We start from the raw sequence: 57,671 nt of genomic DNA on the forward strand, positions 1-57,671 counted from the left end.
AATTTGGGGTGCAGTTCAATTTAATACCCTGCTTTTTTCCGTATTAAGTCATCTTTCTCAATTCATTCACAGTTTTGATGAGCTCGTTATACCGTTCTTCAAGCACCTCTTTTTGGTCGCCTTTCCGCGGTATGGACAAGCGCCCGACAAAATCAGCAAGCTCCAGTTCTAGAGCCAATAGTTCACCTTGGTTGATCGATGGAGCTTTATCCGGCTTTAGAACCCGCTGCTGAAAAGCATCATAATTCCCTTCCGAAAATAACGCACTCTGATGATCCTGAAAGACAAGGACATGATCTGCCAATGCATTCATAAGGTGGCGGTCATGTGTCGAGAACAAGATGGTGCCCGGATAAGCCTTTAAAACCGTTTCCAGCGCCTCTCTGGTAAAAACGTCCAGATAGTTCGTCGGCTCATCGAGCAGCAGAAGATTATAATCTCCAAGAAAAACCTTCGTCAATGCTGTTTTTACCCGTTCCCCCCCGCTCAGCACACTTACCTTTTTGTGAACATCTTCTCTTTTAAATAACAGCCGTGCGAGTAAAGTCCGAATGAATTCCTCGGAATACGGGCTATTTTCAAAAACGTTCTCCAGAATAGAAAGATCTTCATTCAGGATGTTGAGCTGCTGATTAAAATATCCAATCTTCAAGGCCTTTGACAAAGATACTGACGGGTGTGCAGATTGGATCATCCCGATCAGGGTGGACTTTCCGCAGCCGTTCGGACCAATAAGGGCTGTTCTGCTCCCGGTCTTTACAATAAATGAAATGCCAGCAAACAATAACTGGTCTCCAAAAGATCTTGAAGCGTCTTTTACCTGGATCGCCTGTTTAGCATGCACTGGCGTAAATTGCTGGATATCAAACTGAACGGCTTCCGTTTCTCTCGGCTTTTCCTTTTTCTCCAGCTGTTCTACCCGTTTTTCCATCGCTTTGACGTTCTTCATCATCGCCGCTTGCTTGCTTTTAACCCTTCCCCTGCCGAGATTGGCTTCTTTATAGCTCATCCGGCTCGGCTTTTTCTTCATGCTCTTTACTTTTTGTGTCTTTTCCCGTGCAGCTTCAAGCAGTCTTTGCTTTTCTTTCGTATACTCCTCATACTCAAAACATTGTCGGGTTCGCTCATGTTCTTTTTGTTTACGGTATGCTGAGTAGTTTCCTGAATAGAAGGTTGGAACTGTATTTTCGATCTCCAGGATCTTCGTGCAGATTTCATCAAGAAACGCCCGGTCATGCGAAATCAGCACAACGCCCCCAGGAAAGCTCTTCAATTCATTCTCCAGCTGCTGAATTCCCTGCAGATCCAGATGGCTTGTCGGTTCATCCAGAAATAAAAGGTCAGGGTTCTGCTGCAGGGCAGAGGCAATTTTCAACCGTGTTTTCTCGCCTCCACTCATGGTCAGCCATTCCTTGTCCTGAATTCCCCAGATTCTTTGCAAAGCTTCCGAAGGGTTCTCTTCCAGCTCATCTCCAAATTGCAAAACTGAAGAAATTCTTCCAAAGACATGAACACTGCCTGTATCTGCAGCTTCTTCCTTTGCTAAAATGTTCATCAGTGTGGACTTTCCGGCTCCGTTTAATCCAACGATGCCAATCCGGTCTCCTCTGTTGATTTTCAGAGGTTCTGAGAGTTTTATAATCAAGCGGTCACTGTATGACTTCTCAATATTTGCGGCTTCTAATAAAAGCATAAAAAAACCTCCCTGTTTTGATCAGAGAGGAAAAATTCGCACAAAAATAACGATACCTGTCCCGTAAAACCGGGTATCACGTAAAAAAACAGGCATGAAAAATGGGCAAACTAATCCTATCCGAAGTTTAGATTCAAAAATGAATATAAAGTTCAATTAAAATAGGAGTTAGTTACGCATTGGACGATACACCTGTTCCTTTCTAGTTTTATAACCAACAGTTTAGTTGAATTTCCCAAAAATGTCAATCGGTCAATCATCAAATCTTCGGATGTCTACTTTTTTTGGTTTTTGACGATCAGCGGGCAGCCGATAAAGCTTAATGTACAAGAATCCTTTCTTATACGTCGCATGAATGGCATCACTGCGGACACGATACGGCAGTTCCACTTCTCTGCTAAAGGCTCCTGAACCGAACTCTTCCTTGGCTATTCTGTATTTTCCTCCGATCAAGTTGGTTTTCCCTTTGATATGAACGCTCCTGTCATCCACATACACATCCACATCTTCCGCTTTCTCAAGGCCGGGAATGGCAGCAATGCATAAGAGCTCATTCTCAGATTCATAAATATTAACAGCCGGAAATCCCCGCTCTTCTTGCGGCTGGGACTGCTGTTGCTCCCTCTGTGTGTCTTCCTGCTGCTGGTAAGGAGAAAAGAAATTTTGGCCAAGGTACTGATCAGCAAACTTCTTCCACTCCATCATCTGTTTCCATGAATCCAACGGTATCCCTCCTTTCTTTGTTTATTAGCGGTAAACATTTATGAAGGTGCAGGGAGTTCGACAGCTGGGACCGCGGCAAGCGGAGGAGCTTCCCCGGTGAAGCCTCCTGTATTGTACAAGTTAGAAACGGGCCGGATCATGCCCGCACTGCCGATCTGCATGACGGATGAATTCTGAATCCCCTGTACCTTTAACTGATAGATGGTAATGGTCTGGTTAACAAACAGATTCAAGGTCATCCCTCCCTTATTTGTCTTGGTCTAGCATGCTTCTGCCTACTGGTGGAACCGAAACAATATCAAGGTTTTTCGGATCAGGATTCGTTCGATAATTCCTTATGTGCTTAACCCTCGATTCGAGGTCGATGTGGTGAATACCGCCAATATGGAGAATGCCAGCTGCTGATATACCCAAAATATCAACAGTCCCTACACGTATATAGGCAGGATCATTAAAAGACTGCATCGTGACTTCTTTTGGCGGCGCAGGCCTGGGGCGCGGTATAGTAAACGCCTGGTAGTTCGGAAAATTAATGAGTCCGCTTAACGCCGAATCAAAAGTCGGCTCATACTTCTGGATGGCCAGTGCCTGTGAAAAGGCAGCAAGCCGGCCTGTATCTCCAACATTTACAACCGATGAAAACAAAATGGAACGAACGTGGATATGATTGACCTCCGATGTTCTCGGTATCATATTATAGTGCTAGAGGAACGAGTGAGGTTCCGACCACCAGGGCTTCCGGTGGTGTATCAAATATGGAAGCCAGACTAATATGCCCGGCATCGCCAACCAAAACGAGCGAAGAGATGCTCACCCCTACAATTTTAAGAGAGCCCACAGACAGTTCATGATTGATCACCTGGAATCTCATGGATCTCACCCCCGATGTTATTGTTCTTTAAGCTTGAGATGAAATGCTCAATTCCTTTGTACACATCACCTTTCACTTTATTCTCAACGAGCAATATGCCCTCTTGGTTATGGGGAGGATATTTTTGAAGGTAATGCTCCAGCCTGCCCGGAAGCTGTGTCCGGATATCATTCAAAATCAGTTCACGATAGGATTCATCGAGTTTATGTTCTTGTTCCTCTTCTATTTTTGTAATGTCTTCCGGCGCCTCAATGTTCATGTATTCCTCCAGGTTTGCCATGATTTCTGTATATTCCCTGCTTGAACTCATAGCGCTCTGTGGCGGCTTGCTTCCGCCAACAGCGATCGATTCACCGCCGACAGTAAAGTCCTCTACCATGTTTTTGCCGTCGCTTTCTGAACTCAGTCCAATATTCAGCGTCCCATCAAGCCTCTCGATCTTCAACTGATCAAAGGAGTATTGGATTTGTGTGGTCGGCTGGTCTTTTACTTTCTTCATATCCTTGGTCAGTTCTTCAATCTGCTTCTCCAGTTCACATACCTTGTCTTGCAGGCACTGAAGCTGCCCCTGCATCTGCTGGATATAATAGTATTGATTATAGCTATCCGACATAACATCATCTCCTTACTAAGTTTTATGCCGGATCGGCAGTAAATTTGCTTTTTAAATGAGGGCTTCTAATTATTTCCCATATTCACATTATCGGACCCATCCATATCATACGTATTTGTAAGGTTGTAGCCTGTGTTCGTCCTTATATTATCGCCCGTGTTAAACGAGCCTGCGCCTGCAAAGGTCTTCGCATTGCTGATAGGATTGATGGCCTGAACATCCCCGATATGGACTATCGAGCTGCTCGAAACTGAGGCAATATTAATACTCCCTACGATTCCAGGCACTTCAAACCACCCCCCTGCCAACAGTCTCCTCATATCATATGTCACGATTCACTAGGTGTTCACCCTCATACCTTCTCACCTTTTGAGGCATCTGCACATACACTAATAAGAGCATCAAGCAATCTAAACGGTACTTTTAAAGGGAGGTTCGTTCTCTTGCCATCACTGATCGTGGGGCCTGTAACTATTTCCTCTGTGCAAGCCGATGGAATCGTAAACTTTGGTGACACCCTTGTGATTAATCCTAAAAGCACAAGCAAAGGTTATAGCGGCTCTGGAGGCGGAAATACAGGCAATTTCCTGCAAACCGTTACATTTATCAGTTCGACCAACACATTAGATACGGATGCTGCTGATTCGAACGTAGCCGGCAACGCATAGTTTATATACTAAGGAGGGATTAATCATGCCGGAAAATGGCGGACCTATCATGCCATTCTTTAATGAAAAGTCTATAGGATCTTGGGTAAAATCATTAGAACAATTCATCGATAAGAGCTTTGAGCATTATCAGACCATGGTTGACCATCTATCGTTCCCATTGGACGTACAGGAAACCAAAAATGAATTTATCGCACACGCCAACCTCGAAAACTATGATCAGAGCCAAATTCAGATCGAGGTGCTGGATCGAGCGCTTAAGATTATCGCCTACGCGTCTGAATCCAATCGCTTTACTGATGATAAAACCAACATTTCTCAATTCAAACAGGCCAATAAACGGGTTGAACGGCTGGTCCCGCTCCCTTTTGCCATAAAACAAGAAGACGTTCGGGCCACGTTTGGGAACGGCCTCTTAAAAATCCGGGTAAAGAAAAGCAGGCCCTCAGCAAACTATATTGATATTAAGCCAGAAGCAGAAGAATAATTGGGCCGCCGGCTGAAAAGCAAAGGGATCGTCGAGCTAACGCTTTTGCCCCTGTCTTTTCAGCCATTTTTGCTTTCTCGGGAAGCAAATCCGAGAGAGATCTTTTCGCACAGTAGCGAAGATCATTGAGCCAAACACATCTTGAATTGAGCGAAACTCGATATATTCGTGCCTTATGCCCAGCGTACTCATGAAAACATAAATTAATTCACGTCTTACTAGGTTGAATATCTTGTACACTATTAACCGCCCTGCATATGCTGTAACTACAGAAATAAAATCTAAATAGATTGGAACGATTTCATGCGCCAGATGAATCCTTACGGGTACGGCCAGTATCCACAGTACGGCATGCAGCCTGGAATGGGCTATGGACAGCAGGGCTTCCCTGGTTATCCGGGCCAAGCTTACGGCCAGGGCGGATATCCGGGAGCAGGTTACCCTGGGACAGCCCCTGGCTATGGACAGGGTGTTTACGGGGGCTACCCTATTCAAAATCCAGCATACCCTCAGCAATACACAAAACCGCCTCAACAAGGCGGAGGAGGATGCGGCTGCGGAGGCAGATAAAAAACACTTCTCTTCCTCCTTTTCATACGATAGATAGACACCACCTAACGGAAAGGAGGGACTGGGATGAGTATGCCGTATGATGGAAATCAGCCATATCCAACACCGTCCGTAGAACAGTTCAACACGTGTGGTCCTCAACCCTATTGTGCGGGTCTTGGCGATATTGCTCCCCCATTTACTGCACCATCCATTCAAAACGGAGAGATCAAGGATGTTCGCCTCGAGGATTATCGCGGCAAATGGGTTATTTTGTTCTTTTACGGCAGTGATTTCACCTTTGTCTGACCGACAGAACTAGCGGCGGTCGCCGCTTTATACGGTGAGCTCAGGAAGCTGAACACCGAAGTGCTCGGCATCAGCACAGACAGCGTTTTTTCCCATAAAGTATTTAAAGAAGTCTCACCTCTGGCTGGTAAAGTGCAATACCCGCTGGTGAGCGACCGTAACCACCTCATCAGCCGCGCCTATAGAGTATTGGACGTCCACAGCGGTGCTGCGGTCAGGGCAACGATCATCATCGGCCCAGACGGGTATATTTCCAGCAAACTCATCTATCCTTCCGAAGTCGGACGGAATGCCTACGAAATTCTGAGGCTTATTCAAGCCCTCCAATACGGAGAACAATCTCAAACCGGCATCCCGGCAAACTGGGTTCCCGGCATGCCCGGCCTTACCATGAACACTGAAGACATTGGGAGGTTTTAACAGAAAGACCTTCAGCAGGCTTAGCCTGCTGAAGGTCTTATGCTTCCCAAGATTATTTCAAACGGTCTACACGGGCTTCATATGGTTTTAGCGCAATGGATTGAATGGTCTCCTGCGCATCCACATCATAGTTGCTGATCACTAATTCATGAGCTGAAAAATCCACATGCTCCGGCATCTCAAACACCGGGCAATCTCCAGAGAAGTTCAGGATGACAACAAGCTTCTCTTCTTCAAGTGTCCTTGTATACGCATAGATTTGAGGATGGTCTTCTAAGATGAGATCATAGCTTCCGTACACGATAATCTCGTTTTCTTTACGCAGCTGGATCAGCTTTTTATAATAGTGGAATATTGAATCAGGATTCTCCACTGCCCGTTTTGCGTTGATCTCTTTATAGTTCGGATTCACCTTCAGCCAAGGAGTTCCTTCAGTGAAACCCGCGTTCTTACTGTCATCCCATTGTATGGGGGTCCGGGCGTTGTCCCGTCCTTTCACATAGATGGATTTCATGACCTGTGCTGCATCCGCACCGCCTTCTGTTACTTTTTCATGGTACATATTCAGCGTCTCAATATCCTGATACTCATCAATCGTATCGAATCGAACGTTGTTCATACCGATCTCTTCCCATTGATACACGTATGGCGTTCCCTGCATCATGTGAAGGAAAGTCGCAAGCATTTTTGCTGATTCTTCACGGTATTCTTTGTCGTTGCCAAAACGGGACACCATACGCGGCTGGTCATGGTTATTCAGGTATAAACTGTTCCAGCCTTTGCCTTGAAGTCCCTTTTGCCATTTTGTAAACGTAGCTTTCAAGTCTCTCAGTTCAAGAGGTTTCAGATCCCACTTTCCGCCAGGGCCAGAATCCAAGTCTAGATGAATGGTTAACAACAAGATCCATAATGAGCTTCAGGCCGTGTTTGTGCATTTCATCAAGCAGCCGATCCCAGTCCGCCATCGTACCGAATTCATCCATGATGTCTTTGTAATCACTGATGTCGTAGCCGTTATCATCGTTCGGGCTTTTATAGACCGGCGACAGCCAGATGACGTTCACGCCAGTCGAGTTTTTCAATGATTCCATTGATATCACCAATTCCATCGCCGTTGGAATCGTTAAAGCTCCTTGGATAAATCTGATATACTGTACTTTCTTTCCACCAAGTCCTTTTCATGAGAATCCACTCCATCTATCTATCTTTTACTTTACAGCTCCGCGGGTGACACCGCTGATGATCCATTTTTGTGCAAAAAGGTAAACGATGATCATAGGAGACAGCGCCATTAAATAGGAGGCAAACGCCAGGTTATAGTTCGTTGTAAACTGAGATTGGAATACATATTGCACTAGCGGCAGCGTCATCGCATCCCTGTTGTTCAAAATGACAAGCGGCAGCAGAAAATCATTCCATGCCCAGAGACAAGTCAGGATGCCGACGGTCGCATTGATCGGGGCAAGGAGCGGAAAGATGACTTTCCAAAACACCTTCCATGTGCCTGCACCATCCACATAAGCGGCTTCTTCAAGGGAATAGGGGATCGACCGGATATAGCCGACATATATAAAGATGTTAAAGGCAAGGCCGTACACGATGTATAAAAAGATCAGTCCCGCCATGTTGTTCAAGCCTAGTAAACTCATTTCTTTTACTACAGGCAGCATAATGATAGGAAAAGGCACAAACATCGCACTGACAAAATAGTAATACAGCGTTTTAAAAAACTTGCGGTGCATATTCCTCGCGATGGCATAGGCCACCATGGAGTTGGTCAAAAGCGTAAACGCTACTGTAAATACCGTAACAAGCGCACTGTTGCGAAACGCGTGGAAGAAATTGGTCAGCCTGGCCGCTTCCTTAAAGTTTTGCCAATGAAAACGATCAGGAAGCGCGAGCAGAGACTGTCCCATTTCCTCTGGTGTTTTAAAGGCGGTCACAACCGTCAGGTACAGCGGAAACAAAATAAACAGTGAGCAGATGATCAACAAAATCGTCAGCGGCCAATTTACTTTACGGCTCATTACATGTTCACCTCTCTTTTCTGAAGAACCTTAATTTGAAAAAAAGAAACGACCACAATGATTGCAAAATAAATGACAGAGTTCGCCGATTGATAAGCAAACTCTCCTCCCTGGAACCCTCCTTTATAGATCAGGATCGAAATCGCTTCCGTCGCCTGGCCGGGTCCACCGCCGGTAAGCGCGATAATATGGTCGAACACCATTAAAAAGTTTTTCATTGCAAGCACCATGTTGATCGTAAAAAAGGATGCGATGAGCGGGAATGTGATATGGCGGAAGGAATGCCATTTTCCAGCCCCATCAAGGCTTGCTGCTTCGTATAGATCTGCCGGAATCGTCTGAAGGCCAGCAAGGTATAAAATCGTGTTGAATGCGACAGCCTGCCAGACTGCAACGATGACGATGCCGATCCATGCAAGATCCGGATTTCCGAGTATGTTCTCAGTTAACGAGTTAACCCCCGCCTTTTCCGCGATTTGTGGCACAAAGAAAGCAAAGATATAGTTAAAAATATAGCCGACAATCAAGATGCTCAAGATATTGGGAATGAAGAATATCCCTCTCAATGTATTCCTGAACTTAATCTTGGCGTTTAAACCCATCGCGATCATCAAGCTGATGACGTTGACTAGAATGGTAGCAATAATCGCAAATTTAAACGTAAACCCATAAGAAGCAAATACACGGTCATCCTGAAACAGGTTTACGTAGTTTTTTAACCCGACAAACTCATAATCTCCATAGCCCTTATAGTTCGTAAAGCTGTAGATGATCCCTTGGATGACCGGGATCGTATGGAAGATAAAAAACAAACAGACTGCTGGCAGAGCCATCCAGTAAAACACTTTGCTACTTTTCCTCATCAATTTCTCCTCCTTCTTACACCCTTTCTATTGCCGGGCCTTTACTTTATCCCACTCACGATCGAGTTTTTTCAGGAATGGCTTTTCCTTCTTTTTGATCAGAAAGCCCTGCAAAAGGTTGGCAATTGGAATACCCGCCGGGAAGAAATGTTCGGGAAAACCCGTAATCTGCTGCTTTTTGAAATACGGGTTCAAGTTCGCAAGAGCAGAGTCATCCTGGTACACCCCTTTAACCGCAGAAAAGCTGTTCTGCTCTTTCATGTACATTCTGGTGTTTTCCGCTTTAAGAAGAAAATGAATGAACATGAGTGATTCTTTTTTATGAGGATTGTCCTTGGACATGGTTAATACGGTATCGACTCCGGAAACCAATTTGTTTTTTTCGGGATCGTTGACTGCAGGAAGCGGGAACGATCCAATGTCAATGTTCTTGTTGATGGCTTTAATCGATGAAATGGCCCAGTTCCCCTGCAGGTACATGAATGATTCCCCATTGGCGAAGGCCTTGTTCCCTGAGTTGTAGTCCCTGCCAAAATTATCTTTGTGCCCATATTCCAGGAGAGTCAGCATCTTTTCTGAAGCTTCTCCGTACCGTTTTTGAAACGTTGCCTGATCCGTTTCTCTTTCCTCAAAAAAGTTCTCTCCCTGTGTGTTGGCTACCAGGGAGTTGAAAGGCACCATGCCTGTCCACGCATCTTTTAGAGTAAGATAAAAAGGAATTTTCCCAGCCTTTTTAATCTTTTGCGCCGTGCTGATCAGCTCGTCCCAGGTCTCTGGAACCTGAAGACCCATTTCTTTGAACCTCGCTTTGTTATACAGCACCATGTTGGCGTTTGTTGCGAACGGAATTCCATTTACTTCTTTTTTCCTGCCGGCCAGCTGATTCAGCGCCTGTACGTAGTTTGGAATGACCTTGTCCACTGCAGGATCTTTTGTAAAATCATAAAAGACATCTGCTTCAGCGATATCTCCATAGGTTGCATTTCCACCGATTCCGAGAATGTCCGGTACATCTTCTTTTACCAGCCTTGTTCTCAGCACGGTTTCAGAATCCGGGACATTATTCTGCTCAATATCAATGTTGGGGTGCTCTTTTTCGAACTTAGCAATCAACTTATCAAAGGTTCCCACAGATTCAGGTTTGTTTTGAAAAAATTCAAGATGAATTTTTCCGTCGTCAGATTCTTTGCTGGAGCATCCGGAAAGGAGTGAGACTGAAAGAGAAATAACACACACCAACACCATTAATTTCTTCATTGATTCCACCTCATCTTATTTGAGTAAACGTTTACGTAAAACGGTTAAAATAAAGAGTAAACCCCCGTTTACTCTCCTGTTGATTGATCGATAGATTTAACACTTTCTCTTTCTGCAATTTTATGTGGCATAAACATGCTTTTCGGTTGGCCATCTTCCCTTTCAAGGAGCATGCGAACAGAGTTTTTCCCCATTTCATAGAGCGGCTGGCCTACTGTTGTCAGAGGCGGGATGGCCATCTCGGCCACTTTTGTATTGTCATAACCGACCAATGATATCTCGTCGGGAACCCGTATTGACATACGGTAAAGGTAAGATAAAGCACCAGCAGCCATCTCATCACTGGAACAGAAAATAGCTGTTACATCCTTGTTGTGATATAAGAGCTCTTCTGCCGCCTCAATTCCGCTCTCAAAACCAAAATCGCCGTAGACCACTTTTTTCGTTTCAAATGCAATACCTTGCTTGTTGAGTGCTTTTTTATAGCCCTCAATCCTCGGTATGGTAGCGATCGTATCGCCTTTTGTCCCAGCGATCATGCCGATGGACCGGTGCCCCCTCTCGAGAAGATACGTAACGCCATCAAAGACCGCCTTCTCATCATCCACTTTGATAAATGGAATGTCATATGCAGACTTGGTGGAGACGAGGACGATCGGGAGTTTCATAGCTGTAATAGCGTTATAGTATTCTTCTTTAAAGAACTCACTGATAAAGATGATTCCATCCACTTGTTTTTCGCGGAGCGCCTGTAAATATTTCATCGTTCGGATACCGTCTTTAGCCGTATTGCAGACCATCACGCTGTAATCCAGATCATGAGCCATGTCTTCAATGCCGCTGAGCACGACAGAAGCGAAGGTGTCAGAAACAGCCGGCAGAAGCACGCCAAGCGTCTTCGTCTTTTTATTAATCAGCCCCCGTGCGATAGCATTCGGCTGATATCCCATTTCCGTAATGACCTGAAGCACCTTCTCCTTCGTTTTTTCTGAATATCCCGGAAGGTTGTTCAGGATTCTGGAAACCGTCGCAACTGACACGTTGGCCTTCTTTGCCACATCTTTAATCGTATAAGACATTTCCAGCCTTCTTTCTACGTAAACGTTTTCGTAATGTTGTTACGTTTACTTTACCATTGCATGAAAGCACTTTCAATACTGGAATTGGAATAGAGGAGTGATTATAAAAACAAAAAAACAACCTTTATGAAAGGCTGTTTTTAAGAAGCAGTTGTACCCTGCTCCATTCTTTATATAAGCAGAGGGCCTGAGATTCAATTGCTCTGATTTTCCCAGACGTTTTTAACTCCTGAAGATCATAGAGTCCTTTGGTGAATGTGGCGATCCGCTTTTCATAGGCTTTGATGATCTCTCTGATCCGGAATTCCCCGCAATCGTCCGCAGCTGTTTGGACGTCCTTTTTCAGTTGGGAGCACCAGATCAACAGAGCATAGACATAATCGTCGTACGTCAGCATCAGTTCTGCTGTTCCTGCTCTGGCTGATACTGAATGGGAGCATAGGTCTTCTCGTAGGAGGTTTTGGTCTTCCACTTTTCTTTGACCTCAATATTAGGAGGCAGCATGTATTCTGCTGTTTCTTTCTGTTCGCCAAACATGAGCTGATAATAATATTTACACATCTCAGCATGGTATTGATAGTGCTGGTAATAGTGCTCCAATTCATTCTGGTGGTGATAACCATGGCTCATTTTCTCCCGACAGCTCCTTTCCATAAGATTAAACGAACGTTTAAATCGTTGTTCCTTGGAGTTTTCCTCTGTATTGTATGTCCAAACCGATGCAGCTGGCTTATGCCAACGCCTACTGAACCATTATTCTTTTATGTGCATAAACCAGGCGCAGCAAAAACAGAGCCAGGCCGCTCCGGCTAACAGGCCGCCAAAAATATCTGCCGGATAGTGGGCGCCAAGATAAATCATACTGAACCCAACGAGCAGAACGAGTGCGATGGTTAACGAAAGGAGCTTTATGGCCGAATGAGTCCCTTTCCCCCGTAATCTTGTCCACATTAAAAAGCTCATGCTGCCGTAAAGAGCCATGGCCAGCATCGTGTGTCTGCTCGGATAGCCGAACCCATTTTCTAAAATAAGAGTTTGAGCAGAAGGCCGAGGCCGATGAAAATAGGATTTCAGCCACCCGTCCAAAATAAAGGCCCCTGCCGCCGTTGAGAAGAGAAACAAGCTTTCATGGAACTTTTTAAACAAAGCAAGATACAGGCCGATGATTGTGATCATTGGAAAGATGACCATCTTATTTCCCATCTGCTGAACAAACATAAAGACAGATGTCCATTTGGGTGTCCGTATCGATATAACAGCAGCCATCGTCCACCGGTCAAGCTCTTTTATGAATGGTGTATTAACAATGGCTGAAAACACAAGAAAAGCTCCGCAAAAAAACAGCGCGAAAAGGAGTACTTTAAAAGGATTAGATAAGCCTCTTGCAATCGTTTGCCTTCTCACCCCAACCTCCCCTTTGCCATTTCATGAAACAGCTGAAATGATGACTCCAGTATATCTGGACGGAATTGTGTAAACAGACTTTCCTTTGTCTGATCGTGAACAAGGATGCCGAGCAGCTTAAAATACGTCGATTCTGAAGGTGTTAGGCTCCCGAAATGGCGATGGCACCAGCTTTCAATCCTTCTCGGAAACGCGAGAAAGGAGAATAAAAACTTCCATTCATTAAATGAGAGAGACTGTTTGGAATGTTCCTGATAACCTTTAATAAATCGGTAGATGACCGCAGGATTCCAATTGAAGGACGGTGCATAATAGTGGATGAACGATGCGAGATCATAAGAGCGTTCTGCAAATACCAAAGACTCCACATCAATGAAATAAATCTTGTCATCCGCGTCCAGCAGAATGTTTCTTTGGTGCAGACTGCCGTGGCATAGGACTCCTTTCACTTCGCCATGCTCTTCTTCCATCCGTTGGATATAGGAATAAGCCAGCCTGCATCGCTTTTCAAGCACTTCCAGCATCCACGGCTCGAAGTTCCATTCCGGAACAGGCTTATATTCTGCCTTCCATTTTTGAATATTCTGGTAAAGGCCGTTCAATTTATGGGTTCGGCTGCCGTACTCCATCCGGGAGCTGTCCGGAGGAGGTACAGCCCCTTCAGATGCGTGATGAAAATGAGCGAGTGCAGCTCCTATCCTTTCACACAATGAAAGGTCTGCAAACAGGATATCCCCGCCCTTCGCCCACTCTTCCATATAGTACAGTTCATTCTTATATTCAAAATATACCTGTCCATTATGACATGGCAGGACGCTTGGGATACAGGCAAAGTGGTTTTGTTTCACCCATTCAATACAATGGGCGACAAACGGCAGATCCTTCAGTTCGTTCGCATTCTTAAAACCAAAGATCCCTTGATCTGTATGCACCTTTGGAATAGCGAGTACACGCTCAATGGAATGGACCGTTAATCCATAGTGAGTGTAGATCAGGGATGTCAGGTCAGCATCAGATAAAAAGACTTTTTGGCCCCGAACGTGTTTCATCACTCACGCCTCCCTCTTCCTTTAGTTCTGTCTATACACTTAATCATTTCATCATATGAACTAAATGAAGCCTGCATTCACACAAATAAAAAAAGCATCAGGAGGGGATCCTGATGCACCATTATTTTATGAAGCTTTAGTTAGTGCTTCTGCATGAGCTTTTGTCTTGGCCAATCCAATTCCTGTGTACCCGTAAAACAAGGTGAACAGCGGTGACAAATACAGTAAAAAAGCATACGGGATATAATCAAGAGCTGATACCCCTAGGGTAGCTGCGAAAAAGGCGCCGCTCACACTCCACGGAACGAGAGGATTGATCAGGGTACCCGCATCCTCCATCGTTCTGGTAAGATTTATTAACGGGACATCGTTTTTTTCAAAGTGCTTTTTAAAGGCTTGCCCCGGAAGAATAATAGAAAGATACATCTCACCTGTCAGAAGGTTTACTCCAAGCCCTGATGCAGCAGCTGCTGCAATGAGATGGCCGGTTGTCTTAAGCGAGTTCTCAAATGAACGAATCATGATATCAATCATTCCAAGCTCCTGAAGAAGCCCGCCAAGCGACAGTGCAATGATGATCAGTGATACCGACCACATCATCGGGATAAGACCGCCCTTGTTTACAATCGCATCCACCGCTTCGTTCCCTGTCTTCATATTCAATCCATTTTCCAGCGCATTGATCATATGAGAGATCGTAAAGTCCGGATTCAGGATGAGTGTCGTGAGGACAGCGGTAAATACTCCTGTAAGCAGCGTTGGAATGATCGGCAACTTTCGGAACGCCATTACCATTACGATTAACGGTGAAATAAGTGTGAACGGTGTAATGGTAAAGTGTTCACCCAACGTTTTTTTCATTTCAGCCAGCTGTACAATCGATGTTCCCGGGGGCTGATGGCCAGCAAAGAAAAAGATGACTGCGGTAATGATCAGAGCGGGGACAGTGGTCCACATCATATGGCGGATGTGTTCAAATAAATTGACACCTACCGTGCCCGAAGCAAGATTAGTGGAATCAGACAGCGGTGACATCTTGTCTCCAAAACACGCCCCACAAACGATGGCTCCTGCTGCTAAGCCAGGATCCATGTTCATCACATGAGCAATTCCCATGAGAGCTACCCCCACCGTACTGGCGGTCGTAAAACTGCTGCCAGTAAACGTTGAAACCAATATGGTAATGAATAAAGCGCTTAGAGCAAACCATTCGGGCCTAATATAGTCCATCCCATAAAATAAAAGGGTTGGAACCGCTCCGCTCATCATCCAGCTTGCGATGACAAAACTGATCATAATCAAAAGAAGCAATGGCTGAATGCCGCTTATGACTCCTGATATGAGCCCTTTCTCTATGACTTTCCAGTCCGCTCCCCAAAGCACGGCAAAAATACCAGTTAGTATGACACAAAAGAACAACGGAATATGGGGTTCTACCTTTAGAACAACAAGGCTTGTAAACATTGTTGCTACAATTAATAAGAATAACAGGATGACTCCTGGCAATTTGATTTTACTGTTCATGATGACCTCTCCCAGATGCAATGCTCTTTCTTCACTTAAATACTTAAACGCTTTTATGCGTTGAAGTACTGTTGTACAATATCCAATAGTAATAGAGTTGCTGCATCCTGTCAACCAAAAAACAATAATTGGAAATTAGGAACAAAAAAACAGCACCCCTTAATCGAGATGCTGTTATTGCTTATATCGCTTTACGCTGCAGAGCGCCTGTTTTCTCTCTTTTCTTAATGACCAGGTAATAATAAAGATAGCAGCCGATAAAGAAGGGAACACCCAGATAAAGGGCAAGGCGCTGTTCAGGATCAAAGGCCATACTGATCAATACACCAAGGTTCAGCGTAGTAGCGAAAAGCGGAAGAATAGGAAACAATGGCACTTTAAACTTCAAATCCTCAACCTTTCCTCCGTCACGAATGAACTTTCTTCTAAACGCGAACTGTGACGCGGTAATGGCAATCCAGCCCACTTGTGCACCGAGGCCTGCCAATGACAGAAGCCATTCAAACACCGTTTTTTCGGCCTTAAATGCGGACAATAAAGAAAGCAAGGCGACGCCTATCGTGATATACAACGCGTTCATCGGAATCCCGCGTTTGTTCACCCTTCCAAGAGCCGGACTTGCCATTCCTTCTTTCGAAAGTGAGTACAGCATACGAGTTGCCGCATACAAACCAGAGTTAGCAACTGATAACAGCGCTGTTAAGATAACAAAGTTCATGATATCCGCAGCATACGGGATCCCGATGCTGTCAAAGACGACGACAAACGGGCTTTCCACTTTTCCTGCTTTAGCCATCGGCATTAAAGCCGCAAGCACACCGATCGCAAGAACGAAAAAGAAAAGTGTTCTCCAAACCGTTTGACGAATGGAGCGTGGAATGGTTTTTTCAGGATTTTCACTTTCTCCAGATGCAATACCAATCAGCTCTGTTCCCTGGAAAGAGAAGTTAACCGCAATCATGGTGACAAACAGCGCGCTGAATCCATTCGGAAACCAGCCGGCTGAAACAAAATTTGTGAAGCCTGGAGCTGAGCTGGCGCCTTTTATATCGATCAGGCCAAAAATCGCCGCTCCGCCAACAATAATAAATAAAATAATGGCGAGAACCTTAACACTCGCAAACCAAAATTCTGCTTCTCCGAATGCTTTTGCAGAGAGTGCGTTCAATGCAAATAAGACTCCTGCAAAAATTAAGCTCCACATCCAAAGTTCTGAATGGGGAAACCATCTCTGCATCAAAGCGGAAGCTGAGAAAAATTCAAGAGCTACGGTAACTGCCCAGCCGAGCCAATAGAGCCAGCCAATAGCAAATCCTGTTCCCGGCCCGATAAATTTAGTCGTGTACGTTTGGAAAGAACCCGATACAGGCATGGCAACCGAAAGTTCCCCAAGACAGAGCATCGTCAGGTACATGATAAAGCCCCCGACGAGATAAGAAATCACTGCGCCTATCGGACCAGCATCATGAATGGTCATCCCCGAACCGAGAAAGAATCCGGTTCCGATGACACCGCCCAAGGAGATCATAAATAGATGCCTTGCTTTCATGCCTCGCTTGAGCCCTTGATCATTTTGATTTGTAATCATCTTTTCACCTCTGATGTAATATGTATGCGTTTTCATTAAGTATTCATAATTTTATCATTTTTTGTCGAAGAAGCCAAAAACAATTTTTTCTAATTCTTTTGATAACTCAGCATATAGTCATTCACCGCCTTCCCAATAAGCGACAGAGCTTGTCTCCCCTCCGCTTCGTCAGGAAGGTTATTGGTAAGCACTGCTGCATATATCTTCGTTTCTTTTAAAGTGAAGATGCCAGCATCGTGCTCAACTCCTTCCAGTTCTCCCGTCTTGTTCGCTATCATGATCGTTTCTTCATCCATGTAAGCAGGCAGCTTATACCGAAACTGCTGATTTTGAAGGATCTGCAGAATGGCTTTCCTGCTCTCTTCCTTAAGCATCCTTCCGCGTCCGATCTCCTTCAGCAGAAGAATGACATCTCTTGCGGAAGTAAAGTTGTTCTTTCCTTGCTTTACCGCTTCAAAATCCATGAGCCTGCGACCGAGCACTGTCTTGCTGCAGCCCATTTCAGCCAGCAGCGCATTAATTCTGTCCATACCCGTTCTTTCAATCATGATGTTGGCTGCCATATTGTCAGAAACCGTAATCATCAACATGAGAACGTCTGCCAAAGTGACGGTTGCCTCACGGGATAAGAGATGCAGAACCCCGGCTCCTCCAGCTTTTCCTTCTTGATGTAATGAAATTTTGGAAGAGAGATCAATGAGCTTTTGTTCTGCCAGGCGGGAAGACTCCATTAAGATCGGTATCTTAATGAGGCTTGCCGCAGGAAAAATATCATCATCCCTATACTCAATATGCCCCTCTTTCGTTTCGATCCTGTAGGCATAATCTCCATTGTGAGCTTCTATAATACCATTTACCCTGCTATTCAGTTCATTTAACTTCATTCCGTGCTCCTTTCTTTCCGGGCATTATATATTTGTATTTTGCAGAGATTGGCGCGTATTCTGTTCGAACCTCCCACTACTAGCCTTCTTTTTCCGGGCAAAAAACTCCTTCCCGGACAGCAAGAAAAAGGAGCGCACCTACTTAGCGCTCCTTCTTTATTTCTTCTGATCGTCCTGTTCTTCGCTTTGGCTCATATCATTCTCGTCGTTATCTTCATTGATATTGATCATATACGCACAGGCATCTGAGCAGTCACCGAACGCCACAACCGCTCCAACCGATTTGGTGTTGGCTGTATGGCTGTTCTGGATGGTTGTTCCGATATCGAGGTTACCGTTTTGAGTCATACCGTTTATGATGATCTTTCCGATTTTAAAAGAATAACGCAATTCTGTTCCATCCTTTTCGCTCTTTACCTACAGTGTATGGCTTGAACAAAAAGGTGATTGGACAGACCAACTCGTTTACCTAAAAACAGGCGGACATGATTTACGGCTGGGCAACGACTGGAGCTGACGGGTTCGCTACCTGGCCCTGATCGCTGATATCCGGATCGAGGTTGCTGTTCACCATGAATCCGGTGGAAGGAGAAAAATCTCCAAGAGAAACCGTAGAACCAACTGACTTTGTGTTGGCTGTATGGCTGTTATGGACGGTAGGGCCGATATCTATGTTACCGTTCATGGTCACACCGTTTGTTTTAATATTAAATATATTGAACAGATAGGGCATGCAGAGACCTCCCTTCTTTTTCTCAACTTTATCCCGGCTGATTGTTGAATGCTGTATCCGCATTTCCGTATTCGTTTTGATCATTGATGTCAGGATCGTATACCATGTTCTTCATCATGGCTTCAGCCGGTGAATGATCCCCTACTGAACTGTTGTCCCCATTGGATTTTGTGTTGGCTGTGTGGCTGTTATGAAAGGTTGATCCCAGATTCAGTGAACTGTTGCTCGCCAGACTGTTTATCTTTAAATAATAAATATTAACCATGCACGGCATTGTGATCCCCACCTTTAAAAGTGTTGGTGTAGTGTATGATAAATGTCCCTTAAAGGTGAAAAAGGGATGTTCCCGGTCAACATCTCCATATTACGATTTGAAAAAGCTATTGAAATCTTCCAACAATTATTGTAAGGTATAGAGAACTAATTTTATAGTAATTTGGTTTCTTATCCAGAGAGGTTAAGGGAATGGCCCGTTGACACCTCAGCAACCTTCAGCTCAAAAGCTGAAAAGGTGCTAAGTCCAACAAGTTCGATATGAACTTGAAAGATAAGAAGAATGACCTCGAAATTTTCAAAGTCTTCTTCTTTAAGAAGGCTTTTTTTATTTTTATTGGGCCGCTGGAAGATACCGAACCAACAGGAGGACCGTGTTATGGGATTATTAAAAGATCTGGAAGACAAAATATTAATTGCTGATGGAGCCATGGGAACGCTTCTATACTCATATGGGACGGACTGCTGTTTCGAACAGCTGAACCTGACCCATCCTGAACAGATTCAGTCCATCCATCAGGCCTACATTCAGGCTGGTGCACATGTGATACAGACCAATACTTACAGCGCCAACTATATTAAACTGCAAAGATATGGTTTGGAGGAGCAAGTGAAAGATCTGAACAGTGCCGCTGTGAAACTTGCAAAAAAAGCAGCTGCGAATGGAGAGTATGTTCTGGGGACAATCGGAGGAATCCGTGGAACCGGTCCAAGCTCGCTTTCAATTGAAGAAATTAAGAGAAGCTTCCGGGAACAGCTCTACTGTCTGCTGTTGGAAGGTGTAGACGGCCTGCTATTGGAGACCTTTTACGATCTGGAGGAACTCGAAACCGTACTCGAAATTACACGAAGCCAGACCAGTGTCCCGATCATCTCACAGATTTCCCTGCAGGAAGTCGGAGTGTTAAACGACAGGACGCCTATCAACACTGCGATTAGACGCCTTGAAGACTTAGGAGCAGATGTCGTTGGGCTCAACTGCCGCCTTGGCCCTTTTCATATGATCAAGACGCTCGAAGAAGTGGAGATTCCGAAGCACGCCTTCCTTTCCGCATATCCAAATGCCAGTCTTCCTTCTTATGTCGATGGAAAGTTTCAGTATGAAGGAGACGCCGAGTATTTTAAAAACAGTGCTTTACTGTTCAGAGAACAGGGTATCCGCCTGCTCGGAGGCTGCTGTGGTACGACGCCAGCTCATATTGAAGCATTCTCCAAAGAACTGCATGGACTGCAGCCGATTACTGAAAAAGTAGTTAAAAAGAGGCCGGAGCCAGTTGCCGTTCGTGAGGCAGGACAAAAGCCTGAGATTTCCCTGCCTGGCATTTTAAAGGAGAGGCGATCAGTGATCGTGGAGCTCGACCCTCCCCGAAAGCTCGATACTTCCCTTTTCTTTGAAGGCGCGAAGGCATTAAAAGAAGCCGGTGCAGATGCGATTACACTTGCAGACAACTCTTTGGCATCTCCAAGGATCTGCAATACTTCCCTTTCTTCATTGGCGAAAGCTCAGACAGGCGTCCAGCCCATCGTCCATCTCGCTTGCCGGGACCGGAATATCATCGGCCTTCAATCCCATTTAATGGGGCTTCATACACTCGGTCTGCACGATATCCTGGCGATTACGGGTGATCCGGCAAAGGTCGGCGATTTCCCTGGAGCCTCCAGTGTCTATGACGTTACTTCCATCGAACTGATTAAAATGATCAAACAGTTCAACGAAGGTGTCTCTCTTTCCGGAAAAGATTTGGGGCAGAAAACACAATTCACAGTTGGGGCTGCCTTTAACCCGAATGTAAAGTCACTTGAACGTGCGGTTCAGCGGGCTGAGAAGAAAATAGAAAGCGGGGCGGATTACTTTATCAGCCAGCCGGTCTACTCTGAAGAGAAACTGCTGGAGTTCCACGATGCCGTCAAAGGTTTGCCGGTTCCGTTCTACGTTGGCATCATGCCTCTCACGTCCAGCCGCAATGCCGACTTTCTGCATTATGAGGTGCCGGGCATCAAACTGACGGATCAGATACGTGAACGCATGGCAACGTTTAAAGATGATCCGGTATCTGCAGCAAGGGAAGGGCTTCAGATCTCAAAATCACTGATTGATGCAGCTTCTGAGCTGTTTAACGGCATTTATTTGATCACCCCTTTTATGAGATTCGAACTGACAGCTGAACTGACACAATATGCCTACGAAATTGACCGCCAACAAACAAGGAGGATTCAGAATGTCTAATCATACCCTTCAACAGCAGCTTAAGAAAAAAATACTGATCATGGACGGGGCGATGGGCACCATTCTCCAGCAGGCTAATCTGACTGCCGAAGATTTTGGCGGCGAAGACCTGGAAGGCTGCAACGAGAACCTTAACTTTACCCGTCCGGATGTAATCCTCGATGTTCATCTTCAATATTTACACGCAGGTGCCGACATCATAGAGACAAATACATTCGGCGCCACTGATCTTGTACTCGACGAATACGGAATCGGCTATAAAGCGTATGAAACGAATAAAAAGGCAGCTGAAATTGCACGGGAAGCTGTTAACCAAGTATCAACGCCAGACTGGCCGAGGTTTGTAGCCGGGGCAATGGGACCGACTACGAAAACCTTGAGTGTAACAGGCGGAGCTACGTTTGAAGGGCTGACCGCTTCGTATGAAGAACAGGCAAAGGGACTCCTTGACGGAGGTGCCGACCTTCTTCTTCTTGAAACGAGCCAGGATATGCTCAACGTCAAAGCCGGTTTTATCGGTATCAAACGAGCGTTTAAATCCGCCGGAAAAGAAGTCCCACTTATGGTGTCAGGCACCATCGAGCCGATGGGAACGACGCTGGCGGGCCAGTCCATTGAAGCTTTCTATATCTCCCTGGAGCACATGAAGCCTTTGGCAGTTGGCTTAAACTGTGCGACCGGGCCGGAATTCATGACCGACCATATCCGCTCGCTCTCCGCCCTCTCCCTTTCCGCGGTCAGCTGTTATCCGAACGCCGGCCTTCCGGATGAAGACGGTAACTACCATGAGACACCGGAGACCCTTGCAAAGAAAATCAGTGCTTTTGCCGCTGAAGGCTGGCTGAACATCGCAGGCGGTTGCTGTGGTACAACCCCTGATCATATCAGGGCCATCTCCGAAGCGTTAAAGCCACTGAAGCCGAGGACTGTCCCTGAAAGCCATTCCCATACCGTATCAGGGATTGAACCGCTGATCTATGATGATCCTTCCATGCGCCCGTTGATGGTCGGTGAGCGCACCAACGTGATCGGTTCACGTAAATTTAAGCGGCTCATTGCAGAAGGAAAGTTTGAAGAAGCAGCTGAGATCGCCCGCGCTCAAGTAAAAAAAGGTGCTCACGTTATCGATATCTGCCTTGCCGACCCAGACCGCGAAGAGCTGGAGGACATGGAAAACTTTATTAAAGAAGCGGTAAAAAAGGTAAAAGTTCCTCTTGTGATCGATTCTACGGATGATGAAGTACTGGAGAAAGCGCTGAAATACTCTCAAGGAAAAGCCATCATCAACTCGATTAATCTGGAGGACGGTGAGGAGCGGTTTGAAAAAGTCGCCCCCATCATCTCCCGTTACGGAGCCGCGGTAGTTGTGGGAACGATCGATGAAAAAGGCATGGGGGTAACAACCGGCCGTAAGCTTGAAATTGCCAAACGATCCTATGATCTTCTTGTCAATAAGTACGGCATCACTCCGAGCGATATTATTTTTGACCCTCTCGTCTTCCCTGTCGGTACAGGAGACGAACAGTATATCGGTTCCGCTAACGCGACGGTGGAAAGCTTGAGAAAGCTGAAAGAAACGTTCCCTGAATGCCAAACGATTCTTGGCATCAGCAACGTTTCGTTCGGTCTCCCTCCTGTCGGGCGGGAAGTTTTAAATGCTGTGTACCTGTATTCCTGTACGCAGGCGGGTCTGGATTACGCGATCGTAAATACGGAAAAGCTGGAGCGCTACGCTTCTATTCCTGAAGAAGAAGTAGAAATGGCAAAAGCCTTGCTGTTTGAGACGACTGATGAAAATTTGGCTGCATTTACGGAATTCTACCGCGGCAAGAAAAAAGAGGCAAAAACGCCTGTCGTGGAACTTCCTCTTGACGAACGCCTCGCTTTTTATGTTGTCGAAGGGACGAAGGAAGGGCTCATTCCTGATCTGGATCTTGCACTGTCTCAGTATGATGCGCCATTAGAGATTATAAACGGGCCGCTTATGGCAGGAATGGAGGAAGTCGGACGGCTCTTTAACGATAATCAGCTCATTGTAGCTGAGGTTCTGCAGAGCGCCGAAGTCATGAAAACCGCCGTCGCCCACCTTGAGCCCCATATGGAGAGCAGCGGAGCGGTCAGCACAAAGGGCAAGGTGTTACTTGCCACAGTGAAAGGGGATGTCCATGATATCGGCAAAAACCTCGTCGATATCATCCTCGGCAACAATGGCTATGAAGTCGTCGATCTTGGGATCAAAGTAACTTCGCAGGAGTTGATTCAAGCCATACAGAAGGAGAATCCGGATGTAGTTGGCCTTTCGGGACTGCTTGTAAAATCTGCCCAGCAGATGGTGCTTACCGCCACCGATTTACGGGAGTCCGGCATATCCGTGCCCATCCTTGTGGGCGGGGCTGCCTTGACCCGTAAGTTTACAGAAAACCGGATCGCCAATGAATACGAGGGTACAGTGCTGTACGCCAAAGATGCCATGGATGGGTTGAGCCTTGCGAATAAGCTTCAAAAAGGAGTGGTGTTTGAAAAGCCCGCTGTGAAGGCAACTCCAGCGGAAGACAAGGAACTTATAGCCTCTCGATCAGGCACTGCGGTTGCAGTACCTGCTAAGGTTCGCCCTTCTGTTGATCAAAGTCTTAAGGTCTTTGTGCCGAAAGATACGGAACGGCATGTGTTTAAGTCGTACCCTTTATCTTCTGTAGTTCCTTATATTAATTTGCAGATGCTCCTCGGTCACCATTTAGGGGTGAAGGGAAAGGTCTCACGCCTGCTTGCGGAGAAAGATGAACGGGCACTGGAGATAAAAGGAATAGTCGATGAGCTGCTTCGGGAGAGCCAGGATAAAAAATTAATCGCTCCTGCTGCACTTTATCAATTCTTCCCTGCACAGTCGGATGGAGAGAGGCTCTATATCTATGATCCTAACGATACTTCCCGTATCATTGAGACATTCGAGTTTCCACGGCAGACGAGAGAACCAAACCTCTGCCTCGCAGACTACGCCAAGCCGGTCGACAGCGGCGAGATGGATTATGTCGGATTCTTTGCAGTAACCGCAGGAAGCGGCATCCGTGAGCGTGCGCAGCAGCTTAAAGCCGAAGGCCGTTTTTTGGAAAGCTTCGCGCTCCAATCTCTTGCGCTTGAAACGGCGGAAGGACTGGCAGAACTCATTCACCGCCAGATGAGGGATAAGTGGGGGTTCCCTGACCCTGTTACTCTTTCGATGCAGGATCGCTTTTCAGCGAGATACCAAGGCCAGCGTTTCTCATTTGGTTACCCAGCCTGCCCGGATCTTGAAGATCAAGCAAAGCTGTTTAAACTCCTTCAGCCCGAAGAGATCGGCATTCAGCTGACAGAGGGATTCATGATGGAACCTGAAGCATCGGTAACAGCCCTTGTATTCTCTCACCCTGAAGCCCGCTATTTTAATGTGCTAGTATAAAAAACAGGAAAGAAGATTCTCTCTTCTTTCCTGTTTTTTATTTAATATCCGTGATTTGCATAATCTTTGTCGTGCCGGCTTGGGCATGTTCACTGCTGAACTTTTCAATGGCGCCAGCTTTATCGCCATTCGTAATGATGACAGGAGTAACCGTACTTTTCGCTTTTTCCTTCACAAGATCTACATTAAAGGAAATGAGCGGCTGACCGGTTCTTACACGATCGCCTTCTTTTACAAGAGATGTGAAGCCCTCCCCTTTCATCATGACCGTTTCAAGGCCGATGTGAATGAGAACCTCCATGCCCAATTGTGTTTTAATGCCAACAGCATGTTTGGTCGGGAATACTTGAAGGATTTCACCATCGACAGGAGACATTAGCTCACCGTCTTCAGGCATAATCGCTATGCCATCGCCCATCATTTTTTCTGAGAAAACAGGATCTGGCACATCTTCAAGGGGAATGACCTCACCGTTCAATGGTGAAACAATAATTTCTTCGGCTGGTGCTTTATTTTCTTTTTTACCAAATAATTTTTTCAGCATACGATTCATCCTTTCATGTTGTTTGTTATTTAGTAAAACATAAGTTGGACAAATGAAGCAAAGAAATCCCTTTCTGCTTTTACTTTTCACTGTTTTTAAGCAGTGTAAACGAACATCCAGTAAATTTCATGCAGAATAGAAGATTTTGTCTCTATAGCAAACATTGATATAATAGGACCTATAAAAAAATTAAAGACAGTCATTAAAGGAGATTGGATAATGAGTAAGTTTAAAGCATTAACCATTGCCGGTTCCGATACAAGCGGCGGAGCTGGTATCCAGGCAGATTTAAAAACTTTCCAGGAGCTCGGAGTATATGGCATGACAGCCATCAATGTAGTGGTGGCCCAGGATCCTCATAGGGACTGGTATCATGAAGTATTCTTGCTTCCACTCGATCTTTTTAAAGCACAGCTTGAAACCGTTCTTGCCGGTATCGGCGTTGATGCAGTAAAAACGGGGATGCTGGCTTCAGTGGATGTTATTCATGCGACAGCAGAAGCCATTGATAAATATGACATTAAAAATGTAGTGGTCGATCCTGTTATGGTATGTAAAGGGGCCGAACCGCTGCAGCCGGAATTGGCCGAAACACTTCAAAACGTTCTCGTTCCTAAAGCAACCGTCGTCACACCGAATTTATTTGAAGCCGCCCACCTAAGCGGGATGGCACCAATTACGACGATCGAACAAATGAAGGAAGCAGCGCAAAAGATTCAGGCTGGCGGCGCCAAGTATGTCATCGTTAAAGGCGGCGGAAAACTAGTTCATGAAAAAGCAGTCGATGTGCTTTTTGATGGCGATAACTTTGACATCCTGGAATCCGACCGTATTGATACGACCTACACGCATGGTGCCGGCTGTACGTATTCTTCTGCAGTCGCTGCCGAGTTAGCGAAAGGAAGGTCTGTAAAAGAAGCGATCGCTGTTGCAAAAGATTTTATTACAGAAGCGATCCGCCATTCATTCCCGCTGAACCAGTACGTTGGGCCCACTGACCACAGTGCGTACCGCAATTCAAAAAATCGCTGAACCAGAGAATGAGCAGTGAATAAAAAAAGCCTTTCCTAGGGATTATACTCACATACGATTTTAAGAAAAAGGTGGGTTAACCATGGGCAGAGGCAACAGCCATAAACAGCCGGCACGCGATAAAAACAAAGCCACGCTTCCTCAAGTTCCAAAGAATGAAATTGTACATGACAGTAAGGAAGTGGAACTTGCTATAGAACTGACTTCTCATTATGAACTGAAATCGCGGCCGGGTTTTGATCCAACGGAAGCTGTTCGCAAGGATGATGAAGATCAAAAATAGAAAGACCTAAGAGGGATTAAATATTTTTAATGCCTCTTTTTTTATGTAAGCAGTTTATTTAACGCTTTGTCATCCTTAAAGTATAATGATTGAAATGAAGCTTTTTGAGGAGGGAAACCCTTGCAGCCGATTACACCAGAAACGGTTCAGAATGAGATCGACAAATTCTTGAACCAGGATGTTTATTTACATTTGGAAACAACGAACGGAGCATACGCCTCTCACTTTAATCAGTCCTTTTTTTCAGTGGGCGCCTATATACGAAACGCCAAAATAAATTTCGAGCGCGGGGTGATCACAGGAGAAAAATCACCTTACCGTGCTGGATTAAAAATTAACATTGGATGGGTTTACGCTGAAGGCTTGACGCATTGGGAAGTCAACGAAGACGGCCAGCTTCTCCTTGCTGGCCATGATGCGGAAGGCAAATTAGCGGTCGCGCTTCAGCTGAGCCCTCATCCGTTTGAATAGGAGGTAAACGTATGTCACATGAACATGTTTTAGTCGTTTTCCCACATCCTGATGATGAAGCGTTTGGGGTATCAGGGACCATTGCGATGAATACAAAAAAAGGAGTACCTGTCACCTATGTTTGCCTAACGCTGGGTGAGATGGGGCGCAATATGGGGAATCCGCCGTTTGCCACCAGAGAATCGTTGCCGAAAATCAGAAAAAAAGAACTGGAAACGGCTGCCGGTGTCTTAAACATCAGCGATTTACGATGCTGGGGTCTACGGGATAAAACCGTTGAGTTCGAAGACCCCAAAACATTGGCTGCGCGAATCGGAAACGTCATTGATGAACTGAAACCTTCACTCATCATTACATTTTATCCTGGCTATAGCGTCCACCCTGACCATGAAGCCACGGGAGCCGCAGTCATCAGAGCGGTTGAGCAGCTTCCTGCAGATGAGCGTCCTGCCGTTCATTGTGTCGCTTTTTCCAATGACTGCTACGAAATGCTCGGTGAACCCGATGTGATCAACGATGTGAGTTCCGTCTCCGATCAAAAACTTGAAGCCATTAAAGCCCACCGCTCCCAAACGGAGTGGATCATCGCGGCAATGGCTGAAGAAAACAAAGACAAAGTGCCAGAAGTGTTAAAACGAATGAACAGAGAACAATTTTGGACCTATAAATTTTAAATGAAAAAGGCTGATGCCTGAAGGACACATGAAGTGTCATCAGGATCAGTCTTTTTTAATGTGATGCTGCTATTCCTTTTTGCAGCTGTTGCCATAAAAAAATTCCATATCCCGAGGCATTTAAAACTTTTTATAAATTTTATCTTTATAGGCACCGAATGCGGGTGATGTTGTGATGCTTCGCTTTTCCATCAAACGGTTGAAACGGAGCGATTTTTCATTCCATTTTTTCTTTAACTTTTCCTTTTCGCCCGGATCCATACAGCAGCCGATCATGTCCTGAAGCGTCATCATCTCTTTTTTCAGCTGAAGTTCTTCAGGCAGGATGTTTGCATTTTTCAAGATTTTATAACCGATTCTTAATTCAGGAGGAACAGCAGAAAGGTCTTCCAGCTCCAGCGGCTTCCCTTTTCCCGGCAAATGATCGAAGTCTCCGTTATCAATCGCATCCTTAATGCGCTGCTCTGCCATCAAAAACGCAAAATCCATAGATTGATGCCTCCTTTAAACGAGTGTTTAACCTCCTTTTATTATACTACACAGTACTATCTCCTGCTTACTCGCCATAGGATGTAATAAGGAAATTAGAGGGGGATTAAAACTGTGAAAACAAAAAGTGGACAAGTTACCGAAGAGATGGTTTCCCGCTTTCACGAACTGAACCAGCAAGCCAAAGCAATCGATGCCGAGTTGTCAGAGCTGAAAAAGAAGTTTAATGCTCATTTTGATTTTACTTGTGGCGAGAGTGAAAAAGGCGAGGTTCAGTACGGCAGCTATAAACTTCAGCGCCAGATCCGAAAATCAGAAAGCTTTCATACAGAAAAAACAGTTCAAAAACTGGAGGAACTCAATCTCCAGGACTGTATCATCACAACAAAGCTGCCAGACAAGCAAAAGATTGAAGCAGCCATGACTCTGGGCCTTATCCCTTTAGGTGAACTGGATGATTGTTTACTGCGCAAAACAACACCGGTCATTGTTGTAAAAGAAATGCCAAGCGTTAAATAAGAGCCGGCTCATATCCGGCTCTTTTCACATTAACTGATAAGCCTGTGCAACAGCCCACCCCCCGCCCAATCTATTGTTTGATGAGACTGCTCCATCCCAGTTCTTCCGTTGCCTCGCGCTGCAAGCATTCAGCATGTGACTCCTCACCCTCTGTCCCTCCAGGCAAGAAGAAGCCCTTCTGGGTCTTCATTACGGCTATTTTTTCTCTCCGATCGTCAAAAATAATAGCATACACGCCTGTTCTGCGTATGTATTGCAATCCAGCTTCTTTTTTCCCGAAAGAGGGTATTTGCTGATTCATCATGAATAGATTCATAGTTTTTTGGAAATGATAGTTTTAAATAAGCTTAAGGGGATGAGCGGATGAACATTTACGAATATACCGTAATGAACGTTGTAATGGCCTTTGAGGAAAAGGATTTAAATATCATAGATGAGCATTTAATGAAAATTGCTTATAAAGTAGCGGAGGATTTTACGAATGACCAGATCTCTGTCTCACTTATCACTTCCATTACAATGGATATCATGCCGGGGATCATACATATCGAAGCCGGCCCTCATGACTGGCAGTTCGATCTTGACGGCCAATATATCGGCAATGGATTATTTAACGACGTTTCGGTTGAACTGGTCGGTATGGTTTAAAACATCGCCAATCAGAACATAATCTTTACGTAACGACTATTCCATAAAACGAAAGGAAGATCCATTTGTCCCGAGGAAAAGAGTTTGAACACAAGAAAAAAGGGCATCCCGGTAATTTCCCGGAAGGCAGCATCACTCCTAAACAGGGAAAAGAAAAGGCGGAAGTCGATCCCTACATTGTGACGAACGAAGCATTCAAGAACCGAAAAGAAGAAGAGTAAAAGAAATGCTGCCGCTGGTACAAACCGGCGGCCTCTTTTATTGCTTAAAAAAATCTGTTAGTTTTTGCTGAAGCTCCTCTTTTCTTTCTTTAAGCTGCCTGTGGCGATGGCCATTGGCACCTGAAGGATGCGGAAAACCAAGCAAACATCGTGACTCATCCATTTCCCCTTCGTCAATAAATAGAAGAAGAACATCTTCTACCGCTCTGCCCAAAGGAATGATCAGTGGATTCTGCAATGGCTGAATATCTGTTTTAAGTGTGTCCCGCGCATATTTCATGAGAACAGGACTGCTCTTTATTGACGGCTGGTGTCCTGTATAATTTTTATTTCCGGCGAATACAGGGTATTTCAGCAAAGAAACGGTGTGCAGCAGCTTCCTGTTTCCTTTAAATAATGAGGCCGCCTCTGAAAGGCTTAAAAAGGCAGGCAGTTCGAGCTCATCCAGCATTTGGACCAGGTGCTTTCTCATGCTTCCGGAAAACTGGGCAGATTCTTTGGCTGCTTCTAACATTTCCATCTTTTCTCTTCCTTCATCCATCAGCATTCTCACTGTGCGGAACGCGTTCTCCATCTGAATCCAGCCTGGTGTAATTCCTACAATGACTACTTTTCCTTGGTCATTCACAATTTCATTATGAGGAGAATAATAAATGTCAAGCGTTCCGTTTTGTTCGATGCGAAACTGAGGCAGCAGCAAGTCCTCTTTTGTGTAGCGGCTTTTGATCGGGAGAGACTGGATGTCCTTCAGATAATGCTCAAAGTAATTCATACGTAAATCCTCCTTTCGTTAGTTTGAACGATAATCTCTTTGGATTCCATTTTCCCCAAAAAATTTTTTCTTTTTAGACGATCATCAAAAAAAGCTTTCATTTTGGTTACATTGAACTGCCTGCCTATTTACAACCCCTTCTTTTCTGTGTAATATTTAGATAAACATCTAAATACTTTTTCTTCCAAATGGAGTGGATTTTATTGAATGAAGTATTTAAGGCATTAGCGGACCCCACCCGCCGTAAGATCCTTGATCTGTTAAAAAACCAGGACTTGAGCGCGGGCGAAATTGCGGATCATTTTGAAATGACCAAACCTACCATCTCCCATCATTTAAACACCTTAAAGAAAACCGGACTTATACAAGATGTGAAGCTAGGCCAGTTCGTCATCTACTCTCTGAATACAACCGTTTTTCATGATGTAATGAACTGGTTCATGGGTGTCATGCAATCCGATTATAAGGTTAAAGGAGAGAACGAAAAATGAAATTATTGCTCATTCTTGCTGCAGCTGCTCTTTGGCTCGTGTTTTACTCCAAACTCCCGGCTGAACTGCCCATCCACTGGAACATGAAGGGGGAAATTGACGGATACTCTACCAAACTCGGCGCCATGCTGACGAATCTTGGCATCATGATTCTTTTGTATTTACTATTCCGCTTCTTGCCAAAGATCGACCCTAAAAAAGAAAATTACAAAAGTTTCTCGCGCAGCTATTCTATAATTAACTCTTCCCTGTTCGTCTTTTTTTTCCTGATCAATCTGATGGTTATTCTGACCGGACTTGGTTATGACCTATCGATGAACTCTTTGATGCCTGTCATTCTTGGAGGATTGTTTATCGTTCTTGGAAACTATATGCAGCAGGTAAAACCAAACTATTTTGTTGGAATCAAGACTCCGTGGACACTGGCTGATGAGAACGTCTGGCGTCAGACCCACCGCTTCAGTTCCAAGTTGTTTGTCGCTGCTGGCATTATTGTTCTGCTTGCTTTATTTGCACCTTCCGAGTGGAGAGATTTTATTATTCTGCCCTCCATACTCGGTGCTGCACTCGTTTCTGTCGGCTCATCCTACTATTTTTTCAAAAAGAAAAAGGACTTCACGAGTAAAATGTAGCCATGCTGTTTAAAAAAAAGAGACCGGCTGATAAAATTTCAGCCGGTTGCTCATTTTTTAATGTTATTTTTTAGAGGTCGCTGGTAATAGCGTTTCTCCAAGTTTGTCCAATAGTATTTTTGTTCCATGTTCCCTTTGAGACACGTTATCGAGTCCATCCAGAAAAGACCCCTGCTCCGTTAATAGAAGCTGGGTACCGCTTCCCTTCGCTTTAAATTCGATGCTTGCAACAGAGACTGAGATTCTTGTTTTACCGAGATCCATCGCGTATGAATAGATGATCCGCTCGCTTGGAACGATTTCTTGATAAATAGCATCATAGGTATATTGATGTCCATCAGGCGCTATCCCTTGGCTATATTCTCTTCCGCCAACCCGAAAATCGAATTCTTCCCCAATGGGAAACCACAAGGCTTTCTCATCTGGATCGGCCCAGGCCGTATATACTCTTGAAGGCGTTACATCGTAGTAGCGGTCAATAATAAACGTGTCATGTGAAACAGATCGTCCACTCATCATTTATCCTCCTTTATCTAATTCTTAAGCCTTTTCTGTGAGAAAATCACCTAGACGGTCCAAGCTGCGCTCGATACTTCCCTTCCGTTCAGTTAAAAATTCTTCATGATGCTTATTCATCATTGACAGCAGCATCGAGAAGTCTTTTACCGATACCTTCTCTTCCTTTTCCATATGGACTGCTACATTTAATAACGCTTTTAAAAGCTTTTGCTGGGCGTTGATATTTTTCTTAATCCGGGTAATTTGAAGCCATACGAAATCTAATGGATTGTATTGGTTATCATTTAAAATCGATTTTATCTCCTCTAAAGATACCTCCAACTCCTTTAAGGCAAGTATTTGCTGCAGGCGAAAAAAATCATTCTTATCATATAGCCTGTGCCCTGAGCCGGAATGCGCTGATGGTGATAATAAATCAATTTGATCATAATATCGCAGCGTACGAACGGTCAGCCCTGCTACTGCGGCCAGTTCACCAATCTTATATTTTCCCTCCATAATCAGCTCCTTCCTTTTTCGCAAGCTTTCTGCCGGCAACTCTACTGTACAACATGCCGTTGCGTAAGGTTCAAGCATTTAATGAAATTTTCTGAAAATATTTTTTTCGAATGGCTGACAGCAGCTTATAACATCAGCTTTTTGATGCCCCTTTTTTCGGGTACATTGATTATAGAATCCAAAGGGTGGGAGTGTACCATATGAGTTTCAGGCAAAATATCTTCGAACAATTTGAAAAACCCGAGGGTCTGCTCGGTAAGCTGGCGGGTAAAATCATGTCCAGCGAAAACAAGGAACTGAATGAATGGACCATTTCTGCACTGCAGCCGGGAGCGGGTGACCGTCTCCTGGAAGTGGGTTATGGGCCGGGTGTAGGCATTGAATTTGTGTGCAGCAGCTATCCCTCCTGCCACATCGTCGGCTATGATGTTTCACATGTCATGAAGAAACAAGCAGAATCACGGAACGATTCGTTCATAAAAGAAGGACGCGTGGAGCTGTTTGAAGGTCCCATCACTTCAGCCGATAAGCACACACCGAAATTTGATGGCGTGTATACCGTAAATTCCATCTTCATCTGGAACGATCCGATTGGGGATCTTAAAAAGATTAAGAGTCTGATGAAGGAACAGGCCCGTATAGCTGTTACCCTTCAGCCACACGAAAAAGGAGCAGATGATGATACTACAAAAGAAATCGGAAGGATTATCTCCCTTTATTTAAAGGAGGCAGGTTTTTCTCATATTTCCGCAAGCGTGAAGAACATGAGACCTGTGGATGCCGTGATCGTAACAGCTGCCAAGCCAGTGTAAAAATTATAAAATTTTATTGTAAATGAAGTTTTATTTCTTTCAGACGGGGTAAACAAACCATGCAACACTATGTCACCCATATGGAGGGAATTGAGATGAGAAAGAACAATCGTTCCGTAACATCCAATGAGCCAAGAGATGGACCGAATAGTGAATGCAACACAGAAATAGGAATAAAAGATTAGCGTGGTTCATATTTTTGTAAAGCAAGACTAAGCAAGACGTTTAGGCAGTAAAAGGTACGATGTGTGAACAGATCAGCTCTATGTTTGAGGCAAGATGCAACACTATACCGCCATATACAGGAGGTTTGCAAATGGTTAAGGACGTCTACAGTTCCGAAACTTGCAATGATCCGAGAGATGGACCAGATAGTGAATGCACGTGTGAAAGAGCGATTTAAAGCAGAGTTTGAATTGTATTTGTGATTAAATGAGTGAAAACACTATTCAGAGCCAAACGGAGGGGATCTCTCATGAATCGGAACAGTTTTTGTTCCGAAACTTGCGAAGAACCAAGAGCTGGACCTAATAGTGGGAACGCGAAGCAGAATAAAGCAGTGAGTATTTTGTAGTACGAATCAATAAGTAAAAAAGCATCAAACCACGTAGGTTGAACAACGCAACACATTGAAGGAGTCTTGGACCCAAGGCTCCTTTTTTCATGCTTTTTAACGTTCTGCGTTAAAATCGCTTCTCTTCTGCTCCTCTAAGCTCAGTATCCTAAACAAGCAGCCTGCTGGGTTTATCTTCCTCTGCTAATTTTTTGCAAGTGCAATAGCTTCTGACCGGCTTGAGTAAGTGCCGCTCGGTGCTGTATTTTGAATTTTGACGACCAAGCCGTTTTCCCCCTGATTGGGAACCACACTGTAATCATGCATCATGCCGTCCCCCTTTCCCATCATTTCAAGAAAACTTTTCCATTTCACTTCAGCTTGAAACATTCTTAGTAAATTCCCCCATAAAGATTGAGTTCTCCCTGCAATTAATACTATAATCAAATGGTGATCTTAACAAACAAGAAAAGGTGCATATAGATGAGTGTTTTAACCGTAAAAAACTTAAGCCACGGCTTTGGTGACCGTGCGATTTTTAATGATGTCTCCTTCCGTCTCCTAAAAGGAGAACACATCGGATTGATCGGAGCAAATGGTGAAGGAAAATCCACCTTCATGAACATTATCACCGGCAAGCTGCAGCCAGACGAAGGTAAAGTAGAATGGGCAAAAAAAGTGCGTGTTGGCTACCTTGATCAGCACACAGTCCTTCAGCAGGGAATGACCATTCGCGATGTGCTGAAAAGTGCGTTTCAATACCTTTTTGATGTTGAAAACGAAATGAACGGCATGTACGAAAAAATGGGGGAAGCGACACCTGAAGAGCTAGAAAAACTTTTGGAGGATGTTGGTGTTCTTCAAGACACGTTAACAAATAACGATTTTTATGTAATTGACGCAAAGGTAGAAGAGATCGCTCGCGGACTCGGTCTAGAAGATATCGGCCTTGACCGTGACGTACATGACCTGTCAGGCGGGCAGCGTACAAAGGTTCTTTTGGCAAAGCTGTTGCTTGAAAAGCCTGAGATCCTTTTGCTGGATGAGCCGACGAACTACTTGGATGAACAGCATATCGAGTGGCTGAAGCGCTACCTTCAGGAATATGAAAATGCATTTGTTTTAATTTCGCATGATATTCCGTTCTTGAACAGTGTGATCAACTTGATCTATCACATGGAAAATCAAGAGCTTAACCGCTATGTAGGAGACTACAATAACTTCCAGCACATTCACGAAGCGAAAAAACAGCAGCTGGAAGCAGCTTTCAAACGCCAGCAGCAGGAAATTTCCGAGCTGAAGGATTTTGTTGCGAGAAATAAAGCTCGTGTTTCCACTCGAAACATGGCGATGTCCCGCCAAAAAAAGCTGGATAAAATGGAGGTCATCGAGCTGGCCAAGGAAAAACCAAAGCCTGAATTCAATTTCAAGGAAGCCCGTACCTCAGGAAAAATGATCTTTGAAACAAAAAATCTCGTAATTGGATATGACGAACCGTTATCCCGCCCGCTTGATCTAAGAATGGAACGGGGCCAAAAGATTGCGCTTGTCGGAGCGAATGGTATCGGAAAAACAACATTGCTTCGCAGTATTCTGGGTGAAATCAAGCCGATCTCCGGTTCTGTAGAACGAGGCGAATATCTGCATATTGGATACTTTGAGCAGGAGATCAAAAGCAATAACAATAATACGTGTATTGACGAGGTTTGGAGCGAGTTTCCTTCTTTCAACATGCATGAGGTCCGTGCCGCTCTCGCAAAATGCGGCCTGACCACCAAGCATATTGAAAGCAAAGTACAGGTACTCAGCGGAGGAGAAAAAGCAAAAGTCCGTCTCTGCAAGCTGATCAATAACGAAACGAACCTCCTTGTTCTGGATGAGCCGACCAACCATTTGGATGTCGATGCTAAGGACGAACTGAAACGGGCGTTAAAGGCCTACAAAGGAAGTATGCTGCTGATCTCCCACGAACCGGAATTTTACCGTGAGGTCGTTACTGAAGTGTGGAACTGCGAAGACTGGACGACAAAAGTGTTTTAATGCTTTTAAAAAGCCTGCTGTACAGGACAGCAGGCTTTTTTGGTTTCACCATTGAAGCGAATGGCTACCTCCAGTCACAGGGAGAATCAGCTCGCTCTTTTGCGGCTCCACAGTAATTTTAGTCCCTGACTTGGGACGAAGGGTATAGTTGTAATCACTGGACAGCAGGACCAATCCTAATTTGTGGCCCGCCTGTACCACATAGTCATCCGGCTGAAGGCTCCACTCCAATGCGTACGATTTTCCAGGAGTGAGAGCCTGTGACCGGGACTCTGAACGGAGATTTTGTGGATCCAGCCATCCACGTGTTACTATCTCGGTCTTTTCAGGCCCGTAATCAACGAGTAATGCTGTCAGGTTCGCAACGGGACGGTCGATGCTTGCACGGATGCTCACTTTCGGTGTTCCGCTAATACGGACATTCTTTTCTAACTGTGGTGTTACATATGCGAGTCGGTTAGCCGAATCTGTTTCCGGATTCAATACAAGGTCTTCTGCTTTTTGCTGCGCATCATCAAAGATGGTTTGCCGCTCTTTTTGTTTATGACGGCCAGGCTTTTTGCTGAGCGTTTTCGGCTGAAGATACAGCTCCACCTGTTTCGTACTCCTAGCCGGCCAGCTGCTCTCAGTATCCCAATGTTTGTCTTCACGCTGAATGTCTACTGCTGGCTCTTCCATGACGTCATTTTTTACGTTGTACAGCCAGTAATCAAACCATTTGTTTAACGTCGGCAGCCATACATCTCTTCTGAAACTGTAGGGGTTGGCATGTCCCCCTTGATGAAGCCAAAGCTTGCGGGGTACATGGTTTTGTCCGAGCGCTTCCCACCATTGTGCGAATTGCTTTGTCTTCACATTCCAGTCGTTCAACCCGTGAACGACAAAGACGCTAGCCTTGACTTGATCGGCATTTTTCACATAATCTCTGTGTGACCAGTATTTATTGTAATCCCCTGTCTTTCGATCCTGTCCTACTGTCAGTTCTTTCATCACATCTCTGCAGGCTTCCGGATTTTCCCGAGTCAAAATCGCTTCAGCCATGTTGTCTGTATCCTCGCCAGGGTATCCGCCAGGAGCGATGACAGCACCATTTCCTCTGTAATAATCGTACCAGCTGCTGATGGCCGCAATCGGTACGATGGTTTTCAGACCTTTCACACCGGTTCCCGCTACAGCGTTTGGAAGGGTTCCATTGTACGATACACCGGTCATTCCGACGTTGCCTGTACTCCAATCTGCCTTTACTTCTTTTCCGTCGGAGGTATATGCCTTCGCTCTCCCGTTCAGCCAGTCAATGACTGCTTTCGTTCCTTCAATCTCCCGTTCGTCCCCTGTTGTCGGACAGCCGCCGGACAACCCGGTACCAATGCTTTCCGCAAGCACGACCCCATATCCTCTTGGGACGAAATAATCATCATAGTAACCCGGGAGGTTTCCGGCACTGCCTACGGCAAAAGGTTTCCCCTTATGATTTCCTTGACCGCTCTTCTTCGGTACTGCATAGAGCTCCGTATTCACATCATAAACAGGTACATCTTCCAGCCCTGCACGGTATGGGCTCATTTCATAAATAGCCGGAACCTTAAGCCCCTCTTCTGTTTCCTTTGGACGGATGATATCCGCATGGACCCGGTCACGCTTCCCATCTCTGTCACTATCAAACTTCGTTTCTATAAATACCTTTTCAGTAACAGCCTCGTCCAGCGAATAGACGGGCTGCGTCATCCCATCTTTGATGACGGGATTCTGCACAACCTTTGTCTTGTTATGTAGGTTGTTGTCTGGCACACCTGCCCCCATCATGATTGGGAGCAATAATGCAGAACATAATGTGAGAGAAAGCGGCCTTTTCAGCAATGGATCTCCTCCTTTTTAATAAAAGATATAAATTTTCATGCTGTTATCTAATGATAACTGAAAATTTTGTTAAATTTTGCAAATATATAACAAACACAGATAAAACAGTAAATTATTACTAACCTATACTTCTCCGACTCTGCAACTAACGTCCTATTACATAAAAAAAGCCGGTTCACCGAGGTGAACCAGCTTTTTTGTGAAAGCAGATTATTGCCAGATAGCTGCCGCATATTCCGGATGATCGATAAAAGGGTTGCGGTTGTGCTGATAATTATTGTAGATCACATCGTTGCGGCGGCGCTCAAAGCTGTCAACTGGATCTTGCTGATTCCACTGAAAAAGCACTGACATTTTTCCGATATAAGGTGCTGATCCGTTGCTCACACTGTTGTTCATCTCCAGATCAGGTTCGCCGCTGTCTCCTTCGTAACGGACGGCCATATAGAAGATCATTCGGGCAACATCTCCTTTAACCGCATCGCGCGGTTCCCATGAATCACTGTCCGAGTAGTTGCCTCTTGCTTCTGCATTTTCTGTACCGCCATTATCAAAATCAAGATTTCCACGGTCACTGTTTACGGAAACATCCGCGGGACGTAAATGATGAAGGTCTGTTCCAGGCCCCATGCCTGTTCCAAAATCCCCATGCGATTTTGCCCAAACATGCTCCCTGTTCCAATCGTTCACACCTGAACCGTTTGCTGTTTTACTTTGTGAACGGCCAGTATACAGCAAAATAACGTTACTGGTGTTGTTCGGGTCTTCATCCGTATGGCGGAGGGCATTCCAGACTGCATCGTAGGAAAGCTCCGTGTGATCATTAATAATATTATGAAGCGCACTTTTTAAAGCCGCACCGGTTTTCCCCTGGGCATTGTCATAATAAGATCCCGTATCAGAAGCCGGCGGTTCTGATGGTGTGCCTTCGCCTCCAGTTGTCATATTGGTTACATTTTTAATGCCGGCATGAGAGAAGTAAGACGTTAAATTTCCAGTTACTTTTATCTGGGTTCCTTTTAGGGCTGGATGCGACTGAAGCCCAAATTGCGAACGGTAAGAAGAAGGAATCTGCACATAAACCATTTTGGAAGTGTTCGTTTCTCCTGCCGTATCAGCTAAAGCAAGTGCATAATCGTTAGGATAATTGCTTGTAACTACGGTCGATGCAGCAGTCGGCTGGCCTGTTATATAGCCCTGAACCGTTTTCAAATTGTTGTTTTGATTAGAGATAGCCTGTGAAACAGTGTACGGAGATGAAGCCGATCCGTCTCCTGCTGCATTTAGTAAAGGAAGAAAGGCGAAACTTCCAATCACCATTGTTGAGACAAGTGAAAACAGAAAGGCGAGCCTGAAGCTTCTCACCGGCTTTGTTCTCATAGTAAAACCCTCCCCTGCTCATTTTTTATCCATGAAGCACAATGAGTATCGTATAGTTTGATCTTAACCGGCATGGTTAATTACATCTTACAGAAATGTAAAACATTCACATAGATACTAAAGGAGGGTTTATTTCGAGATCATCTCTGTCTCTCTTGCGTGTTTATTAGGTTTTGTCCGTCCCATCGCCATGTTCCCCGCTCGTTGTAAACACCGCCAAGCCACCAATCAGCTGATGTATAATCAAAACGGTCTTCCCTTTCCATTAACACTTCAATTCCTTCATATGTCAGCTCGATCACAGCATCCTCAGGTTCGATATTGTACCGCGGCAGTGTTCCTTCTGTCCGTTTAATAAGCGGTTTCGGACCTTTTTTCACCTGGTCGAGCAAAGCGGCGAAATGAAGGTCGCTCAATCCGTCATCCAGACGCTGGCCACTGACCTTATGAAACAGCTCATGAAACGAAGTGATGCCATCATACATGTACTGAAAAGCCTGCTCTTCCACCTGGTTCAGACCGTTTTTTAAAGAAGGATAATAGTCCAAGTGACGCTTCATGGCCCTTTTTGCAAAAGGCAGCTGGCAATTGGTTTGATGAAGCCATCCTGTAAGATCAAGCGGATTTGATGAGGAATAGGCGTCCCATCCCCCCGCTCCCTCTTTAACCTGCTCTGTGGTGATGGGTACCCGGTGCTCTTCCAGGCTGGCAAGCTGCACTTCTGAAAGCTGGCCAAGCCCAAAGAACGGTTCAATTCCCGGATAGGAATCGGTTGTTACCATGTATAATGTGTGAAGTCCGAGTGAATCGAGTAACTTCAGCAAGTACATCAGCATGGTTTGGTCGTATCGGTCATGCTCAAACCAGAGAGTAATCTCCGTTTCCTTTGGGAGTTTACCCAACCGGCTTTCCTGCCAACGGCAGTTCTGAAGAAAAATCTCCGCGGGGACTCCCATTTTGCGTTCAAAGAATTCTGCTCGGTTCTTAACCTTTTTCCCATCCATATCGGCTGATACAGGGCCCAGGTCATACATCTCCCTCCAGACGATCACTTCTCCATCAAGAGGTTTGAGCTTGTTGCCCGTTATATCTCCGTTTGCAATATGAACCTTCATGAAATCCCCCTTATCGTAAAGCGGTTTCGTTTTTAGTCCAGTTTTGTTGCGGTAAAGCTTCCTAATACGTTCACTTCGTGGCCATACGTCTGCAGGACGGCAATGGCTTTTTGGATGGATGGATGAACAGAGCTAAGCCCCGCCTCCAGGAAAAATTGATAGGTTCCCAATTTCTTTTTTGTCGGCCGTGATTCGATCCATGTCAAATTGATATTGAGTGCAGAAAAGACATTGAGGATCGCAGACAGGACCCCTGTATACTCATCGCTTGGTGTAACCTGAAGCATCGTTTTTGCCGCGTTTTCCAACGGGGTTTTGTCTTTTGATACAATAACGAACCGGGTCTGGTTCTCAAAGCTTTCCTCTATATTGCGCTTAATCGGCTGCAGACCAAAAAGATCACCCGCATACTCAGACGCTACAGCAGCAACATCGCGGCGGTCCGTATTCCTGATGGCCTGTGCTGCAGAAGCCGTACTGTCAAAATGGCGGCTCTTTACTTTTAATTCCCTGAGGTACTCCCTGCACTGAGCGAGAGCAGGGGGAATCGACCATACTTCTTTAATGTCCTCCAGCCGTGTATCCGCAGCTGCGAGCAGATGGAGGGATACAGGAAGAATAGCTTCTCCCTCGATATAAAGGTCGTGGACAAGAAGGCTGTCCACCGTCATTGTAATGGTCCCTTCAATCGCATTTTCAATCGGGGCAATTCCTTTATCAGCCAGCCCCTCACCCACCGCGTCAAGCACTTCAGGAACCGAATAACACATCTGCCATTCGATGTCATGTCCTTTAAAATACCGGTGAGCTGCTTCCTCGGAAAATGTGCCATGAGGTCCTAAATATGCCACTTTCATGTTCAAAAACTCCTCTTTTGCCGTTTCTCTAACTGAAACTTTTCTGAGGATTATACCATGTGGTGCCAGGCACCGCAATTACACAAGTATGTAAAAGCGGTGCCTGGCACCATATGTCATAGGTCCAATCGCTCAGCTTTGCGACATTTCCTCCTACGGTGTTGGTAGTTATCTCCTGTTTTCCCCTTGAGCAGTACGAATCGTTTACACTCCTGCTTTTATGTATGTTATTTATTGAATAATCAAAAAATTATTTTCAGGAGGTTATTATGAAAAATGTCTTCCGTTCTGCTTCTTTTGTAATGGCAATGACACTTGCCGCAGGTATCTTCTGTTCACCTGCCCCGCTCAAAGCGGCCGCTGCGGATGAAACGGAGAGTTTCACGCCTTACTACGGTTACGGTCCCAGCTATGTTCAGCCCAGCAGCATCTCCTATCTCTTCCCGAAGCCAGCTGAACAATTCTCCACACCTGCCTTTGAAAAGGGACGACTCCCCTTTACTTCCCAGGAAGAAATGCTCTCCTTTATTAAGAAGCTCGACAACAAAAATAAGTATGTGACACTAAAAAGCATCGGCAAGTCCATGGAGGGCCGTGATCTGCCTATTCTGTTCTTCAGCAAAGATAATCCTGACAAAATTAAGAACAACAAAAAGAAGCCCCTGATCTGGATTCAGGGACAAATTCACGGAAACGAACCCGCTGCCGGTGAATCGGTTCTTGTCACCGCTCAGAAGCTGGCCCAGGGCAAGATGGGTAATGTTCTGGACAAAGTAAACGTCGCCATTGTGCCCCGTGTTAACCCAGATGGCTCCTACTACTTCAAACGGCAGATTGCGACCAACCTTGACGCAAACCGCGACTACATGAAAGTCGAATATCCAGAGGTACAAGCAGTACATAGAGCGGTCAATGAATATAAGCCTGATGTGGTCCTGGATGCCCATGAGTATACTGTAAATTCTCCCCTCTTCAAAAAGTTTGGAGAGCAGGGCTCTGTTTCATCTTATGATCTGTTGATCTCTTCAGCAAAAAACTTGAATATTCCAGAGCAGCTGAGGAAAACATCGGACAATCTGGTTCTTAACAAGGTCAATCAGGCCCTCGATCAAAAGAAATTATCACATCACGATTATTACACACTGGATACGGATGATGACGGCCAGCTTGTCGCAACGGAAGGAAGCACAGAAACCCGCATCGGAAGAAACGCACTAGGGTTAAAGAACACGCTCACCTATTTGATCGAGACCAGGGGCATCAATATCGGCCGGGCTGATTTTAACCGTCGAGTCTACGCACAGGCCACCGCACAGGAAAACTTTATTAAAACGACCGCAGCCTACTCCAGTAAAATAAAAACACTGGTCACAAATGCAACACGGGATGTCGTGGATAAAGGCAATAAAGCCAACGATAAAGATTCGATCGTCGTAAAAAGCGAGAACAAACGGGTTCCTGGCCAGCAGCTTGAAGTGGTGGATCTTGCTCAAGCAAAAAAAGTAAACATCCCGATCGTTTGGGAAGACTCTACCGAGGCCTACCCAACACTGGAAAGAGAGCGTCCGACAGCCTACATCATGCCGCCGGCTTACCACAGCATTGCCCGGAAACTCGAATTGCTCGGGGTTCACGTGCAGAAGCTGCAAAAGCCAGCTTCCAAATCGGTTGAGCGTTACAAAGTAACCGGCAAAAAAGTGTCCACCACTCTCGAGAATGGGCACTATACGAATGAAGTAACGACAGATGTGAAGGAAACCGTCCGCTCCTTCCCTGCTGGCAGCTACGTGTTCAGCATGGCGCAGCCGAACGCCAACTTTATTGCGCTTGCCCTTGAACCTGAATCCATCGACAGCTATGTCACCTTTAACTTTATTCCAACGGATGCTGGCGAAGAGCTGCCGATTTACCGCTATATGAGCGATCAGAAACTGAATGCGAGATAACATGAAAAGCACAAGCGCCCTGCTAAGGTCCGACAAGCGCTAGAGCTGTTATCCAACAACACGTTTTTTGTGTTGAGGGATAACAGCGAAGCGACCTCGAGGACCTGGGCGCTGAAGCTGGATACACGAAAAGCTTCAGCACGGCGGAATATCCGCTATGCTGAAGCTTTTATCTTTTGATCTATTTTCGTTTCGTGACCGGAATGCGGGCCACTCCTCACCCGTAGACGAGCAAGCGTCCTCCTCCATTATGTTCAGTTCTTCTTGGCCCGCTAATCTGGCTTCAGGATCGTATAGTCCTGCCATTCATACGGAAGGAGCGCCTGATATTGGCGGGTTAGAAAGCGGTCATCGACAAGAACGATTGTCCCGCGGTCTGATTCGGATCGGATCAGCCTTCCACCAGCCTGCAGCACTTTATTGATTCCTGGATATACATAGGAATAATTATAGCCGTTCTTTCCAAGCGATGAAAAATAATCCTTGATGATATTTCGTTCCAGACCAAGCTGGGGGAGTCCTACCCCCACCACAATGACACCGTTAAGCCGGTCCCCGACAAGGTCCACTCCTTCTGAAAAAATGCCGCCCATCACTGCAAAACCAATAAGAGGTTCCTCCGCATCCGCCTGGAACAATTGTAAAAATTGTTCCCGTTCCTCTTCTGACATGCCAGACGATTGAACTATTGATTTTAAGGGGAATTTTTCATTCAAAAACTGTTCATACACATCAAACATGTATTGATAGGAAGGGAAAAATACAAGAAAGTTGCCTTTATTTTCTCTTACCACCTGATGAATCATTTGTGCGATCGGCTCTCTTGTTCTTTCCCTGTCACGGTATCGTGTGGACAATGGCTGGATGCAGATCTGAAACTGGTCACGTCTGAAGGGAGACGGGATAGCCAGAGCATAATCTTCATCCCGAAAGCCGATCATGTCCTTGTAGTAATCAATCGGCGTAAAAGTAGCCGAAAAGAAGATGCTCGAAAGATAACCTTTGCCCATTTGCTGAAGGAGAACAGAAGGATCCAGGCAGAACATTTTGATCTTCACTTCGCTTCTTTCGTATTCTGCGTATGTGACATACCGGTCATCGTATAGTTTCGAGATGCGGATGAAGCTTTGAGCCGCGAAGTAGGTATCGAGCAGAAGCTGTTGTCCTTCTCCTTGATTCAACAATTCTCTTTCAGCAAGAGCAATAAAGACTTCCAAAAGCTCAATCAGTTGATCGGGTTTGTCTTCCATCACAAGACTTCTCGCTTCCCCGCACCTTTTTTTCACAGAAAGCCCGAAGTCATTGACGGCTTTGGCGGCCTTCTGAAGCTCTGCATTACTCCCTTTATATTCACGTGAAACGTTCAAGAAGGCTGATTTGTGGATTTCTGCAGAAAACATTTCACGGCCCCGGTCGACAAGATTATGGGCTTCATCTACAAGCAAGGCAGTTTTCTTTTTCTGCTCTTCAAAGAAACGCTTTAATGACACTCTCGGATCAAATATATAATTATAATCACAGATTACCACATCTGCCCCATAGGCCAAATCCATGGAAAACTCAAATGGGCAAAGCTGGTGCCTCAGAGCATACTCCTGGATCGTTCTGCGGTTGATCACCGTTTCGTTTTCCAATATATCCAGCACGGCTCCGTTTACACGATCATAATATCCATCTGCAAATTCACAGTAATCTTTTTGGCAGATCGTCTTATCCTTCATACACATTTTATCCTTGGCGGTCAACGTGACAGTATGCAGGCGAAGGCCTTTGTCCTGCATTAGCAAAACAGCTTCTTCAGCTGCCTCTCTCGTGATTGTTTTCGCCGTCAAGTAAAAGAAGCGCTGGAGCAGACCTTCGCCGATTGCTTTAACTGCCGGGAATGTAGTCGACATCGTTTTGCCGATACCCGTCGGCGCCTGGGCAAACAGATTTTTACCTTCTGCGATGGCCGTATAGACTGCCCCTGCCAGTTTCCTTTGTCCTTCACGGTATCGGTCAAACGGAAAGGGCAGTTCTTTAATACTGTAATCCCTTTCCTTCCTATGTCTCACCTGCAGCAGGGCATAAGGGGCGTAAGCCTTTACCGCTTCCTCCAGAAACAGTATGAGCTCATCACGGGAAAATTCTTTTTTAAACCGCTTCTGCTCCTGTGTATCCACCTGTACATAAGTAAGCTGAACCTGGATGTTATCAAGCCCGTGGTCTGAGGCATAGATACAGGCATATACCTTTGCCTGTGCCCAATGGACGGGGTATGTATCTTCCTCAATAGAACTCAGGTCATGTGAAGTGGATTTGATTTCATCGATCGTTACCCGTTCATCAGAAAAAAGCAGGCCGTCACATCGGCCTTCAATGAGAAAAGAAAGGTTGTCCACGACCATCTCTGTATGAACAAATACTTCTTTCTGATCGCATTTTCCATATGACTGCTGTATTTTTTGGTGGGCTTTCGTACCTTCGGCCAGTGTAGTGGCCGTGCGAAAACGCGAATCGATGCTGCCGCTTCGGTAGACGTATTCGACAAGTCCCCTTACAGAAACTTTTACTATGTCCAGCATGTTATCACCATTTCATAAGGTCTCTTAAGAGAAGTGTAACAGAAACAAGAGCATTAGGCCGATTTAATCGTTTTGCACGGTTGGCAGGTGCAAAGTGACTTCAGTCCCCTTGCCAAGCTCGCTTTTAAAGGAAACCCTGCCTTGCATGGATTCTATGATTCTAACAGAAACCGTCGTCCCGAGCCCTGTCCCCTTGTCTTTTGTCGTATAAAAGAGTGTGCCAATTCTTGAAAGCTGCTCTTCTGTCATCCCTTTGCCCGTGTCTGCTACCGTAACGACTGCCTGATCTCCTGACACTGACAGGCTGACCGTAACCGTTCCCCCTGAAGGGGTTGCTTCAATGGCGTTTTTTATAATATTGACGAAAGCCTGCTTCAACTGATTCCGGTCCGTAAACAAAAAAGGTTCAGATTTCAAATCGCTCACTAATTCCACGCCTTGCTTCACAGCCAGCGCATTGAGGAGCAGCATAACATCAGACAGGATTTGTGATATAGAGAAACGCTCGAGTTTTTTAAATTCTGGTTTAGCAAAATTTAAATAGTCGCTGATGATCACTTCGGCACGGCCCAATTCGCTTAACACAAGAGGAATATAAGGATGGTTGTCTGCTTTATCGTCCCGTTGCATGAGCTGAAGGAATCCCTTTACTACGGTAAGAGGATTTCTTACTTCATGGGCAATCGAAGCAGCAAGCTCCCCCAGCGTGTTCAGCTTTTCGGCCCTCTCAATCTCATTCTTCATCAATGACCGTTCAATGACCAGTTCATACAGCTTGGCTGCTGTTCCGACAGCTAATACTTGAATGATTCCAAAGATAAGCACATGGGAAAGCGATTGTGCAAACTCCTCGTTCGTTTCGCCGTAATAATAGAACGTGTAAGAAAACAGGATCATGATTTGAACAAAAGACGGCCACACTCCCATCAGCATGGCGTTCTTTACCCTTTTTGCAGGAGAGAGCTCTATAAATTTACTGCAATAGAAATAAAGAACTGCTGCGGCCAGAACGATACCGCTCAGTGCAAAAACAAGCGCGTCACCTCCCACAACCGTTCTTGCCACAAAGATGAACCCGAAAACCATTCCTCCTGCCGATCTTCCACCGTATAAAAAGGCAATGACCAATGGGACATAGCGAAGATCCCAATACAGGCTGCCTTCATAGAAGGCGAAAACTACACACAATATCGCAGATAAAGAATGAAGCATGCCTGTGAAATAAGGAGATTGTCCGATCGGACGCTTTTCAAAAAAAAAGCTTAACAGCAAAATCGGAGCCAGAACAATCAACACATGTAAAAGGAGTTTTTCCGTCAGCATCAGTTTATCTCCCAACGAGTTTGTTATCCTATAATTACGACAGGAAGTTACTTTCCCCTGCCAAATAGTGAGAAAATCGTCCTATATCGCAGCAAAAAAGGCCGCCTATTGGAAAAGGGGGGCGGCCTTTATCATCAGGATGCTTTTTTCTTAACGCTCTTCTTTCCTTTTACCACTTCAAAGATCTGAATCGATCCTCCTTTTGAATCGATCGTTAGATCATCTTTCTTTCCAGGCCCGATCACGTCCTTTTTATCCCAAACATTCCTTAATACAAGGTCATGCCCATGATCAAATGACTTTTTCAATGTTACTTTTTCTTCATTTCCATTATTTAGAACGACAAGGAAGCGGTCATGTTTATTGCTTCTTTCAAATACGATGACTTGATCGTCTGAGTACCACTCCTTGTACTTGCCGGTACGGAGGGCGGGCTCATCGTTTCTCAGCTTGATCAATTTTTTGTAGTACTGCTTTAAAGAAGTGTTTTGATGCGCTTTATCCCATGGCATCATCTCCCGGAAGTAGCGGTCCTTATAATCATCAACCGTGCTATGGTCCTTGCTTTGCGATAAACCAACCTCTGTCCCATAGTAGATGATAGGTGCTCCCGGAAGTGTAAATTGTGCCGCAGCTGCCTGCTTCAGTTTATTCACATCCCCGCCTGACTCGAATAGAAAGCGAGGCATATCATGGTTGTCGAGGAACGTGCCCATCACATATTCACGGTTGTATGTCTGTTCGTTTAAGCGGACCGCCTCACTAAGTTCATGCATGGATTGTCCTTTGGCAAACACATCAAGCAATGCTCCCTGCATCGGGAAGTCCAGAGCACCGTCCAGCTTGCCGGAGTATGTGTTGATCTTTTCACGGCTGTCCCATACTTCTCCATAGATAAAAGCATTCGGCTTCAGATTTTTAACCGCATGCCTGAAATCCACCCAGAAGCTGTAGCTTGGCCCTTTTGCATAATCCAGGCGGAAGCCGTCAAAGCCAAGCTCATTCAGCCAGAAAGGAACGACTTTATCCATCATGTAGCTGCGGGTCGCCGGATTGTCGTTATTTAACTCCGGCAGTTCGGTTACACCGTAAAACGTTTTGTATTCCGTTGGCCATTTCGTAAACGTGTACCAGTTGTAATATGGGCTTGTTGTTCCATTGTTCAAAGCGTCCTGGAAGAACGGATGCTGAATGGACGTATGGTTCGGCACCAGATCGTAGACGACTTTCATGCCCTTTTTGTGCGCCTCTTTAATAATGTCCTTCATGAGCTTGTTCGTTCCAAAACGCGGATCGATTTTTAAATAGTCTGCCGGATGATAACCATGGGAGTAAGGCCCATTGAAAACCGGAGAAATCCAGATCGTATTGACTCCTAAATCCTTGATATAGCTGATCTTATCTTTAACGCCCTGAAGGTCGCCGCCCATCCATCCCTTTAAACGCTCGTCATAGGAAAGATCAGGATCCACCGGTTCATTGTTCTTCGGATTTCCATCCATAAAACGATCAACAAAAACATGATAGATAGAAGCATTTTTCGCCCATTCAGGAGACTGATAGTCATCTATATAATAAGCAAATTCTGTTGCGTCCTCAGGTTGGATGCTGTTCGTGTCAGCAAACTGTGAACCATCTCCCGCCGTGCTCCATACATCCATTTTATATTTTACTCTCGTGTTGTCTTTTTGTTTTGGGATGACTCCTGTTAGAACGGATTTATACAATCCGCCCCCGAGGCTCGTTTTGGAAACAGCATACATCGGCACAAACATTCCGTGCGTTGCCAATCCTCTTTTTCCTGATGGAGCCGACCCATCCGTAGTATAGTAGATTCCGCCTTTATTGACCGGTCCATAATGTTCTACTGTCGTTTTGACCGTTACGTTATCCTTATGGTCCGGAATAAACGGCTGATAATTGAAATCGTGCGTGACATTCTTGGCAACCGGCACTGCGGTCCATTTTTCTACTTCATCGTTCACCGGCTGGCCGGCTTCTGTGAAGACAGCGGTACGGGGCTCGCTTCTTACCTCTTTAAACTTTGCATCACCAAGCGCATAATAATAACTGAACGACTGGCCGGGTTCCCCAGTCAGCTCGATGCTGTACTTCTGTTCCCCTGCTTTTTTGAGGCTGGATACAGAATAGTTATAACTGTTCAGGCTTGTTCCTGCCGTTATGTTTGCCCAGTCTGGGGTAGATTTCGGAACCGTCAGATTAAGGGTTACTTTGCCTTTCCCTTCCAAGAGATTAATATCCACCTTTCTCTCTTCATCCGGATGAAAAACGAAAACATAGCTGCCCGTCTGTGGCGGAGTGAATTCAAGATTGCCCCCATCCATCCACTGTCCATCTCTTACGTACTTAAATTCAAGCTTGCTCCCTCCAGTAAGCGGAATAGGGTTGCTTTTCCATGTCCCGTCCTGCTGCAGAGCCAGCGGATTGTTGTCTGAACCCCAATCCAAAGGAGGCAAACTTCCCCTTATCACCACTTTTTGATAGCTGCTTGCAGCAGCGGATGCAGGAAGCTGAACCCATATGATCCCTAAAAGCAGCACCAGTGACATTAATATGCCTAATCCCTTTTTCAACTAGACTCCTCCTTTTGAGCAGTTTGTGTAACTTATGCAAACGCTTTCATAAATCTTTAATAAAAGTGTATCCGGGATGACAGAATTATGCAATAACTATCTCAAAAAAAAAGACTGGCCCGCACGCCTGCGTGATGTGCATGTATCGCCAAATCTCCATAAAAAGGGCGGTACTCAATGGTAATTAAACAGTTGTTTAAGACAAAATCAGATAGAGTATTTGGAACAGAACAGGCTTATCGTACTAGCAAAAACAATAAAAAGCAGCACACCTTAGACAGGTGTGCTGCACGTCGGTTATCCGATCTGCTCCAATAATTCATACGCTTCATCCACAGTTTGAACATTCAATAATTGGTTTCTGAAAGCTTCGTCCATAAGCTTGATAGAAAGCATCTGCAGAATCTTCAAATGTTCATTTCCTGCACTTTCTTCAGGTACAGCAATCATAAAGACCAACTGGGCGTTATCTCCATCCACACTGTTCCAGCCTACACCAGCCCGGCTAAGCCCGAATGCGACTCTCGGAGCAGTAACAGCTTTTGATTTCCCATGAGGGATCGCAACCTTAAAACCAATGCCTGTGCTTCCTTCCTTCTCGCGCTTCTCAATCGCTTTTTTAAACTTACGCTTGGATTTCAAAGCATCCGACTGATCCAGCTTTTCGATCATATGGTCGATCACTTCATTTTTTGTTGAAGCTTTCAAGTCGATATCTACAAGATCTTTACTCATTAATTCGGTAAGTTTCATGCTTTCCACTCCTTGTTAGGCTACGTTTTTCTTTACAGAATTGACTAAGAGAGCTGTTACGAAAACACCCGCTACTATGCCGATAAAGTACATGAGTGGATGGCTGATGGCGCCAAGCACCGCAACAATCGGCCCACCATGAGGGACATTGTTTCCGACATGGCCGAGCATGGCAATCGTAGAAGCGACCATCGATCCAGCCATAATACTTGGAATAACTCGCAGCGGATCTTTAGCCGCAAACGGGATGGCTCCTTCTGTGATTCCAACGAGCCCCATCGCCAATGCTGCTTTCCCGGCTTCCTGTTCGGCTTTTTCATATTTTTTCTTGTTAAGCAATGTCGCGAGTCCCATTCCAAGCGGCGGAACACAAATCGCTGCCGCAATCGCGCCCATGATATGAACATTGCCCTGTCCGATCATACTTGCTCCAAAAAGGAACGCTACTTTATTCACCGGGCCGCCCATATCAAAGGAGATCATGGCGCCGAGGATCAGTGCAAGAATGATGCTTGAAGCGCCCTGCATGCCATTCAGGAAAGCGGTAAGCCAATCCATCAGGCTGGCGATTGGTGCTCCGACTACAAAAATAAACAAACTGGCAACAACGATGGATGCAAGTAAAGGGATAACCAGGATTGGCATAATGGGCTGGATGACTCTTGGAACGCTCCAGGATTTGATCCACTTGGCGATATAACCAGCGACAAAGCCAGCAAGGATACCCCCGAGGAACCCTGCACCTGCTTCACTTCCATAGAAGCTTCCATTGGCTGCGATATACCCGCCGATCATCCCTGGAGCAAGCCCCGGACGGTCAGCAATACTCATGGCAATGAAACCAGCCAGAATCGGAACCATGAACGTAAAACCTGCTGAACCTACATCCATGATCTGCTTCCAAACCGAATCTTTCGGAATTTGGAGCCCGCTGTCCGTCGGGTGTCCCCCGATGGCCAAGGACAAAGCAATGAGCAGCCCTCCAACCGCAACAAATGGGATCATATAGGAAACACCATTCATCAAGTGGCGGTAAAAGGGATTCTGCTTATCTTTTCGTTCCTGTTTTACTTCATTGATGGATTTCATGTCACCCTTATACTCCGGCACATCACCGGTTTCAAAACGCCGGATGAGCTCCTGTGCTTTATGAATTCCATCCTGCACACCAGTGACGAGCACCTTTTTGCCAACAAAACGGCTTTTCTCGACCGCTTTATCTGCAGCTATAATAATGCCGTCGGCTTCCCGGATCTCGTCGGCGGTGAATTCATTTTCCACCCCGATGGATCCTTGTGTTTCGACCTTTATTTCAACTCCTAATTCCTCGGCCCCCTTACGCAGGCTCTCAGCAGCCATATACGTATGAGCGATTCCATTAGGACACGAAGTAATTCCTAATAACTTCATTTTCCTAACCTCCGCTTTTCATTTATCTGTCTTGTCCATGAACTAATTGTAGCTTAGTAAATACGGTAAATAGATTTAATATTTACCGTAAGTTCCGGCAAAAACAAATTATATAAAAGCGGTTCCAATGCAAGTTGATGCAGGATTTTGATTGGCAAAGCCGAATGTAAGGAATCGGTAATTAACTTTACATGTTGAAAAGGACTGAAATCATGGGATATATTATGGACCTGAGAAAACTGATCGGAAGCCGGCCGATTATCATGACCGGTGCTTGTGTACTGTTATTTAATCCTGAGGGTGAGCTTCTGCTTCAGCATCGAACAGATAACGGCTTATGGGGGGTTCCCGGCGGCTCACTCGAACTTGGTGAAACTCTCGAGGAAGCAGCGAAACGAGAGCTCTTTGAAGAAACGGGATATATCTCCCGCAGCCTTACGCTGCTTCATGTATTTTCCGGGAAGGAGTTTTACTATCAATACCCGCACGGAGACGAGGTACACAACGTTGTCGCTGCTTATGTTTGTACAGACTATGAAGGCAGTGAAGTTATTGACGGGATCGAAGTGAAGGATGTCCGACTTTTTGATCTGGATCATCTTCCCCAGGCGATGGGCGGTCCGGATCCGCTCGTCATCGATCATTATTTAAAAAAAGGCAGCATGAAAGCTGCCTTTTAAAATAATTCATATATGCATTCTGCGGATTTTTGTTCTGCCACTTCTCGAATAAAAGTTGGATTCTCCGTCAAATGAGATATCTCTTGGAATAGGTCTTTCAAGAGATATCTTTTTTCATTGTCCATGGCGAGAAGTAATATGATAGACACTTCTTCTTTTCCCCACCGGACGGGATTTCTGAAAACCGACATCCCGATTACTGCTTCCTTCACAAGATCAGAACTGCCGTGAGGGATTGCTACACCGCCACCTACCGCAGTAGATGATTGTTCTTCACGGTTCAATACACTTTCTTTGTAGCTTTCTTTTACAAATCCATTTTCCTCCATTTGATGAACCATAGTCTTTAGGATATCTGTCGGATCTGTCTCTCCGGAATGAACAAAGATCAGCTTTGAATTCAGCAGCTGCTTTAAGAGGGGATAGCTGCTGTGCGTCTCTATTGGCGGACCGTTTTGAATCCACTTTTCGATTTCCTTCTGATCCTCCTCAGTCATAAGAGGAGAAACGACCAGCACGGGCACATCCGGATAAGAGAGAGAAACCGTGCTGATCACAAGATCAGGTTTCTTCTCTTTTATTTCAGCCGGCGCTTCGCTGACGGAGGCTGTACCAGCGATCTCAATCGAATGAAACTTCCGCTCCAGCTTTGTCACGATGAGCTGAGACATACCGATCCCCATTGTACATATGACGAGCACCTTGAGATGGCGGGCATTCTTTTTCTTGAACCGTTCGACTGAAGCTTGAAAATGAAGCGTCAAATAGGCAATTTCCTCCTCAGGAAGGGATTTTTTCAGCTTTTGTTCGACAACCGGCAAAGCATAATAAATCATTTCGAACATCGTCATGTACATTTTCTTGATCTGATCTGCCATTGGATTGGATAACGGCAGGGCATATTCCAGTCGATGGAATGTCGTCTGCAGATGGCCCGCTAATCCTGCGAGCAAAAGCTCATCATTTGTAAAATCAATTTCAGTGATTTCAGAAACAGCTTCGATCAGCTTCTTGGAAAATTCCAGTACGGCAGTATCAAATCCCGCCAGTTCTTCCTCCAGCCTGTCCCTGTCTTTCGCATGATAATAAACTTTTGTACCAAGAACCCGGATCGTAATATAGACCGCTTCCTCCTTAGGAAGTCTAACAGCCATGACCCTTTCAATATCCTTCATAAAAGCTCTCACAGCCGGATATTCCTTCATTCGAGTGATCCGCTCCTCTTCATCTGGTGAAATCGTAATTTTACTGCCTGTCTTTACCCTTTGGACTGAGACCAGAATATGAGTGATCAAGTTTTCAAGAGCACTGTCGGTGAAAGGATAGTTGAGCTGCGTTTCCAATTTCCTAAGGCCGTTTCTGACAAAAGCAATTTCATGAGGCGCAAAGATCCGGTTCACGAAGTTTTTTTCTTCTTCTGCCGCATGGATCAGCATACCGGTTAATCTGGATAGAGCATCACGCTTATTTTTTTCGTTTCCGTCAATTCTCAAACCCACCTTTTGTTTAGGCAGAACTTTGAGGTGAAACGACTTAAGCCAATCCTCCTTCATCTTAATATCATGCCTGACAACGGTTTTGCTCACATAATATTTTTCAGCAAGCTCCTGAAGCGTCGTCTCTTTATTTTTTAAAAGCAGCTGGCGCACGATACTTATTCTTCTAATGCTGTCAGCCATTACTGTGTCCGCTGCCTGCTCTTTCTTAGATAGATCCATTAAATTCGAGATTGCGGATGCTGTACCTTCAAGATACACGCCAACCCCTCGCCTTCTTATTAAGCGAACGTCTGATTTCAGCTTCAGCCAGTCATCGATCACCTTGCAGTCGTTCCGGATCGTTTTTTCAGAACAATCCAGTTCAGACGCGATCTGATCTACTGATATACTTCCTCCGCTTTTTAATAAATAAGAAAGCAGTCTGTTTTGCCGTTCATTCACTTCCATCACCTGCTCCTGCCATCCTCTGTTTCCTATATCTTAAGGTGGCTTATTCCATCAAAAATGATGAGTTTGCTTCCTTTCCTAGTCTAGGTCTTTAGCATCAGAAGTCAATACTTGATCTCGATTGTTTTACATTTGGTGGTTAGAGGAATACTATTTTTATCGATATCCATGGAAGGATGTGTTCAGGATGGAAGAGACAAAAATGAAAAGGCACTGCAGCCATTGCAATAAAGAAACGATGCACATTGTTCGTGAAGATGCACTAGAACTTGAATATACCTGCACCAACTGCAAGCATACAGAAACAGAAGTGAAAACTTTCTTTTAATTTGAAGCAAAAAAAGCCGGCATTTGCCGGCTTTTCACTTCGCGGTGCCTGGCACCTTACCCCTAGCCGATCTCCCTTTGGAGCTGGCTGTTGTAGAGCTCGAAGTAAAAGCCTTTTTGCTTTAGCAGGTCGTCGTGCGAGCCCCTTTCTAGAATTTCACCATTTTTCAAAACGAGGATTTGATCCGCTTTTTGAACGGTATTCAACCTGTGGGCAATAATGAAACTCGTCTTGCCAATCATCAGGCGATGCAAGGCTTCCTGAATTTTCATCTCGGTGATCGTATCAATGCTGCTCGTCGCCTCATCCAGTACAAGAATCACAGGATTGGCAAGGATAGCTCTCGCAATGCTTAAAAGCTGCTTCTGCCCCTGGCTGATTCCGCTGCCGTCCTGCTCCACGATCGTCCCGTACCCGTTTGCCAGTTTCGTGATAAAGGAGTGCGCGTTTGCCTCCTTAGCCGCTTTCATGACATCATCGTCTGAAGCATCCAGTCGTCCATATCGGATGTTGTCCATAATGGTACCTTCAAAAAGAAATGGATCCTGCAGCACGAACCCCATATGCTCCCGAAGAGACTCCCGCTTAATCCCTTTGATTTCGCGCCCGTCCACAAGAATGCTCCCTCTTTTCGCATCATAAAAACGGGACAGTAGATTGATAATCGTCGTCTTCCCCGCTCCCGTTGGGCCGACCAGGGCAACCGTTTCACCCGGCGAGGCATGAAATGAGATATGATTGACAGTGTTTCCTTCCTCTTCATATGAGAATGAAACCTCCTTAAATTGAATCTCTCCTCGAACACCGGCCAGCTCCTCGTTTCCTTCTTCATCTTTCGTTTCTTCTTCCTCATCCAGAACTTCAAAAACCCGCTCTGCCCCTGCTACCGCTGATAAGAGCGTATTGTACTGATTCGACAGGTCATTGAGCGGACGGGTGAACTGCCTGGAGTACTCGGCAAAAACGACGATGGTCCCGATGGTAACGACTCCATTTAACGCAAGAACGCCCCCTGCACCGGCAATGAGAGCAAAGCTAAGATTATTTAGAACATTCATCAGCTTAGGAATAAAACCCGAATACGTTTGAGCCCAGAATCCGGATTCCTTCAACTTGTCATTCTTATCCAACAGCTCCGCAATCACTCGTTCTTCCTGACAGAAAGCTTTAACGATACGCTGGCCTGACACGGTTTCCTCGATATAGCCGTTCAGCTCCCCAAGGTTCCTCTGCTGTTCTTTAAATAGCCTGCCGGTACGGCTAGTAATCCAGCGCATGCCAACGAACATGATAGGCACGATAATGAGGGTGACCGCTGTAAGCAGCGGGCTCAGCCAAAGCATGAACCCGACCGTGCCCAACAGCGTCAATACACTGGAGATGATCTGGATAACCGAAGAGTTCAGAGTAGAACTCACATTTTCAATATCATTGATGACCCGGCTCATGATCTCACCATACTGGCGCTGATCAAAGAACGGGATCGGAAGTTTGTGAAGATGGCGAAACAGCTGCGTCCTCATCGAAAAGACGGTATTTTGTGCAATCCCGATCATCCAATAGTTCTGAAACCAGAGTGCTGCCGAGTTCAGAATATAAATGGCCAGCAAACCGGCAAGAAGCCTTAAGAGGCCGCTGTTATCTTTCGTGACTATATAGTGATCAATAGCCTTCCCGATCAAAAAGGGGCCGAGCAGACCCAAAATCGAACTGAGGACAACCATGAGGAGAACGAGCCATAAGCGCCCCTTCTCACGTGCAAGATAGCTCCAGATCCGCGCCAGTGTTCTGCGCCAATCCTTTGCCTTCTCTTTTTTTCTTTTCGGTACCGCTGCCTGCGCCGCCACCTTTTGAACGATGGCTCTTTTATGCCGGAACGGTTCACTCAAAGCCTTTAGCATGCTTTAACGACTCCTCTCCAAACTGGGATTGGAAGATTTGCTGATACAGGCTGGAGCGAAGCAGCAGATCCTCATGCTTTCCTTCCATCAGCAGCATGCCGTTCTCAATCAGCAGAATTTTATCCGCTTCCATCGCTGTGGCAATCTTTTGCGTTATGATCAGGATCGTAGAGGGATAGTGCTTCAAAGCTCCGAGAAGTTTTCCTTCTGTTTTCAAATCAAGAGCGCTCGTACTGTCATCAAGCAGCAGAATCTTCGGCTTTCTCACCAAAGCACGGGCAATGGAAAGTCGCTGTTTTTGGCCTCCGGATAAATTGACCCCTTTCTGCCCGATTCTGGTCTCGTATTGATTTGGCAGAGACGCTATCGTTTCAGCGATCTGGGAGTTCTCAGCAGAGATCTTAATCTCTTCTTCAGTGGCATTTTCCTTACCCCAGGCGATATTCTCCTTTACGGTTCCTGTGAAAAGAAGAGCTTCCTGAGGAACAAGGCCGATAGCATTCCTTAAATGCTCCAGCTTTAGACGTGATATATCCATTCCATCAAGCAAAATCTTGCCATCATCAACATCATACAGCCGGGGGATCAGCTGAAACAGCGACGACTTTCCGGACCCTGTCGCTCCCATTACGGCAACCGTCTCACCTGGTTCCGCTTTGAACGAAATGTCCTTCAGGACTTGTTTTTTCGTCCCGGGATAATGAAAAGAGACACCCTGAAACTCAATTTCACCTTTGAAATCAGGACGGGTGATCACGGAATCCACAGCGTCAACGAGGTCGACCTCAGTATTCAGCACATCAGAGATTCGGCTACCTGAAGCCTTCGCTCTTGAAAACGCCATAATAATCCAAGAAAAGATGGAAAAAGTGGAGGTGATTCTCGTGCTGTAGTTGATAACGGCGACTAAATCACCAATATGGCCACCACCTGTATTGACCTGAACACTGCCAAACCAAAGAACGCAAAGAATAGCGATATTCATGACGAGAAGAAGGATAGGGTTCGTGGACTCCATCAGCCTCAGCGCAAAGGCTGTATTACTCTTAAGCTTGCGGTTGGCTTCCGTGAACCGTTTCACTTCATGCCTGCTTCTTAAGAATGCTTTGATGATTCGTATGCCTGAAAGGTTTTCCCTAATC

Annotated in this window: 58 protein-coding genes, 2 pseudogenes and 1 riboswitch (1 of these 61 running past the window's edge); of the genes and pseudogenes, 20 read left to right on the forward strand and 40 right to left on the reverse strand. The window is 45.4% G+C overall.

Going from position 1 to position 57,671, the window contains the following annotated elements; all coding sequences use genetic code 11:
- Nucleotides 1-43 precede the first annotated feature (43 nt).
- The 7 genes from abc-f to ABHN01_RS17545 form a co-directional block, all read right to left on the reverse strand.
- Nucleotides 44-1,693 carry a ribosomal protection-like ABC-F family protein gene (gene abc-f / locus ABHN01_RS17515; protein WP_429876586.1) on the reverse strand — a complete coding sequence of 550 codons (1,650 nt, stop codon included), beginning with the start codon at nt 1,691-1,693 and terminating at the stop codon, nt 44-46.
- A 252-nt stretch (nt 1,694-1,945) separates the two neighbouring features.
- Nucleotides 1,946-2,416, reverse strand: coding sequence for an Hsp20/alpha crystallin family protein (locus ABHN01_RS17520; RefSeq protein ID WP_053355704.1), 471 nt, complete (start codon nt 2,414-2,416; stop codon nt 1,946-1,948).
- Between the two features lie 38 nt (nt 2,417-2,454).
- Nucleotides 2,455-2,649, reverse strand: coding sequence for a spore germination protein GerPB (locus ABHN01_RS17525; protein WP_062238614.1), 195 nt, complete (start codon nt 2,647-2,649; stop codon nt 2,455-2,457).
- A 13-nt stretch (nt 2,650-2,662) separates the two neighbouring features.
- Nucleotides 2,663-3,109, reverse strand: a complete 447-nt coding sequence (locus ABHN01_RS17530) for a spore germination protein GerPE (RefSeq protein WP_429876587.1) — start codon at nt 3,107-3,109, stop codon at nt 2,663-2,665.
- 1 nt (nt 3,110) lies between these two features.
- Nucleotides 3,111-3,287, reverse strand: coding sequence for a spore gernimation protein GerPD (locus ABHN01_RS17535; RefSeq protein ID WP_290401298.1), 177 nt, complete (start codon nt 3,285-3,287; stop codon nt 3,111-3,113).
- The gene (gene gerPC / locus ABHN01_RS17540) at nt 3,262-3,900 is read right to left on the reverse strand and encodes a spore germination protein GerPC (RefSeq protein WP_290401297.1); all 639 of its coding nucleotides are present in this window, start codon (nt 3,898-3,900) and stop codon (nt 3,262-3,264) included. Before gerPC ends, ABHN01_RS17535 begins: the two co-directional genes overlap by 26 nt.
- Nucleotides 3,901-3,965: 65 nt before the next feature.
- On the reverse strand, nt 3,966-4,187 hold the full coding sequence (locus tag ABHN01_RS17545) for a spore germination protein (RefSeq protein ID WP_429876588.1): 222 nt from the start codon (nt 4,185-4,187) through the stop codon (nt 3,966-3,968).
- Nucleotides 4,188-4,343: 156 nt separating this feature from the next.
- On the opposite strand from ABHN01_RS17545, the gene ABHN01_RS17550 reads away from it, so the two are divergent.
- The 4 genes from ABHN01_RS17550 to ABHN01_RS17565 all read left to right on the forward strand — a co-directional run bounded on the left by ABHN01_RS17550 (nt 4,344) and on the right by ABHN01_RS17565 (nt 6,333).
- Nucleotides 4,344-4,568: a spore germination protein gene (locus tag ABHN01_RS17550; protein WP_290401295.1), complete on the forward strand. Its 225-nt coding sequence runs from the start codon at nt 4,344-4,346 to the stop codon at nt 4,566-4,568.
- Between the two features lie 25 nt (nt 4,569-4,593).
- Complete coding sequence (locus tag ABHN01_RS17555; protein ID WP_429876589.1) at nt 4,594-5,055, forward strand: Hsp20/alpha crystallin family protein; 462 nt, start codon at nt 4,594-4,596, stop codon at nt 5,053-5,055.
- Nucleotides 5,056-5,358: 303 nt separating this feature from the next.
- Complete coding sequence (locus ABHN01_RS17560; protein ID WP_290401293.1) at nt 5,359-5,625, forward strand: spore coat protein; 267 nt, start codon at nt 5,359-5,361, stop codon at nt 5,623-5,625.
- A 66-nt stretch (nt 5,626-5,691) separates the two neighbouring features.
- Nucleotides 5,692-6,333 carry a peroxiredoxin gene (locus ABHN01_RS17565; protein ID WP_290401292.1) on the forward strand — a complete coding sequence of 214 codons (642 nt, stop codon included), beginning with the start codon at nt 5,692-5,694 and terminating at the stop codon, nt 6,331-6,333.
- A 52-nt stretch (nt 6,334-6,385) separates the two neighbouring features.
- Here the strand turns inward: ABHN01_RS17565 and ABHN01_RS17570 are convergent.
- From ABHN01_RS17570 to ABHN01_RS17640, 15 genes and pseudogenes are all read right to left on the reverse strand, one after another.
- Nucleotides 6,386-7,530, reverse strand: a pseudogene (locus tag ABHN01_RS17570) (alpha-amylase family glycosyl hydrolase).
- Between the two features lie 11 nt (nt 7,531-7,541).
- Nucleotides 7,542-8,360, reverse strand: a complete 819-nt coding sequence (locus ABHN01_RS17575; protein ID WP_429876590.1) for a carbohydrate ABC transporter permease — start codon at nt 8,358-8,360, stop codon at nt 7,542-7,544.
- Complete coding sequence (locus ABHN01_RS17580) at nt 8,360-9,223, reverse strand: carbohydrate ABC transporter permease (RefSeq protein ID WP_429876591.1); 864 nt, start codon at nt 9,221-9,223, stop codon at nt 8,360-8,362. The genes ABHN01_RS17575 and ABHN01_RS17580 overlap by 1 nt, the downstream gene beginning before the upstream one ends.
- A 27-nt stretch (nt 9,224-9,250) precedes the next feature.
- A complete protein-coding gene (locus tag ABHN01_RS17585) occupies nt 9,251-10,480 on the reverse strand; it encodes an ABC transporter substrate-binding protein (RefSeq protein ID WP_429876592.1) in 1,230 nt (409 codons plus the stop codon).
- Nucleotides 10,481-10,548: 68 nt separating this feature from the next.
- Nucleotides 10,549-11,565: a LacI family DNA-binding transcriptional regulator gene (locus ABHN01_RS17590; protein WP_429876642.1), complete on the reverse strand. Its 1,017-nt coding sequence runs from the start codon at nt 11,563-11,565 to the stop codon at nt 10,549-10,551.
- Nucleotides 11,566-11,683: 118 nt separating this feature from the next.
- On the reverse strand, nt 11,684-11,956 hold the full coding sequence (locus ABHN01_RS17595; RefSeq protein ID WP_290401287.1) for a hypothetical protein: 273 nt from the start codon (nt 11,954-11,956) through the stop codon (nt 11,684-11,686).
- Nucleotides 11,956-12,189 (reverse strand): hypothetical protein, encoded by a 234-nt coding sequence (locus tag ABHN01_RS17600; RefSeq protein ID WP_429876593.1) that lies wholly within the window; start codon nt 12,187-12,189, stop codon nt 11,956-11,958. Before ABHN01_RS17600 ends, ABHN01_RS17595 begins: the two co-directional genes overlap by 1 nt.
- 123 nt (nt 12,190-12,312) lie before the next feature.
- A complete protein-coding gene (locus tag ABHN01_RS17605; protein WP_429876594.1) occupies nt 12,313-12,963 on the reverse strand; it encodes a phosphatase PAP2 family protein in 651 nt (216 codons plus the stop codon).
- Nucleotides 12,960-14,012 carry a phosphotransferase gene (locus ABHN01_RS17610; RefSeq protein WP_429876595.1) on the reverse strand — a complete coding sequence of 351 codons (1,053 nt, stop codon included), beginning with the start codon at nt 14,010-14,012 and terminating at the stop codon, nt 12,960-12,962. The genes ABHN01_RS17605 and ABHN01_RS17610 overlap by 4 nt, the downstream gene beginning before the upstream one ends.
- Nucleotides 14,013-14,138: 126 nt before the next feature.
- Nucleotides 14,139-15,536 (reverse strand): Na+/H+ antiporter NhaC, encoded by a 1,398-nt coding sequence (gene nhaC / locus ABHN01_RS17615; protein WP_429876596.1) that lies wholly within the window; start codon nt 15,534-15,536, stop codon nt 14,139-14,141.
- 181 nt (nt 15,537-15,717) lie between these two features.
- Nucleotides 15,718-17,124: an amino acid permease gene (locus ABHN01_RS17620; protein ID WP_429876597.1), complete on the reverse strand. Its 1,407-nt coding sequence runs from the start codon at nt 17,122-17,124 to the stop codon at nt 15,718-15,720.
- 89 nt (nt 17,125-17,213) lie between these two features.
- Nucleotides 17,214-18,008, reverse strand: a complete 795-nt coding sequence (locus ABHN01_RS17625; protein ID WP_429876598.1) for a serine hydrolase — start codon at nt 18,006-18,008, stop codon at nt 17,214-17,216.
- 156 nt (nt 18,009-18,164) lie between these two features.
- Nucleotides 18,165-18,398 carry a spore germination protein gene (locus ABHN01_RS17630; protein WP_429876599.1) on the reverse strand — a complete coding sequence of 78 codons (234 nt, stop codon included), beginning with the start codon at nt 18,396-18,398 and terminating at the stop codon, nt 18,165-18,167.
- A gap of 100 nt (nt 18,399-18,498) precedes the next feature.
- Nucleotides 18,499-18,741: a spore germination protein gene (locus ABHN01_RS17635; RefSeq protein ID WP_429876600.1), complete on the reverse strand. Its 243-nt coding sequence runs from the start codon at nt 18,739-18,741 to the stop codon at nt 18,499-18,501.
- 28 nt (nt 18,742-18,769) lie between these two features.
- The gene (locus tag ABHN01_RS17640; protein ID WP_429876601.1) at nt 18,770-19,015 is read right to left on the reverse strand and encodes a spore germination protein; all 246 of its coding nucleotides are present in this window, start codon (nt 19,013-19,015) and stop codon (nt 18,770-18,772) included.
- 167 nt (nt 19,016-19,182) lie between these two features.
- A riboswitch (SAM riboswitch) is annotated at nt 19,183-19,295 on the forward strand.
- A gap of 98 nt (nt 19,296-19,393) precedes the next feature.
- Here ABHN01_RS17640 and ABHN01_RS17645 point away from each other — a divergent pair.
- On the forward strand, nt 19,394-21,241 hold the full coding sequence (locus tag ABHN01_RS17645) for a bifunctional homocysteine S-methyltransferase/methylenetetrahydrofolate reductase (protein ID WP_429876602.1): 1,848 nt from the start codon (nt 19,394-19,396) through the stop codon (nt 21,239-21,241).
- Entirely contained in the window at nt 21,234-24,677 is a 3,444-nt protein-coding gene (gene metH, locus ABHN01_RS17650; RefSeq protein ID WP_429876603.1) for a methionine synthase, read from the forward strand. The genes ABHN01_RS17645 and metH overlap by 8 nt, the downstream gene beginning before the upstream one ends.
- A 37-nt stretch (nt 24,678-24,714) precedes the next feature.
- On the opposite strand, the gene ABHN01_RS17655 is transcribed toward metH, so the two are convergent.
- Nucleotides 24,715-25,221 carry a PTS sugar transporter subunit IIA gene (locus tag ABHN01_RS17655; RefSeq protein WP_429876604.1) on the reverse strand — a complete coding sequence of 169 codons (507 nt, stop codon included), beginning with the start codon at nt 25,219-25,221 and terminating at the stop codon, nt 24,715-24,717.
- A 219-nt stretch (nt 25,222-25,440) separates the two neighbouring features.
- Between ABHN01_RS17655 and pdxK the strand changes: the two genes are divergently transcribed.
- The 4 genes from pdxK (at nt 25,441) to bshB2 (ending at nt 27,681) form a co-directional block, all read left to right on the forward strand.
- On the forward strand, nt 25,441-26,253 hold the full coding sequence (pdxK, locus tag ABHN01_RS17660; RefSeq protein WP_429876605.1) for a pyridoxine/pyridoxal/pyridoxamine kinase: 813 nt from the start codon (nt 25,441-25,443) through the stop codon (nt 26,251-26,253).
- An 82-nt stretch (nt 26,254-26,335) separates the two neighbouring features.
- Complete coding sequence (locus ABHN01_RS17665; protein ID WP_429876606.1) at nt 26,336-26,536, forward strand: YfhD family protein; 201 nt, start codon at nt 26,336-26,338, stop codon at nt 26,534-26,536.
- A 120-nt stretch (nt 26,537-26,656) separates the two neighbouring features.
- Nucleotides 26,657-27,007, forward strand: coding sequence for a YojF family protein (locus ABHN01_RS17670; protein ID WP_290401272.1), 351 nt, complete (start codon nt 26,657-26,659; stop codon nt 27,005-27,007).
- A gap of 11 nt (nt 27,008-27,018) precedes the next feature.
- On the forward strand, nt 27,019-27,681 hold the full coding sequence (bshB2, locus tag ABHN01_RS17675) for a bacillithiol biosynthesis deacetylase BshB2 (RefSeq protein WP_429876607.1): 663 nt from the start codon (nt 27,019-27,021) through the stop codon (nt 27,679-27,681).
- A gap of 120 nt (nt 27,682-27,801) precedes the next feature.
- Here the strand turns inward: bshB2 and ABHN01_RS17680 are convergent, their stop codons facing one another.
- The gene (locus ABHN01_RS17680; protein ID WP_429876608.1) at nt 27,802-28,170 is read right to left on the reverse strand and encodes a DUF1992 domain-containing protein; all 369 of its coding nucleotides are present in this window, start codon (nt 28,168-28,170) and stop codon (nt 27,802-27,804) included.
- A gap of 114 nt (nt 28,171-28,284) precedes the next feature.
- Here ABHN01_RS17680 and ABHN01_RS17685 point away from each other — a divergent pair, with 114 nt between their 5' ends.
- Nucleotides 28,285-28,689 (forward strand): hypothetical protein, encoded by a 405-nt coding sequence (locus ABHN01_RS17685; protein ID WP_429876609.1) that lies wholly within the window; start codon nt 28,285-28,287, stop codon nt 28,687-28,689.
- Nucleotides 28,690-28,759: 70 nt separating this feature from the next.
- Here the strand turns inward: ABHN01_RS17685 and ABHN01_RS17690 are convergent, their stop codons facing one another.
- Nucleotides 28,760-28,993 (reverse strand): NUDIX domain-containing protein, encoded by a 234-nt coding sequence (locus ABHN01_RS17690; RefSeq protein ID WP_429876610.1) that lies wholly within the window; start codon nt 28,991-28,993, stop codon nt 28,760-28,762.
- 59 nt (nt 28,994-29,052) lie between these two features.
- On the opposite strand from ABHN01_RS17690, the gene ABHN01_RS17695 reads away from it, so the two are divergent.
- Together ABHN01_RS17695 and ABHN01_RS17700 are read left to right on the forward strand one after the other, a co-directional pair.
- Nucleotides 29,053-29,337 carry a hypothetical protein gene (locus tag ABHN01_RS17695; protein ID WP_290401267.1) on the forward strand — a complete coding sequence of 95 codons (285 nt, stop codon included), beginning with the start codon at nt 29,053-29,055 and terminating at the stop codon, nt 29,335-29,337.
- Between the two features lie 65 nt (nt 29,338-29,402).
- The gene (locus tag ABHN01_RS17700; RefSeq protein ID WP_429876611.1) at nt 29,403-29,558 is read left to right on the forward strand and encodes a hypothetical protein; all 156 of its coding nucleotides are present in this window, start codon (nt 29,403-29,405) and stop codon (nt 29,556-29,558) included.
- Between the two features lie 37 nt (nt 29,559-29,595).
- Here the strand turns inward: ABHN01_RS17700 and ABHN01_RS17705 are convergent, their stop codons facing one another.
- A complete protein-coding gene (locus tag ABHN01_RS17705) occupies nt 29,596-30,330 on the reverse strand; it encodes a hypothetical protein (protein ID WP_290401265.1) in 735 nt (244 codons plus the stop codon).
- Nucleotides 30,331-30,533: 203 nt separating this feature from the next.
- On the opposite strand from ABHN01_RS17705, the gene ABHN01_RS17710 reads away from it, so the two are divergent.
- Both ABHN01_RS17710 and ABHN01_RS17715 read left to right on the forward strand, forming a co-directional pair.
- The gene (locus ABHN01_RS17710) at nt 30,534-30,821 is read left to right on the forward strand and encodes an autorepressor SdpR family transcription factor (RefSeq protein WP_429876612.1); all 288 of its coding nucleotides are present in this window, start codon (nt 30,534-30,536) and stop codon (nt 30,819-30,821) included.
- A complete protein-coding gene (locus tag ABHN01_RS17715; protein WP_429876613.1) occupies nt 30,818-31,453 on the forward strand; it encodes an SdpI family protein in 636 nt (211 codons plus the stop codon). The genes ABHN01_RS17710 and ABHN01_RS17715 overlap by 4 nt, the downstream gene beginning before the upstream one ends.
- Before the next feature lie 63 nt (nt 31,454-31,516).
- Here ABHN01_RS17715 and ABHN01_RS17720 read toward each other — a convergent pair whose 3' ends face one another.
- Complete coding sequence (locus ABHN01_RS17720) at nt 31,517-31,969, reverse strand: SRPBCC family protein (RefSeq protein WP_429876614.1); 453 nt, start codon at nt 31,967-31,969, stop codon at nt 31,517-31,519.
- 24 nt (nt 31,970-31,993) lie between these two features.
- Nucleotides 31,994-32,470 carry a MerR family transcriptional regulator gene (locus ABHN01_RS17725; protein WP_429876615.1) on the reverse strand — a complete coding sequence of 159 codons (477 nt, stop codon included), beginning with the start codon at nt 32,468-32,470 and terminating at the stop codon, nt 31,994-31,996.
- 200 nt (nt 32,471-32,670) lie between these two features.
- On the opposite strand from ABHN01_RS17725, the gene ABHN01_RS17730 reads away from it, so the two are divergent.
- A complete protein-coding gene (locus ABHN01_RS17730) occupies nt 32,671-33,282 on the forward strand; it encodes a class I SAM-dependent methyltransferase (protein WP_429876616.1) in 612 nt (203 codons plus the stop codon).
- A 757-nt stretch (nt 33,283-34,039) separates the two neighbouring features.
- On the opposite strand, the gene ABHN01_RS17735 is transcribed toward ABHN01_RS17730, so the two are convergent.
- A complete protein-coding gene (locus ABHN01_RS17735; RefSeq protein WP_429876617.1) occupies nt 34,040-34,225 on the reverse strand; it encodes a hypothetical protein in 186 nt (61 codons plus the stop codon).
- Nucleotides 34,226-34,318: 93 nt separating this feature from the next.
- Between ABHN01_RS17735 and ABHN01_RS17740 the strand changes: the two genes are divergently transcribed.
- Nucleotides 34,319-35,875 carry an ABC-F family ATP-binding cassette domain-containing protein gene (locus ABHN01_RS17740; RefSeq protein WP_429876618.1) on the forward strand — a complete coding sequence of 519 codons (1,557 nt, stop codon included), beginning with the start codon at nt 34,319-34,321 and terminating at the stop codon, nt 35,873-35,875.
- 45 nt (nt 35,876-35,920) lie between these two features.
- Here ABHN01_RS17740 and ABHN01_RS17745 read toward each other — a convergent pair whose 3' ends face one another.
- The 4 genes from ABHN01_RS17745 to pheA form a co-directional block, all read right to left on the reverse strand.
- Nucleotides 35,921-37,732 carry a Xaa-Pro dipeptidyl-peptidase gene (locus ABHN01_RS17745; protein WP_429876619.1) on the reverse strand — a complete coding sequence of 604 codons (1,812 nt, stop codon included), beginning with the start codon at nt 37,730-37,732 and terminating at the stop codon, nt 35,921-35,923.
- A 210-nt stretch (nt 37,733-37,942) separates the two neighbouring features.
- Nucleotides 37,943-39,052 carry an endonuclease gene (locus tag ABHN01_RS17750; RefSeq protein WP_429876643.1) on the reverse strand — a complete coding sequence of 370 codons (1,110 nt, stop codon included), beginning with the start codon at nt 39,050-39,052 and terminating at the stop codon, nt 37,943-37,945.
- A gap of 200 nt (nt 39,053-39,252) precedes the next feature.
- On the reverse strand, nt 39,253-40,227 hold the full coding sequence (locus ABHN01_RS17755; RefSeq protein ID WP_429876620.1) for a DUF1835 domain-containing protein: 975 nt from the start codon (nt 40,225-40,227) through the stop codon (nt 39,253-39,255).
- 32 nt (nt 40,228-40,259) lie between these two features.
- On the reverse strand, nt 40,260-41,084 hold the full coding sequence (pheA, locus tag ABHN01_RS17760; RefSeq protein WP_429876621.1) for a prephenate dehydratase: 825 nt from the start codon (nt 41,082-41,084) through the stop codon (nt 40,260-40,262).
- Between the two features lie 269 nt (nt 41,085-41,353).
- Between pheA and ABHN01_RS17765 the strand changes: the two genes are divergently transcribed.
- On the forward strand, nt 41,354-43,030 hold the full coding sequence (locus ABHN01_RS17765) for a M14 family metallopeptidase (RefSeq protein ID WP_429876622.1): 1,677 nt from the start codon (nt 41,354-41,356) through the stop codon (nt 43,028-43,030).
- Between the two features lie 272 nt (nt 43,031-43,302).
- Here the strand turns inward: ABHN01_RS17765 and ABHN01_RS17770 are convergent, their stop codons facing one another.
- The 4 genes and pseudogenes from ABHN01_RS17770 to ABHN01_RS17785 form a co-directional block, all read right to left on the reverse strand.
- Nucleotides 43,303-45,594 carry an ATP-dependent DNA helicase gene (locus ABHN01_RS17770; RefSeq protein ID WP_429876623.1) on the reverse strand — a complete coding sequence of 764 codons (2,292 nt, stop codon included), beginning with the start codon at nt 45,592-45,594 and terminating at the stop codon, nt 43,303-43,305.
- Between the two features lie 63 nt (nt 45,595-45,657).
- Complete coding sequence (locus ABHN01_RS17775) at nt 45,658-46,917, reverse strand: ATP-binding protein (RefSeq protein ID WP_429876624.1); 1,260 nt, start codon at nt 46,915-46,917, stop codon at nt 45,658-45,660.
- 134 nt (nt 46,918-47,051) lie between these two features.
- Entirely contained in the window at nt 47,052-49,511 is a 2,460-nt protein-coding gene (locus ABHN01_RS17780; protein WP_429876625.1) for an alpha-amylase family glycosyl hydrolase, read from the reverse strand.
- A gap of 297 nt (nt 49,512-49,808) precedes the next feature.
- Nucleotides 49,809-51,674: pseudogene (locus ABHN01_RS17785) on the reverse strand (fructose-specific PTS transporter subunit EIIC).
- 212 nt (nt 51,675-51,886) lie between these two features.
- On the opposite strand from ABHN01_RS17785, the gene ABHN01_RS17790 reads away from it, so the two are divergent.
- On the forward strand, nt 51,887-52,354 hold the full coding sequence (locus tag ABHN01_RS17790; RefSeq protein ID WP_429876626.1) for an NUDIX hydrolase: 468 nt from the start codon (nt 51,887-51,889) through the stop codon (nt 52,352-52,354).
- Here the strand turns inward: ABHN01_RS17790 and ABHN01_RS17795 are convergent.
- The gene (locus tag ABHN01_RS17795; protein WP_429876627.1) at nt 52,351-54,300 is read right to left on the reverse strand and encodes a BglG family transcription antiterminator; all 1,950 of its coding nucleotides are present in this window, start codon (nt 54,298-54,300) and stop codon (nt 52,351-52,353) included. The genes ABHN01_RS17790 and ABHN01_RS17795 overlap by 4 nt on opposite strands.
- 187 nt (nt 54,301-54,487) lie before the next feature.
- Between ABHN01_RS17795 and ABHN01_RS17800 the strand changes: the two genes are divergently transcribed.
- Nucleotides 54,488-54,628: a hypothetical protein gene (locus ABHN01_RS17800; protein ID WP_290401249.1), complete on the forward strand. Its 141-nt coding sequence runs from the start codon at nt 54,488-54,490 to the stop codon at nt 54,626-54,628.
- A 62-nt stretch (nt 54,629-54,690) separates the two neighbouring features.
- Here ABHN01_RS17800 and ABHN01_RS17805 read toward each other — a convergent pair whose 3' ends face one another.
- Together ABHN01_RS17805 and ABHN01_RS17810 are read right to left on the reverse strand one after the other, a co-directional pair.
- Nucleotides 54,691-56,529, reverse strand: coding sequence for an ABC transporter ATP-binding protein (locus ABHN01_RS17805; protein ID WP_429876628.1), 1,839 nt, complete (start codon nt 56,527-56,529; stop codon nt 54,691-54,693).
- A protein-coding gene (locus ABHN01_RS17810) for an ABC transporter ATP-binding protein (RefSeq protein WP_429876629.1) crosses the window boundary here: on the reverse strand, nt 56,510-57,671 show its 3' portion. It continues 578 nt past the right edge of the window; the window shows 1,162 of its 1,740 coding nt (coding positions 579-1,740); its start codon lies beyond the right edge, outside the window; the stop codon is at nt 56,510-56,512. Before ABHN01_RS17810 ends, ABHN01_RS17805 begins: the two co-directional genes overlap by 20 nt.

Source organism: Fictibacillus sp. NRS-1165 (assembly GCF_050468105.1).
Lineage (GTDB): Bacteria > Bacillota > Bacilli > Bacillales > Fictibacillaceae > Fictibacillus_C > Fictibacillus_C terrinigri.

Coding starts and splice junctions, on each gene's coding strand:
- abc-f (WP_429876586.1), bottom strand. CDS start 1,693: ATGCTTTTATTAGAAGCCGCAAATATTGAGAAGTCATACAGTGACCGC.
- ABHN01_RS17530 (WP_429876587.1), bottom strand. CDS start 3,109: ATGATACCGAGAACATCGGAGGTCAATCATATCCACGTTCGTTCCATT.
- ABHN01_RS17535 (WP_290401298.1), bottom strand. CDS start 3,287: ATGAGATTCCAGGTGATCAATCATGAACTGTCTGTGGGCTCTCTTAAA.
- gerPC (WP_290401297.1), bottom strand. CDS start 3,900: ATGTCGGATAGCTATAATCAATACTATTATATCCAGCAGATGCAGGGG.
- ABHN01_RS17555 (WP_429876589.1), top strand. CDS start 4,594: ATGCCGGAAAATGGCGGACCTATCATGCCATTCTTTAATGAAAAGTCT.
- ABHN01_RS17560 (WP_290401293.1), top strand. CDS start 5,359: ATGCGCCAGATGAATCCTTACGGGTACGGCCAGTATCCACAGTACGGC.
- ABHN01_RS17575 (WP_429876590.1), bottom strand. CDS start 8,360: ATGAGCCGTAAAGTAAATTGGCCGCTGACGATTTTGTTGATCATCTGC.
- ABHN01_RS17580 (WP_429876591.1), bottom strand. CDS start 9,223: ATGAGGAAAAGTAGCAAAGTGTTTTACTGGATGGCTCTGCCAGCAGTC.
- ABHN01_RS17585 (WP_429876592.1), bottom strand. CDS start 10,480: ATGAAGAAATTAATGGTGTTGGTGTGTGTTATTTCTCTTTCAGTCTCA.
- ABHN01_RS17595 (WP_290401287.1), bottom strand. CDS start 11,956: ATGCTGACGTACGACGATTATGTCTATGCTCTGTTGATCTGGTGCTCC.
- ABHN01_RS17600 (WP_429876593.1), bottom strand. CDS start 12,189: ATGAGCCATGGTTATCACCACCAGAATGAATTGGAGCACTATTACCAG.
- ABHN01_RS17610 (WP_429876595.1), bottom strand. CDS start 14,012: ATGAAACACGTTCGGGGCCAAAAAGTCTTTTTATCTGATGCTGACCTG.
- nhaC (WP_429876596.1), bottom strand. CDS start 15,536: ATGAACAGTAAAATCAAATTGCCAGGAGTCATCCTGTTATTCTTATTA.
- ABHN01_RS17620 (WP_429876597.1), bottom strand. CDS start 17,124: ATGATTACAAATCAAAATGATCAAGGGCTCAAGCGAGGCATGAAAGCA.
- ABHN01_RS17625 (WP_429876598.1), bottom strand. CDS start 18,008: ATGAAGTTAAATGAACTGAATAGCAGGGTAAATGGTATTATAGAAGCT.
- ABHN01_RS17635 (WP_429876600.1), bottom strand. CDS start 18,741: ATGCCCTATCTGTTCAATATATTTAATATTAAAACAAACGGTGTGACC.
- ABHN01_RS17640 (WP_429876601.1), bottom strand. CDS start 19,015: ATGCCGTGCATGGTTAATATTTATTATTTAAAGATAAACAGTCTGGCG.
- ABHN01_RS17645 (WP_429876602.1), top strand. CDS start 19,394: ATGGGATTATTAAAAGATCTGGAAGACAAAATATTAATTGCTGATGGA.
- metH (WP_429876603.1), top strand. CDS start 21,234: ATGTCTAATCATACCCTTCAACAGCAGCTTAAGAAAAAAATACTGATC.
- ABHN01_RS17655 (WP_429876604.1), bottom strand. CDS start 25,221: ATGCTGAAAAAATTATTTGGTAAAAAAGAAAATAAAGCACCAGCCGAA.
- pdxK (WP_429876605.1), top strand. CDS start 25,441: ATGAGTAAGTTTAAAGCATTAACCATTGCCGGTTCCGATACAAGCGGC.
- ABHN01_RS17665 (WP_429876606.1), top strand. CDS start 26,336: ATGGGCAGAGGCAACAGCCATAAACAGCCGGCACGCGATAAAAACAAA.
- bshB2 (WP_429876607.1), top strand. CDS start 27,019: ATGTCACATGAACATGTTTTAGTCGTTTTCCCACATCCTGATGATGAA.
- ABHN01_RS17680 (WP_429876608.1), bottom strand. CDS start 28,170: ATGGATTTTGCGTTTTTGATGGCAGAGCAGCGCATTAAGGATGCGATT.
- ABHN01_RS17690 (WP_429876610.1), bottom strand. CDS start 28,993: ATGATGAATCAGCAAATACCCTCTTTCGGGAAAAAAGAAGCTGGATTG.
- ABHN01_RS17695 (WP_290401267.1), top strand. CDS start 29,053: ATGAACATTTACGAATATACCGTAATGAACGTTGTAATGGCCTTTGAG.
- ABHN01_RS17705 (WP_290401265.1), bottom strand. CDS start 30,330: ATGAATTACTTTGAGCATTATCTGAAGGACATCCAGTCTCTCCCGATC.
- ABHN01_RS17715 (WP_429876613.1), top strand. CDS start 30,818: ATGAAATTATTGCTCATTCTTGCTGCAGCTGCTCTTTGGCTCGTGTTT.
- ABHN01_RS17720 (WP_429876614.1), bottom strand. CDS start 31,969: ATGAGTGGACGATCTGTTTCACATGACACGTTTATTATTGACCGCTAC.
- ABHN01_RS17725 (WP_429876615.1), bottom strand. CDS start 32,470: ATGGAGGGAAAATATAAGATTGGTGAACTGGCCGCAGTAGCAGGGCTG.
- ABHN01_RS17730 (WP_429876616.1), top strand. CDS start 32,671: ATGAGTTTCAGGCAAAATATCTTCGAACAATTTGAAAAACCCGAGGGT.
- ABHN01_RS17735 (WP_429876617.1), bottom strand. CDS start 34,225: ATGTTTCAAGCTGAAGTGAAATGGAAAAGTTTTCTTGAAATGATGGGA.
- ABHN01_RS17740 (WP_429876618.1), top strand. CDS start 34,319: ATGAGTGTTTTAACCGTAAAAAACTTAAGCCACGGCTTTGGTGACCGT.
- ABHN01_RS17750 (WP_429876643.1), bottom strand. CDS start 39,052: ATGGTGATTGGAAGTTTCGCCTTTCTTCCTTTACTAAATGCAGCAGGA.
- ABHN01_RS17755 (WP_429876620.1), bottom strand. CDS start 40,227: ATGAAGGTTCATATTGCAAACGGAGATATAACGGGCAACAAGCTCAAA.
- pheA (WP_429876621.1), bottom strand. CDS start 41,084: ATGAAAGTGGCATATTTAGGACCTCATGGCACATTTTCCGAGGAAGCA.
- ABHN01_RS17765 (WP_429876622.1), top strand. CDS start 41,354: ATGAAAAATGTCTTCCGTTCTGCTTCTTTTGTAATGGCAATGACACTT.
- ABHN01_RS17770 (WP_429876623.1), bottom strand. CDS start 45,594: ATGCTGGACATAGTAAAAGTTTCTGTAAGGGGACTTGTCGAATACGTC.
- ABHN01_RS17775 (WP_429876624.1), bottom strand. CDS start 46,917: ATGCTGACGGAAAAACTCCTTTTACATGTGTTGATTGTTCTGGCTCCG.
- ABHN01_RS17790 (WP_429876626.1), top strand. CDS start 51,887: ATGGGATATATTATGGACCTGAGAAAACTGATCGGAAGCCGGCCGATT.
- ABHN01_RS17795 (WP_429876627.1), bottom strand. CDS start 54,300: ATGGAAGTGAATGAACGGCAAAACAGACTGCTTTCTTATTTATTAAAA.
- ABHN01_RS17800 (WP_290401249.1), top strand. CDS start 54,488: ATGGAAGAGACAAAAATGAAAAGGCACTGCAGCCATTGCAATAAAGAA.
- ABHN01_RS17805 (WP_429876628.1), bottom strand. CDS start 56,529: ATGCTAAAGGCTTTGAGTGAACCGTTCCGGCATAAAAGAGCCATCGTT.